A 57,671-nucleotide genomic window follows, 5' to 3' on the forward strand; every position below is an offset into this window, starting at 1 on the left:
ATCCAAGTTCTATTGCCCTGGTTCCTTTTAAGGCTGTATTCACAGATGAAAAACAATTAACGGTCGATGAATTAGATATTAAAGCTAATGCAAATGCCCCAATATGCTTACTCCCTTCTCTTTCAGCATATATAGGAGCTGATATTATTGCCGGTTTGGCTTCGCTAAATCCACCTGAAGCAATTAAAAAATATCTTTTTATTGATATCGGCACAAATGGTGAGATGGCCATCGTTACCAACAACAAAATTTTTTGCTGTGCCGCTGCTGCCGGCCCGGCTTTTGAAGGCGCTAATATTCATTGTGGCATGGGTGCTTTTGATGGTGCCATTGCGGTTTTTAACGATGACGGCTATAAAACAATTTCTGATGATAAACCAATCGGTATTTGTGGCTCCGGTTTGTTGGATGCGGTGGCTTATATGCTTAAAAAAGGCATTATAGGAGCTGATGGCGAATTAAATGAAAACTTCATGGTAGCAACCAAACAGGCATCAGGGAACAATGAAGAAGTTGTTATTACACCCCAGGATGTAAGAGAAGTACAATTGGCAAAAAGTGCCATATTCACTGGTATAAAAATATTAATGCAGGAAGCTGGTCTTGATTGCCACGATCTTGATGCAGTTTACCTGGCGGGTGGATTCGGCAATTATATGAACCCGAAAAGTGCTGTAACCATAGGCCTGTTACCTGAAGAAATAGAGAATAAAATTATCACGGTAGGCAACACCTCAGGAACCGGTGCCATGCTGCATGTCCTTTCTGATCAATTTATGACCCATGCTAAAACCATTATCCACAAAGCTGAATTGGTTGAACTGGCTAATCATCCTGAGTTCGAAATGGAATTTGCAATGAATACATACTTTTGAATTGATCTTGGAATAGTGGAATTACCCATCTGGAAGCTTTCCAATTAATAACAATTTTTCTTTTCAAATGCCCTCAGAATTTTCTGAGGAGGCATTTGAAAAGAAATAAAAGATCCCATTCTTCATGCACTTTAACCAAACCTAAGATCGAATTTGACATAAAGAAACTAATTCACTAAAGCAATTCACCATTTTCTCATAATCCTGAACAAAACCGAAACCATAAGAAACCCAAATAAAATCAACATTTGCTAATTCACTTTGCGTTTTATCTGAAACTGTATCTCCAACATACACTGTTTTTTTCAAGTTATGTTTATTCACGATATATTTAATATTTTCACTTTTTGACAATCCATTGTCTCCATGAGAAATATTCCCGGTAAAACAATATCCGGTATTAGTTTGCTGAAAAAACTTCTCAATAATACCTTTAGAACAATTACTTACAATAAACAATCTGTATGATCTATTCAGTAATTTCAGACCTTCAATTACACCAGGATAAATAAAGGCTTTGGATGTATCATACAAGCGCAACTGCTCCTCACTTGCCTCACAATATAGTCTTTCTCGATATTGTTGCGAATAATCAGGAAGAACCGCCCTTAAGAAATCTGACGGATTCCATCCAACCATTCTCTCAAAATATCTTCGGTCGAACCTTATAGGAATATTTTCTCTCAAAAAAATATTATTCCATCCCTTTATGTAAACATCCACAGAATCCCATAGCGTACCATCCAAATCAAAAATAAAACTGTCAAACTCCTCCATTTCTTATATTAAATCTAATTCCTTTTCAATCTGTTCAAGTGATTTTCCTTTGGTTTCAGGAATATATTTCCATATAAAAAAGAATGCAAAGAGGCTAAAGAAACCAAAGAAACCAAAAGCAAAAGCCCCTCCAAACTCATTAATTATAAGCGGGAAAAATTGCACACTAACAAACGAAAAAAGCCAAGTTAATGCTGTTGAAAAGGACATGGCCATCCCTCTTATTCTATTAGGATAAATCTCGGAGGTCACGACCCACAATACAGGTGCAAGTGAGGTAGCATAGAATGCACAGTATGCTAACAGTGATATTAATATTCCAATATTCCCTGAATCTCCACCAAGAAAGGCATACACCATATAGGCCAGTGAAATGGTCATACCTCCGGTACCCCAGGTTAATAATACCTTACGTCCTTTTCGATCTACCAGCCATAATGCGAAAATAGTTGCCAAAAAATTGACTATTCCAACATAAATCGATTGCATCATTGCCTGCTCACTTGCCAAACCGGATTGGCTAAAAATGGTAGGGGCATAATTAAGCACAGCATTTATTCCGGTAATTTGAGCAAAAAAGGCTAACATGCTTCCCAAAAAAACAACCTTTGCCAACTTTCCCTTGAAGAGTTCGTTAATCTTAACCTTTTTTCCAGTTGTATCTAATGTACCCTCTTTTATGTTCTTTAATTCTTGTTCTGCATAGATATTACCTCCAATTTTTTCCAAAATCAACTGTGCTTGCTTCAACTTTCCGGTTTTCACCAACCAACGAGGACTTTCCGGAAAAGAAAACAATAGAGAGACAAGAAACATTATTCCAAAAACAAAAGGAACCGCCATCATATATCTCCAGGCTTCACTAAAATTAATTAAAGCATAGTCAAATACATAAGCCAGCAAAATACCGATTACAATGGCAAATTGGTTTAGTGTAACCAAAGTTCCTCTCTTTTTGGCAGGAGCAGTTTCTGCAATGTAAGTAGGAGATAATACAGACACTGATCCAACCCCAATACCTGCTGTGATTCTGCAAACTATGAATAGCCACAACGATTCTGTCAAAGCGCAACCAGCGGCTGAAATCATAAACAAAACTGCAGATAAAATCATCATTGGTTTTCGTCCCCATTTATCACTTAACCCGCCTATTATCATGGCTCCAATTAAGCAACCAGCCATAATTGAGCTAACGGCGATACCAAGACTTACATCGCTTAAAGAAAAGTATTCTTTTATTAGAGGTACAGCTCCGGAAATACCAGCCATGTTCAAACCAAAAATTAATCCGCCCTGAATGGCTACAAATGTTATCCAGTATAGATATCTTTTGTTTTTCATTTTTTCTGTTTAAAACTTAATTAAGGAACAAAGCATTCCCATACTTCTTTTTTTAATTCCGGTTTAGGGACATACAGAAACCTATCAGAATCTTCCTCAAAAAGCTGATAAATCGACTTGCCTTTTTCAATCCCCAGATTTTCATATTTCCCGGGTTTTTTTTCAATCAAATCAGAATACTCATAATTTTCATTTCTTTGCCAGGTCATATTCCCTTTTTCATCCAAAACGGGGAACCAGGCCAAGCCTTTATGCTCTCTGACCTCATCATAATCAAAACTATACTCTCTGATGCACCATGCACCAAATGTAAGAGGTTGATCAGGGTCTGCACTAATCGTTGCATGTGCCCAACCTGGAGGTACAATTACAACTTCTCCCGGTTCTGCCTCAACAGCATAGCATCTTCCCGGATTATCCTTTGCAGTTTCCTGCATATATATAATGGCTTTCCCTTGCCAAATTTCGTACACTTCCGGGGTGGACATATTGGTATAGGGCGAAATACTGTGAATATGTCCCTGGCTTCGGATAGGTTCTTTTCCCAATCTCCCTGCAGCATATGTTACAACTCCATAAAGCAGATGTAACTTGTGCAATAACTCTTTATGCTTCTTTTTACCAACATCCATGGCAATGCTATAAACAACCTCAGGTCCATCACACCGGGGGTCTTTCAGACTTGCCCTTATATCTTTTAGAAAACGGTTTTCTACTTCAGGGCCGAAGGTATCCGGTCCATATTCAAATCCTAATCGTTCAGTTTTGGGCAATATATCAAGTCCCGGGTCGAAAGTCATTATTGATTTAACGCTATCATGATTTCTCATCTGACTTATAGTTTGAGTAATTATGGTTTTGTTCTTACAAAGGCCTTAATTGTTCCACACCTTTGACCTTTTGATTCCCCGTAAGGTCGAATGGTATATTCTCCAACTGCCGCTGGTATTATAAATGTCTCTGCATAATGAACCACAAAAGGTTCAAATGCACCGGTTGGGCTTTCAACAATGGCTTCATGTCCCTCCACTAAATTTAGAACATTTACTCCATCGTTGGTATTGTGTAACACTGAATCGGTAAACCAGTGGCGGCGGGTTTCAATAAATTCCCGGTTATGAAGTCCGGTACGCTCTTCAACCCATCCATCTCCTTCTGCCAATCTTTCTACCTGTCCAATAAGGTTTGCCTTAGACCAGGATTCAGCCCTGTTCCACTGAATCACATTTTTGCCATGTTCAATATTAATGGGCCGTGGTTTTCCATCCAATCCCATTCTTCCCCAATCGTAAAGCTTAAAAGTAAATATATAAGGTGTTGCACTAATCTCAAGTACCATACTATTCGCTCCCGAACAATGAACCGTCCCCGCTGGAATCAATACATGATCGTGTTTTTCTACAGGCCATATCCCAACATGCTTGTCTGCATCAAATTTATTTCCTGTATCCTGAGCATGTTGTAATTCCGAAATCATTGCTTCAGGATCCACTCCTTCTTTTAACCCGAGATAAACCACAGCATCCTCGCTGGCATCAAGTAAATAGTAACTTTCGTCCTGGGTATAATGCATGCCAAACTGCTCTTGGATGTATTCTGTTAACGGGTGCACCTGTAAGCTCAGGTTGCCTCCCTGCATGGTATCGAGAAAATCGAAACGAATAGGAAACTCATCACCGAACCTCGCATGCACAGGTTCACCAAGCAATTCATGCGGATGTCGAAAAACCAAATTAATTGAAGGGATTTCAAAAAGTTGATTCCCAAATTTTAAATTCAAGCTATTTTCTTCAGGCACACAATCAAAACACCATGCAAAATTTTCCCGGGATTTATCCAAGTCGCATATTTCCTTCATCCACTGTCCTCCCCATGGGCCAGGATCAAAAAAAGGAACAACCCTGAAAGGTCTTTGCCCTGCTTCTTTCAACCCTTCCAACATGGCTTTTCCTGAAATCATTTTTGGCTGGTTTGGAATAACCGTATCCAACACAAAATCCATCCTGTCGAAAAGATTTTTCTTGTGACGGTCGCAAACCCTCCAATCAACAAAATAAGCCCGTTTATATTGTAGAGAGCCTTTAAGTATCTTATTACTTACTCCAAGATTGCTTACTTCATCCCTTTTGAATCTTAATTGCCCTTCCCAGCGAGGCATATCGGCATAAACCAGCAAATCATAATTTGAGGCAACTAATGTTGCACCCGGTCCATAGACTAAAGTAACCCCTTCATTGCTGTCCACTTTGGATGTAAGCGCCTGTAACTTTGATTCTTCAAAAAAATCAACAAGATTCAGGCGAGTCATATACCCAAAAATATCATCGTCGGTTACATCCGGGTATGTCATCTTATCTATTTCCTCTTCACTTTTCATTGCCTCTTTAGCTAAATAAAAGAAATCATAAGGCAAGTCTTCTTTCAAAGCAGATATTATTTCTTCATCATGTACATTCAAATAAGTATCTACTGCTATAACGAATTTTTCCTTTCCATCCGCTCTCTCCGCAATTTGTTTACAGATATTTTCCCAACCAGTAATAAGCTCATCTTCGTATCCTTTGACTTCCACGGAGGGTGTTTTATCGAAATTTGGTTTTCGCCCCTTTAAATAGTTTGCCATGTTTTCTTAAGTTTAATTCTTACGCTTATTTTTAATTTTTGTATCTACCAAATATCCCAATCCTAATAAAGCAATATCATCAATCGCCTGCGAAATTTTAATTTGAACTTTGCCCCATGGTGTCCAGGCATGCTTGTTAATCCAATTTTGCATAAAAGGCACAATAATATCTGCTGATTTCATCACGCCCCCGCTTAACACCAATAACTCCGGATCATATGCATGGATCAAATTAACTGCACCTGATGACCAGGCTTTTAACACATTTTCAGTCACTTCTTTGCTTACAGTATCCCCCATTCTATATTCATCAAACAATACGGCAAAGTCAACATTATCATAGTTATTTAATGAGCTTTGAGCTATATCTGGATGAGACTGAACAATATTATTTAAGTTCCAGGTTGAACCTAACGCTTCCACACATCCCATATTACCACAATTACACTTAAAACTATCAAAATTAACCGTTGAATGGCCTCCCAAACATCCAGCCTGATAGTGCTTTCCATAAAGGAACTTTCCGTTAATTAAAGCAGCACCACCAACACCGGTCCCCAATGTCATGGTTATAATGTTATCGTACCCCTTCCCTACACCGTATTGCCATATTCCGGCCAATGCAGCTCTTGCATCATTATCAGTTGCTAATACGGCATTCCACTTATCCCTAGCCCACCGATCGAAATTGAAGTGGATTGATTCGTTATATTTATCGTTGATGGCCAATACATGGTTCCTGTCTATATCGACAATGCCCGGTAAAGCCAAGCCTAATCCATTAATTTCAGATTTTTGGCAATTAACCGAAGTAATCAATTCCTCGAAAACACCATCAAGGTTTTCGATTACTTTACTAAACGATTCTTTGTTATCAGTATTCAAAATGGATGAGGCAATTATTTTTTTTTCTTGAAATACACCAGCCTTAATCCGTGTACCTCCTAAATCAGCAACCAAATAACTCATTATTCTTTAATTAATTGTGGTTTTCCATCTACTTCAAACAAACGCGCTGCAAAACCTTCTTTTTCGATTGATGCATAGTCATGTCCAGCATCAGAAGGCCAACATGCATTAAAAAATAAGGGTTCATAACCAGTGTTAGCCACACGGTGAGATACATTTCCCGGGATATAATGCAAGGTGCCTGGTTTCATTTCTTCGTACCAACAATTACGATCCAAATCCATCATGATAAGCGCACCTTCCCCTTTCAAGCACCAGTAATACTCTCCCGTATCCAGGTTTGAATGAAAATGCCCTCTTGTCATATGATACTCGGTTCCAACTTTTCCGGGATAAACCATAGAGTTACCCCAAAATAGACCGCCTTTTTTTCCTTCTTCTACAGGCATATAAGCCTGAACCTCGTATACAACTTGATCTTGATCAGCTGCTTTAAAAGCTTCTTCATCCTTAAAAACACCGATTAGCTGGCTCATGGTTTTTTTAGAGTCTTTTACTCCCTTGCCAACTAATTTTTCAGTGTTAGCAATATCTATGTTCACTTTTGCTCTCATAATTTAAGTGTATAAGTGGTTAATATCCTTTTATTCAATGTTTGCATCAGGAAAAATAGTAAGCCTTAAGAGGCTACAACCAAATGGAATTAATTCAATCATTACCTTTTTTTTCTCTAATTCTAATTTTTCAGGAAATTCAGGTGTTTTAGGAACACTTCTATTTAGGTGATGATCGTGTACTTTTGAAATTTTCCAGTTCTTTACTCTTTTTACCGGCACTTTCAAGGAAATAGGATAACTTTTTAAAGACCATGGATATCCCGTATTTCCATGATCTACGATCTCAATATCCCTAACCTTAAAGTCTGCGGCGTAATTCCATTCAGATACAGGGTTATACTCCCAGGCAGGAAAATCTGAAGTTGATTTACCACCATTATCAAATGTGTTGGCTTTATGTTTAATTGGTAAACTATAAACAATTGGTCCTCTTTCAACCGCTATTCCATTATTCGGCCATTGAGTTGTTTTTATTTCCATTGGAACGGACAATCTCACAATATCTCCATCAGAGTATTCACGATCTAGTACACAAAATGTACCGGGTTGTAGTTTTTTATTTTGCTTTTTGCCATTAATAAATAGTTCTGCTTGGTTACACCATTTCGGAATACGGATATGGAATGGAAACCTTACTAGTTCCTCCGTTTTAATTTTGAACGTAATCTCTTCAGAGAAAGGATAATTTGTTTCCTCAAAAATCGTAACAGGTTTATTTCCAAAACCTACTTTAGCATTTACCTGGGATGGCCCAAATAAAGAAGCAACCAAACCATTATGAGGACTTCTCATCCACATTTGCTCCACATAGTAAGGCATAAACCTATTCACATTGCCGGTACAGCACTCAACATCATGCCCCGGCATATAAGCCATCCTAGCAGGATGATGACCATAAGGGTTTGATGTAGATGTGCTTAAGACTTGATTTGGGCTTGAAAAATATTGATGTGCCTTAAAATCTTCTGTTACCGATCCAATACCGGCATTAAAAACTGCTTTCTCAATTTTATCAGCTAAAGTAGCATCTCCATTTGCACGTAAAATATGACCATACGTATAGGGTAAAACAGCTGTGTTGCAAATCTCATAGCCTGCTAATTCCGAAACGCCTTTAAAGTGCTCTGTAGTACTGGGTAACCCTGAAACCAACATATGGTGTTTCTCCATCTTGCTGATCCCATGTTCTGCCTCTTTTAAATATTCCTTATTCCCCGTTACCGTATACAAAATTGCAGGAATCTTTACCAACTCAAGATAAACTACCCCATGATTATCAGGTGTCCGTTCCGAAGCAAACTGAATATCTTTAGCAATGCCTCCTTCTGCACGGTTTCTATAGTTTATATCTGACTTAAAGAGCTCATAAGCTTTCTCGGCTACTTTCAGAAAAAAAACATCACCTGTTTTCTCATACAACCAACAAAGCTGTTCTACATTAGCTAATTCCAGGTCATCACAAAAATTTTCTGCTTTAAAGGTTTTGTAATGATTGGCCAGCACCTCAACAATTTTTTCATCCTTCCTTATCTCGTACTGAAGCATAAACAACCGGTTAAAGCTGGCATAAGGCCAGCGCCACCAACGATCATTCAGTGCTGTTCCAAACCTCCCGGAGGGTCTCAGATGTTCCACCACATAGTCGGTATTAATAGTGGCTTTTTTTATTAAACTTTCATCTTTTAACAGCCACCCCAAACGATGTACTCCATCCAAATAGTATGCAGTTTGCTCATAAGGCCACCACGCTTTAGTAGAGCCCTTCATCTTTTCACAAGCCCATAGGCATGTGTTATAGGGATATCCAGCAACCTCAATATTACCGGTAAGGCCTTTTTTTTGCCTTTCCAAAAATTCCCGAATCCAACCGCCTGGCTTTATTTGAGTTATAGTAAGCTTCTCAAACTTATTGTAGCTATGGGTCTGACCACTAACAGATAATTGCACAGCTAAAAACGCAATGATCCAGATTAATCCACTTCTTAAATTAAGGTCATTCATATCAACTTGATTTGATTATTTTTTTACCGGGAAGGTCACCCTTCTTAATACTGTATTACCAACAGGAATCAGCTTTACCTCCTGTCCTTTGGAATCTTTAACTTTAAGAATCATATTATCCTTGTACCATGGGTTTTCATATCCACCCTTCACATTTGATTCGAAATTTACATCCAACCAATTCATTGAAAAACTGATGTTTTTATATGACTCATCCGTTGGCAGACAGAAGTAATCATGAAAATTTGGAATATCATAATCTCTTACGATTTCTTCTTTATGCTTAATACTGTAGGCATAAACAATAGGTCCTCGCTGGAAATATACTTCTCTGTTTTCCCACAAAACCGGCTTTATTTCATTTTCGAAAGTAATGGTGACGGTCTCGTTCTCTGCCCACTTTTTCGTTACTTTATAATAACCATTTTCAAAGGCAAAAGCTCCTCCTTCAACATCCAAAGTCATTTGCTTCACCCAACCTGGTTTACGGAAATACAATGCGAACTTAGCATCATTTTTCACCGATACCTTAAATTCGATTTTATCCGACATTGGATAGTTGGTCACCTGCTCAATGCTAACCTTATTACCATTAACCTGTGTATTCAGTATAGATGGTCCATAAAGCACCGCTGCGATACCATCATGGGCTTTCATCCACATATCTCCAACATAATACCCCCAACTTTTGGAGTAGCTGGGATTACAACAAACGGCTGCATCATCGTGTGTTGGTGAATATTTGTACCTTGGGTCTTCTTCATGAAAACCATGTTGTGGGGCTTTGCGGTCTAATCTGTAGCAGTTATCAGTTTTGCAGTAAACAAGACCTGTCCCATTATAATTACGCGCACCTTGCATGGCATTAAATGTCAACTTTTCGGCCTTGTCGGCAAAAGTGGCATCGCCTGTTTTTTGGGCTGCAGAAGCATAAAAACCTCTTAACTCAAACATACCGCAGAACTCAGCCCCTGTTGAATCAGGTTTTGCTTTTTCTCTGTTCTGCCATTCGTTTCCAAAACCTGCTCCACTTGGCAAAATGGTATAACTCAACTTATTCAAGGCTGTTTCATAAGCATCTTTCAACTCCGGATACCCGGTCTCGTAATACGAATTGATCAGTGTTCGTAAGTGCTCAAACGTATGAACCGAATGGCTTTCGAATAAGATATCCTTGTCCATCAGGTATTCGTAACGAACGTTATTCATCGAACGGTTCAATGGTTTTGCACAATATTCCTTGTAAAGGTAAACCGCGTAATCCTGGTATTCTTGTTTTCCGGTGAGTCTGTACAAGGTTTCGCATGCATCTGTCAACATCAATCCATGACTAACCCCTCCAAAACATTCTTCGCTCAGGTCGAACGGACTTTTAGCTCCTTCGTTATAGTATTTCATAGTCACTGCCATTGCTTTTTCAACGGCATCTAACACTTTTTCTTTTTTCGTGATTTGGTAGTAGGCCAGTAACATACGGAATACTCCAGCTTGCGACCAAATTTCTCCATTCGACCCCTTATGCTTATATCTCAATTTGGGGGAATAGATACCAATGTATCCATCTTTGTCTTGTGTAGACAACAGATCATCTACGATTTCATCGCTTCGCATCATGGCTTCTTTATCCTCAACCAGATAGGCAGTACGCACATAACCATCCCACCAGTTTCCAAGAGTTTCGCCAGGCCACCACAACATGGAAATTTCCCATGCTGCTCCAGTCAGCTCCTGTGTTCCTGCTCCGGGATCTTCAGTCAGACTTTTTCTCCTTTTCTTGAATACATTGTTTTTCAAAATTATGGGAGCCAGTTTATCCAGGTGCCCAACAAAACCACTCGTAATATCCTCTTTCATGATATCGTACAACCAGCCTTTAGGTCTCACGTCCCCAAAGGGAAGTAATTCAAACCTGGGATCCAGCTTGGTCTTAGGATTATTAAAGAAGGAAATATCGTAACGATTAACTGCATTCTTCCCCTCCGAGGCAGTTGCCATTCTCTTTTCAAACTCTTTTCCTTGGGCGCCATCGTCTTGGGCAACTCCTAGAAAACAATTACTCAACAAAACGATTCCTGCTAAAAGGATACATTTAAGATTCTTCATCTTTACTATTTTATCTATTCAATGCTTGATTTCAACTTGTATAATTCACTCGCAAACTTTTCCCCGAATTCAATAAGGCTTTTGCTATCATAGTGGGCTTCGTCGGTATAGCTATATTTTTCCGTGTCTCTGATTATCGAGGCATGTCGATCGTTTTCAACAAATTGTTCCTGAGCATACTGAACCAAATCCAGATAATCCCATACCTTCCCATCCTTCTCGTCTTGCCCGGAATCGGAAATTTTCCCAATAACTATTGGTATATTGTCTTTTCGGAAAGCTGCTCTGATAAGCCCCATCATCCGTTTTAAATTGTAATAATATTTCTCTGCAGATATTTTTTTTATGGCATCTGCCTCACCCTGCATCCAGATGATTCCCTCCGGTATCAAAACATCATCAATGCCATTACCATCAATATCTTTGATTCTGTAAGCATTGGTCACGGTGGTCAAAAAGTTATCATATTGATTTATCCCTTTTACCCCGACATATTCAGGATCCCAGCATCCATAATTAGGTGCAAGTGTATCGAGTGAAGTACCTCCTTTGGAATATTTGATAAGAGCTATTTTCTCATTCGGATAGAATTCTTTAATTTTTGCAGCAAAGGATAACTCAACTCCAAATCTGTTAGTTAGTTTGTTTCCCTTTTCATCGCTTGAAAACATCCAACCTCCATGCCCGGGTTGAAGTTTTTCCCAAACACCCATTCCACCACCTGGTTTATCATCCGGAGTGGGGTTGCCATGAAATATCCATACATTTTCAAAAGTTTTATTAAGGGTATCAGGAAGCTCAGAAACATATCCATAACCGTCCATATTTGATTGTCCTCCCATATAAAACACACGAAGGGTATCGACCTTCTGTGCCTGTCCATATGTTAAAACAGATACTAGTAACAATGATAACATAGTTAATATGGAGAACTTATTCTTCATTTTTTGATTGTTGTACAATTTAAATTAACAGTTGTACCAGCTGGTATGCAGAGGTCTTTTCTAATCGGATTGTCCACATCTGAATAATCCGTAAATCGTAGATACACATCGGTACTACCGGGGTTTTTTATCATGGATTTATCTACTGAATAAATAAGGTTTCGATACGCGTGAATGTAATCTACCAGCTCAATATGAGTAGCATAAAAAATATCGTCCTTACCTGAGATTCGTTTCAGGAACTTTTCCATCACGTCCCATTTATCGGTTAGTTCCCAACTGTGTCCCCAAACATAAAATACCCCCGTTTTATCCAAACCCAAAAATTCATCTGTCAGCTTAAAAAACTGCGCTAATCCTTTTTCGTTCAGTTTAGTTGTGCTATTGGTGTAATGTGCCCCTCCAAGCTGATGAATGCTTGGGTGCCACAAGAGAAAGTTTTCAGGGATATCGAACGAATGGGTCTCCTCTACTGTTCTGGCATATTGGATGCCAATATCCTGAAGAATGTCGAGGTTGTCGGTATTATTACTCCCGAATGCATAAGCCATTCCCCGTACAAGATCCCCTGTGAGCCTTTCCAAAGCCCTTCGGTCTTCGGCTACTTCAAAGAAGGTTTCGAGGCGTGAGACCTTTCCCAAGCCTTTATGCAAATAACCATGAACGGATACTTCATGACCTTTGTACAGCGTTTTTATTTCTTCGGCATTTACAGTATTGCTATCCTTTAAACGTCCCGCATTAATATGGAACGTACCTTTGACTTCGTATTTGTTCAGCAACTGAATTAATTGCCTGTCTTCAACTGGACCATCATCTTCGCTTAATACAAAGGCTTTACTTTTTCCTTCCGGGAACAGCATTTCAAAAACCAGATTTTTTTGCAAGGGGCTATTGATATTCTGCCCCCTTGCAAAAAATGCGATTGTTATCAATGAGGATCGTTTCATATTTCTGTTGTGTTTTTCCTTAGAATCAAAACTCCGCTTTACTTCCGTATTTTTTTATCCAGCCATCGACCTGGGTTTTGTATTCCTCGATTACCTCGGGGTATTTTGCAGCAAGGTTAATAAAGTTAAAGGGATCATTGTGCATGTTGTAAAGGTTGATTTCTTTCTTTGTTTTATTCCATGTAAAGAACCAGTCTCGGCTCCTTAAAAAGTAACCTTCAGTACGGTCCCCTCCAAACACTTGTGCTTCTGCAGAGCGGATGTTATCGATTTCGCCAATAATCACATCCCTTTTACCGTTTTCTTTTCCGGAAATTACATCAGTATAAGAAGTTCCGTAAAAATTGTCAGGAATATTTATTCCTACATAATTTAAAATGGTTGCGGTTATATCCGCACTGTGCATAAAGTCTTGTTTTCGCACCCCTGTCTCAATTTTTCCAGGCCATGAAAAGATAATAGGTGTGCGGAAAGATGGGTCATAAAACGAACCTTTACCCCTTTCTCCGCCCAGGTGCCAGGTGTATTCATCATGCCTGAATTCCTGATTTGGGGCCTGTTCCCATCCGTTGTCATTTACATAAATAAAAATAGTATTCTCCATCAAGCCTTTTTTCTCCATATAATCCATCAATATACCAACACCATCATCCCACCAGCTACAATTGGCATAGTATTTCTTGGCAGACTCTGTCATACCTTTGCCTTCGTATAAATCGTAGTACTTTTGAGGTGCATTAAAAGGCCAGTGAGGCAATTCCGGGGCAAACCACAAAAAAAAGGGCCCTTCCTTATTTTTATCAATAAAGTCGTAAACGGGATCCATAGTTTTCCGCACCAATTCAGTTCCATCTCCTCCCATTAACGTTAAAAAAAACTCAGGATCTGATTCTTTTTGTTCTTTGGTCCAACCTTTGGTCATCCCTTCATCAAAACCACCAACCTGATAGCTGAATTCCCACCATTTACCACCTTGCCAGGTTTTGTATCCTTTTTGTTTTAACAGTCTCGGTAAAGTCTCATAATACTTCATCGATTGATAAGTGAAATCCTCTTCCCATTCTTTCCGCTCGTCAGCATCCAAATTTTGGTATTCTGATGTTTCCATCAGACTTACCTTTTTTTGGTTTTTCCAGTGATCATATTCTGTTGGAAGGATACCGGTCATTAGCGTTCTCAGGGAAGGGGCACAATGGGCCACCGGCACATATCCGTTGGTAAAAACAGTTCCTCTTTCAGCCAACTTGTCCATGTTTGGCGTATGCATATAGCCTGCATCATTAAAACCAAAGTAAGGATAACCGTGATCATCCCCTATCAACAAGACAATATTAGGAAGTCTTGACTCTTTACTCTTTTTTGACGCTTCACTTCTATTAGAATACGAAATTAATGCGAGTGTAAATGCTGCAAATAATACTAATTGCTTGCTCATCTCAGTTTGTTTTATCTGTTACCACTATAGATGCGCTTCTTTGGGGAAGAGTTATTTGAAAGGTGCCCCCGCTCATTTTTACGAATTCCCCGATGTTTAAAATATCTTTATAGTTCTTTTGGGGTTTTAGCTTCAAATCAATTGTCTGTGATTTAAAGCTGGCATTAAAAACCGCAACAACCTCTTCATTTTTATCAAATCGGCTGTATGCCAAAACTCGCTTCTCTTCATCAACTACCAGATATTTTATATCTCCTGATTTTAATACAGGATAATCTTCTCTTATTTGAATTAGATTTCGATAATAGTCAAAATGTTCATGATTGAATTTCACCTCGTTAACAGGTCGATCTCTTCCAATAGGATGTACTTGCTCTGGATCAAAGTCATAATCTGGCCAAATCAATGGCTTACGCGAATCTCCCATATCCGCACCCCACATGCCCATTTCGTCTCCGGCCCATATATGAGGAGAGCCCATATATGTAAATTGATGTGCTAATAGTAATCGCGCTGTTTGATGAGCTTCTGTATCTGGTTTATGAATTTTGTAATTCACCTCCGCAGTTGGAGTAACCTGGTATTTGTATTTACTGTCCTTATTAAACAGCGAAGTCAATAATCTTGGTGAATCGTGGCTGGCTGCCACATTCATCATTGCCAGAATATTCTGGTTTCTCAAGTTGCAGGTGATTCGCGTTAAACTATCTACAAATGCACTTACTGAAATCGCCTTTTTTGACCCAATAAAGAATTCACGCGCAGCTTTATACCAACGATAATTCATTACGCCGTCAAAAATATCACCCTCGAGTAATGATTTAGGATCCATCATGGTATTAGGAAACGTCTCAAACCAGGTCTCTCCAACAAGATAAGCTTCGGGATTTACTCCCCGGACAACTTTCCGGTATTCACGCCAAAATCCCATGGGGACCTCTGCGCAAACATCCAATCTGAAACCATCCACTCCATCCGAAGGATCGCCATCACCATTAGGGTCTAACCACTTTTTTGACACACTAAAGATGTGCTGTTTAACCGATTCGCTAACAAAATTCCCTTCAAAAACATGGGAGCTCGATTTGTGCTCAACATACTGGGTCTCTTTTATCTCAATCAGGTTTTTCACACCAAACCACCCTTTGTAAGCAAATTCATCTTCAGGAGTATCAGGGTTATCAAAGCTGTCAATCCAGTACCAATCCTTATAGTTAGATTGCGCTTGATTTTTAACCACATCCTTAAATGCCCAAAACGTGCTTCCTGTATGGTTCCAGGAATAATCCATCACCACTTTTATACCTCTCTTATGAAGTTCTTCAATAACTTTTAGGAATAATTTGTCAGCTCCTGTCATCTTCCAGGTAGAAGGATCATCCGGTATTTCTCCTTCCATGATTTTAACATCTTCACGGGGTGATGGTCCGAAATTGCGATCTATATGACGCCAATTTCGTGCATCAAATTTATGGTTAGAAGGCGCATCGTTTAATGGATTAAAATACACAGCTGTAACACCCAGTGAATCAATATAATCAATTTTATCCAGTACTCCTTGTAGATCGCCACCATAACGTCGTAATTGTTGTTGCTGGGCAAAATTGGTTAATGGATAGCCTTGATTGTCTGTTTTGCCATCTAATTCATGAGCATAAACATCCGGCTTATACCAATCATTTGTCCAGGGAGTTATCCCCCATTTTTCTGGAATAAACTCGGGATAGGCTCCTGTAATATCTTCCTTGGTTGGATCGTTTGAGGCATCGCCATTACGGAATGTTTCAACGAAGATCTGATACCAAACAACCTCTTTTGACCATTGAGGCGCATCCGAAAAGTTTGTACTCTTATTTAAATTTGACTCTTCCTTAGGATCGTTTTGACAAGCTCCCAAAATTAGGCCTGACAATAAAGTCAATATGATTCCTGATTTTCTCATTTTTCAACGTATTTTTTAAGGTGTTTAGCCCAATGTTCGTAGCCGGATTCATTAAGATGAGTACCATCTGTTGTAAACTTTTTTATCATCAAATCCTCCTTGGTCGCAAACAATTGATGAACATCAATAAATTCATATCCTGCAGTACGCTCTTTATTTTTGAGTTTTTCATTTATGTCTGCAATCCGTCTCACCATATTTTCGTGAGATGTGGGAAGCAAACTTTGAACATATATCCTTGTTTTAGGTGAGTTTTGATTAACAAATGCAACTATTTTTTGAATATTAGAAACAATTTCATCATTACTGATGGTTCCATTAAACAAGTCGTTGATACCTATTAGCAAAAACAAAGATTCAGGCTTATAAAAACATATCTCATTCAGGCGATGCAGTACTCCTTCAGAAATATCACCACTAATCCCTCTGTTTTTAACTGTTATTTCATTGAAATGACGTTCCCAGTCTTTTCCTTGTTCGGTAAGACTGTTTCCGATAAAAACTACCTCTCCCTTTTCCAGGGGATTATTTCTGAACTCCTCAATTCTTTCAGGGTAATGCTTTTTTGTCCATTCTGTATGTTTTTCAAAAACCAGGTTTGATGGTGGGTATAATTCGTTTCTGTTGTAAATAATTGAATCTGAAGTCTGTTTCAGGCTATTGCATGAAAAAAAAGTTATACCAACCAGAACAAATAGAATGTTAGTTTTAATTTGCATATTAAATAAGGTTGTGATGCGTCGAATCAGCTCTGAAGATTCCAATTCGCTAATTGGCAATAAAACATTAAGCTCCTCTCGTCTACTCCATTGGAGTGGCACCCCCTCTATCCTCAGGGCTAAAGGGAAGAGCCTTTTGCCTCTGTGCTATTTTATAATTTCACTTCTCAGGAAAAACAGTTAGTCGTAACACAGTGCTTCCATATGGCACTAATTCAATTGTCTCTGTTTTATCAGATAATTTAAGTCCTTCTGGAAATTCCGGGTTCTTAAGTACCTTTTTCCGGCTTTTATCATCAACCACTTCTGCTAAATTCCAGTTCTTTACTTCCTGAGCCTTTACTATAAGTTTTACAGGAGGTGTACTGATATCCCAAGGGTAAGAATAGTTTTCATTCAAAACTATCTCTACATTTTTAAGGTTGTTAACAACAGGTGCATATTGCCATTTTCCATTTGGATAGAATGAATATGCAGGAAAATCCTTAGTTGATTTTTCGTAATCTTCTTCAATGACAGTTGTTGTTGGAACCGGATAACTGAATACTATTGGTCCTCTTTCAAAAGACAATCCTTTACCAAACCAGGACTTCTTCTTCACCTCCATTGGCACAAATAACTCAACTACATCACCATCTGCAAATTTTCTTTTTAAAGTATAAAAAGTACCTGGCTTTAATTTCCCTTCAACTTTATAACCATTGACAGTCAACATAGGGTTGCTACACCAAGCTGGAATTCTAATCTGAAAAGCAAACTCTGCTTTTTCGTCCAGGTGGATTTCAAACTTAACTTTCTCCTCGAATGGATATTTGGTTATCTGTTTAATAGTAGCTTTTACTTTTTCAGATCCTACGGTTGTCGAAAATTCTGATGCTCCGAACAATGATGCCACAACACCATTATTATTTGTTTTCAACCACATTTGCATAGCAAAATAAGGCATAAAACGATTGATATTTCCTGTACAACAAGCCACGCTATGACCTGGAGCATATGCCATAAAATCCCCGTAATAACCAAAATGATTTGATTTGAGACTAGCAATCATCTGGTTGGGGGCTGAAAAATACTGATGTGATTTAAAATCTTTGGTAATGGAGCCTAAGGCGGCATTGTAAGCTGCCTTTTCTATTTTGTCAGCCCATTTTGGGTCACCAGTGGCCCTTAACATAATACCATAAGTATATGGAAGAGTGGCATGGTTACATGTTTCGTGACCAGCCATCTCATTGACTTCGTGGAAATGTTCAGTTGTGCTTGGACACCCGGATGGAAGCATAAAATGTTGCTCCATTTTTTGGATACCATGCAGCGCTTCATCCAAATATTCCTGTTTCCCGGTATGCATGTACAATATTGCGGGAATTTTCACTACCTCAAAATAAACTACTCCATGCTGGTCGGGTACTCTGTCCGATTCAAAAATCATATCAGCACCACCTCTAGTGCGGTTTTTTTTGTCTGACTTAAACAAGGCGTAAGCTTCTTCTGCCGTAGCCAGGAGATTTTCATCTCCCGTTTTCTCATACAACCAACAAAGATGCTCAACATTACACACATCCAATTCATCCTGAAAGTCTTCAGCTGTATAGGTGAGATAATGTTTATACATAGCTTCAATAATTCTCTGGTCGCTTGTTTCGCTAAATTCGGTTAAAAAAGAACGAAACAACCCTGCATATGGCCAAACATTCCATCGGCCAATTAATTTTGCAGGTGGTCCAAGCCTGTTATTCTTTTTAGGATTATTAAGTAGGTAATTAATTTGTTTCTCTGCCCTATTAATAAGGATACTGTCTCCTAAAAGATATCCGCACTTAATGGCTCCATCAATGTAATAACCAGTTTGTTCGTAGGGCCACCAGAATATTCCTTTATCGGCATCCTCTCCCTTACCTTCACGTTTAAAGCTGTTTATGCTTTCCTTCTGGGTGGTTTTGTCCAATTCAATACGCTCGATCCACATCTTCGAATCAAAAGGAGCACCAGCTGCGGCAATATTTCCAGTTAAGCCTTCTTTTTGGATTTCAAGGAACTGGCGAATCCACCCTTCAGGTTTTATTTCTGATGTGGTAGCTAAAATGTATCGACTGTAGTTCTTTCTACTTTCCCCTCCCTTTTCAACTTGCTTACAGCCTAAAAAAAATGCAAGCGAAATAATGAAACTAAGGATTATTGACTTTTTCATTTTGTGGTTTTTGGTTTTAAATAATCTTCTTTAGTTCTAAAGTAAAGAATTCGGGATACCTGGAACTAATTCTCCCTATCTAAACAAACAACAATGCTCTTTGGACAGGAAAGTTTTTAACACACTTATATTTGTGTATATATCAGAATTTTAAAAAGAAAAACGGGAACATTTTGGAATCAATTATATTGTTCCCGTTTTTCAAAGTTATAGTTTGATGAGCTCATAACTCATTGTATTTAGATCTACTATTACATCGTAGTTCCCATCCTCTGCAACAGGAATTCCGGTTGAACCAATTCCAGGATTGGGAATAATTGTTCCTTCCTTATCGCCCAGGGAATATGAAACCGTCCAGTCATCATTCACTCTAAAATAGACAGTTCCACTAGTTAAAGGAATGTTTCTTCCTATATGCACTCCTGCTTGGCAACCATCAGGAATTAATTTGTAATCGGGACCATCCCACTGGTTCACTGTGGAAGGACCGACAAGTCCTATCAACTCTGCCTCTTCCATTGAGTATGTTAACGACGAGAGATCTGCGGTAACTACATAATGACCGGCAGAACTTGGGATTACAGGCTCAAATGCAACATTTTCCATTAGACTTCCCTCAGTACCTCCATATGCATAGGTTTTACTCCAGGAACCATCTAAAACGGTAATCTTAAAACCTCCATCGTCGATACTTAAAGCCCCTTTGAAAACATTTTCATTACCTGTTGTTAGCATTGAATATATAACAGGTGTAGTAATATCCCAATCATTAAACGGCCCCACGAAGCCCCATTCCGACAGCAACATTTCCGGGCAAGCCGCAACCTCTACTATTTCCAGATTCAAACTTACCACACTCGATTTTGCTTTAACTACATTGACTGCCGTATAGTTGCCCACATACGTCTCTACCCTGAAGTAAACAGTACCCGTATTGTTCGGGTTCCCATTAGCGTCTGTTGTCTTAGGATCGTTGTCCAATCCCATAATTCCAGCCAGGTTATATAAATCTTTTACCTGAAGTGTTAATTCAGGGTCATTAAGCCCGCCAGATTCATAATCAATGGTCGAGAAATCCTCGTTAACTGAACCAAGTACTTTATGCTTAACTATCGCACTCTCCAATCCGAACGAAAGCTCATTCCATTCCAAAAACAGGGCATCTTCTTCTGCCTTACCAATATCTAAGCTATAAACAGGTTGCAACACACTTGTAAAAGCGAGATCTTCTGTTGAACTATTTACGATTAGTTCGTTTTTGTCTTCTTCATCGCAAGAATACCCTACCAGTATCACGAACAGAGACATAATATAAAAAAACATTGAATGATTTTTCATCTCTATAATAAAATTAGACAAGAGAAGGACAGATTAGAAATAATAAACATAAAAGACATTGCCTGCCCTAGGCAGCAAAGTAGGGGTTTATGTAGTCGTCCTCTTGTTAGTTATAAAAAACATTAGGCATTAAACTTCAATTCTTAACGAAAAAACTATTAACTTGACAATTAATAACCTGGATTCTGTTCAAGATTTGGGTTAGCTAATAAAACTTCGTAAGGAATAGGATAAATACTACGATAATTATCGACAGCTTTACCTGATTCAACTCCTCCTTTAAAAGACCACAGGTAATCTCCACCGGTAAAATGACCAAACCTGATCAGGTCGGTACGTCTGTTACATTCCAGATACATTTCTCGAGCTCTTTCATCGATCATAAAGTCCAAAGTCAAATCTCCCGATGTGATCGTTGAAGCTCCGGCTCTGGTTCTTAAATCGTTAATATACTGTAATGCTTTGCCATCATCACCATTTCCGCCTCTTAATGTGGCCTCTGCGTAGTTCAGGTACATTTCAGCTAACCTGAAAATTGGCACATCTGTGTCAACCCAATTTCCAGCCACGTCACTACCCTGTGAACCATCCGAATAAAGGTTACTCCATTTAGGAGTTAAATATCCCTGGTTAAATTTGATTGCATCGGAAATTTCCAATGTCTGCCCATCTGTATAAAACATGGCTCTTGAATCACTCCAGGCGATGGGTTCTCCTTCCGCATTGGTTTCTGTTACTGCATAATCAAACCTTTCAACAAAACTTTTGGTAGTTCTCAACCCCCACCATCCATTGCTTACGCCATAAAGCGAGGGGTCAATAGAACCACCAAGATATCCATGAACAAGATTAGTAGCTCCCCCCCAGTACGCAGTGTTTAATCCATCATAGTTTATGGTATGGATAAACTCAACCTGGGCACCATTCTTATTGTTATCCCCCAGAAACAATTCATCGTAGGCCGTACCATTTCCGTTTGCATCCGTGGTATTCAATGTATAGGTACTGTTAATAGCCAATTCAGAGTAAATAACCGCATCATTGTACTTATTTTCGCCAACGTATACTTCAGCATTAAGATATAATCTTGACAGAAGCGCCCAGGCTGCAACCTGATCAACTCTCCCATAATCGTTCGTTCCTGAATCCATCAGTAAATCTTTAACTTCCAACAGTTCAGTTTCTATAAATTCAAACAAATCGTCTCTTGAGTTTTGCACCGGGAGCTCTGTAGATACTTGTGTAACCAAAGGCACATTCCCAAAGTAATCCATCATGTAATAATAGGCTAGCGCCCTCAAGTATCTTGCTTCAGCACTGTAATACTGTACATTTTTCGTATCCGGCAAGCTTTTTACATTCTCTATAAAAGAATTGCAGAAAGAAATTATCGCGGCAAGACGGTAATACATCGTATTGGAATAGAAGTTTTGAGAAGTCCAGACCATCGTATTGATATTTTGAATACCCGGGGAAGTCCAAGCTACCACAGAAATATCTGTGGAAACATCATTCAAAAAGTTGGATAAATACACAAAATCGGACCAGTTTACTGCCGCTTGGGATAATCCTGGAATATCAGGCCCCGGAGGGGTTGTTGCATCATTTCCTCCTAACTGCCCAGCCGTTGCATAACTCTGGTATAATTTAGCAAGAGCTTTAAAGGCAGTTTCTTCATTCTCGTAAACATCTAACTCGGTTAATGAGTTTGGTGAGACAGGCTCCAATTCCAGATCAGAGTGGCATGCAACAAAAAACAATGCCATCAAACTAATAACTAATATATTTTTATATAATGTCTTCATCTCAAACTTGTTTTAGAAATTAAAATCCACACCAAATGACAAAACTTTTGGCCTTGGGTAGATATTGTTATCAATACCATTAAATATTTCCGGGTCAATACCGTTATAATCCGATATCACAAGTAAATTCGACCCCGTTGCAAACAACCTCAAACTACTGTTTTTTAGCAGTTTTTCAAAGGTATAACCAACAGATACATTGTCTAGTCTCAAGAACGATGCATTTTCAATCCAATGGTCACTCATCATACTTTGAGTATCTATGTATTCCCATTCTGTATCGAAAAAACTACTATGTCCGTTTCTTACAATATCCAGATTGGTAAAGCGTTGTAATGCTCCTATCGCTGCATTGTTGTTATATACATAATTATCAAAGCTGGCTCTTGCCGACAGGTTAAAATCAAAATTTTTATATACCAGGTTCATATTAAATCCCATGGTAATATCGGCAAACGGATCCTTGTAAAAGTATCTGTCATCAATTGTAATTTCACCATCGCCATCTAAATCCTCAAATGCTCCTTCAATAGGCTTTCCATCTTCATTGTAAAGTTGTTTATACACATAAAAAGCATAAGGCGCCTTTCCAACCTCGTGACGCTGAATTTTATCTCCCAGGGTACCACCTATCGGTCCTACCTCCTGTGGGTTATTTAATTTGGTAATTTCATTGTCGTTGACAGCAATATTGTAACCGATTTCAAACTTTAAATCTTCTCTGCTGACAACAACTCCATTGATATCGAATTCGATACCCTTGTTTTCCATATTTCCGATGTTGTCTGAAATCGAGTTACCGAAGTTGGTGAGTGGGTCGACGATCGCCTCTGCAATCATGTCTTTTGTTTTCTTCAGGTAAACATTCAGGCTGCCGGAAACCCTCCTGTTCCACATAACATAATCTATCCCTGCGTTCCATGTACTGCCCACTTCCCATCTTAAGTTATCATTGATTGGTTCAGGACGATATGTAGTTATAAAATTGTTTCCTATCTGATATTTCGCATTGGAACCACTTTGAAAATAGCGTGTCAAGAACGTATAGTCCCCAAGTCCGTTTACGTTTCCAACCTCTCCGTAACCAACTCTCAATTTTAATGAGTTGATGAAACCTTCTCTTATAAAGTTTTCTTTATGCAGATTCCAGGCAAGAGCCAATGACGGGAAGAGTCCCCATCTGTCATCTGGATTTAATTTTGAAGATGCGTCTGCCCTTAAGGTCCCGGTCAACAAATATTTACCTTTTACATCATAATTAAGCCTACCGAAATACGATAAAAGTGTACTCTCGAACTCATCTTCAAAGCCAACCATTATAGCAGCATCCGGATCATTGTTGCCTTGGTCGTCCAAGAAATAATCAGTCCTGATAAATGAATCTTCTGTATCGAAGCTTTGGTACGAGTAACCCGCTGTTACTGAAAGGTTGTTCTTAAGTATTTCTCTCGAATAATTCACATAAGCATCAAACAACAGGTTTGTAGTACTATTGCCATATTCCGTTTTAATCCCGTTAAACCCTTCACTCTCTGTTGGAGCTTTGGGGTCCGTCACTTCTTCACCATCGCTGTCCACAATATCGAAACCGGTATTGATGGTGGCCGTCATACCTTCAATAAACGGTACTTTATAATCCATTTTAAGATTGGTGACATATCTGTTCACGGCAGAATTATTGGACACAAGATCCAATAAGGCTTGGGGGTTCCAAGGGCTATTCTTTAACTTTAGTGTCCCTTCATTGTTTAAATAGGTAGTGTATCCAAACGGACTGTTAGAATCGTAAACTGGCCACGTGGGGTTGAACGTTGCCGAATTGAAAATAGCCCTTTGGTTCGCGAATTCGTTTTCTGTGTGCATCAGCTTGGCACTAAGATTGAATTTTAGCTTATTATCGAAAAATTTTGGAGCTATATTTAACGAACCGGTAATTCTTTCGAAGTTGTCGCCTTGCAAAATACCGTCCTCGTTGGTATATCCAACGGATGCCCTCAGTGGTGTTCCGAATGCTTTCCCCGAAGCACTGAAAGAATTGTCCGTACCGATAGCATTATCATAGATAAGCTCCTGCCAATCTGTATCATGAGAACCTAACTGATCAATTAAAACAGGATCGTTTGTACTGTTTATCACTGCCCTAAATTCGTCTGCTGTGAATATATCCAAATATTCATCGGGCATGGAAATGGTCGTTTGGGAATTGAAATTAAATTTCAGCTTGTCGCTGTGGCTTCCGCTTTTCGTGGTAATCACCACTACCCCATTTGCTGCACGTGAACCGTATATTGCGGTAGCCGAAGCGTCTTTTAGGACAGTGATAGACTCAATATCATTAGGGTTGATCAGGTTCAATGGATTTCTCACACCCCTTTGCTTCACGCCGGTTTCGGTAGGTTCATCTCCAATTGGCTCCCTCACGTCCAAAGGCAAGCCATCAACAACATACAATGGGTTCGAGGTCAAGTTTAACGACCCCACCCCCCTGATCAAAATATCGGACCCGCCACCAGGAGAACCATTGTTGGTGGTAACAGTTACCCCGGCCATTTTACCTTGAACCAATTGCTGGGTCGAGGTATTCATCCCTTTATTGAAATCGTCGGAACCAACCAGGTCAACAGCCCCGGTCAAATCCTTTTTCTTAACACTTCCATAACCGATAACAACAACCTGATCAAGGTTTGTGACTTCAGGTACAAGTTGAATATTAACAACATTTTGTTCTTTCACAATTACCTCTTGTGATGAAAAACCAATAAACGAAAAAACCAAAGTTTCCCCAGTCTCGACATCAAGGTTATAATTCCCTTGAAAATCAGTCACAGTACCCTGTGTAGTTCCCTTTACAACAATAGTTACTCCGGGAAGAGCTTCTCCTGTTGAAGCATCTGTAACTATTCCGGATATTGTTTTTGGCTGAGCGTAACTCATTAAACTAATAACCATCGAAGCAAAAAACAAAAGTGCTTTTTTGCCAGGTAGAAATAAACGATTCTTAAATTTCTTTTTCATAGACTTAGATTTTAATACACCATAGACTTAAAGAACATATATTCAGAAAAAAACTTTCTAATCAAGACCCAAACTCAACCAAATTCTTTCCAATCAATCTCACAATAAATAATTCCACTTTGCAAACATACAACACAAAATTTCTTTTTGCAAATTTTTTACATAGTTCTTCATAGAGGTTTGATATAAAAAGCACATTTCAATTAAATCAACAAGCAAATAATTACAGAATATTGATTTAAGGGAACATTTTTCAACATCAAAAATCGTTAAATGCATAGTATTCTAACACTTAAGAAAAGATCATCTAATTCATTTTTGTTAAACCACTTACATTCCCCGGCCCAATACCTCACCATATTGTTTATCATCAACACAAAAGTGTAAAGTTGATCTTAATCAACACAAATTTCCAACTTTTAACATTTGTCCCCAATCAAAATTCTATCATCTTTATATGTTATCTTATTAAACACACATAAAAATCTCTCCCAAAAAGGATTACGCTTTTAAATAACACTACAAGGGGATATTGGGTCACTGCCCTTATGATGGCAATGTTGCAGTTGGCCTTTGTATTTTTATCTTGATTTTCTTAATACAACTTCTCATTTTTTTAATGTTTTTGTCCGGTAAATTTCCATTTATCCATATCGATTTCCTGCAACAAAATCTCCCCCCTCTCCCTCAAAAGTTGGATTTTCCGGTGAATGAGTGCCTATATACCAAACTCTACCATCATCATCAAAAAAAATATCCGGGTCTATACCAGGTGCACCCTTCAAAACATGAAGGTCTGACCAGGGACCTTCCGGGTTCTCAGCAGTGATAATAAAATTAACAAAATGGGTTGTTTGATCAGCTTCATTATAATAAACATTAGTAGTGATAATGTAAAACCTGCCATTACTATACCGGATTGTTGGCGCATGAATTCCACCCTTGGACTGCACATCTACAAGGTTCACTTCATTTGTGCATTGCTCTTCTCTATGCAAACCGTAACCTATAAGCTCCCAATTAATAAGGTCTTTGCTTTTATGATTAGGCAGTCCTGGGAAATATTCAAAAGAAGAATTCACGATATAGAAAGTATCATCAACTTTGCAGATAGATGGAGCCGGAAAGCCTCCGGGGATAATGGGATTGACAAATGAAATTTGTGGAAGTAAAATCTGCCCCTCTGTTGCATGGCTATATGCAGTTATTGTGACAATAAATACAAACAGCAGTAATAATTTTTCTTTCATTTTTTTAGTCTTTTTCAATACACCATCTTTATAGTTAATAAACTTTTTTTCATAATCGATTTTACATCATCAAAGAAACAATACAAGCAATACTCAATCAACACTCATATTGCGAATTTCTGGCACTCCATTGAAACCCTATTAAAGAAACATCCAATAATTTCAATGTAAAACCTATAGAATTTGATACCATGAATATGTTTAAATGTCATAAAAATTTCACGTTGAACTTATTGGAGCAACTTTAAAAGTAAGTAATGAGCCTGTTAAGAGGAATGCGCTTAATGCGCGACGCCGAGCACTTTTAAATAATCAGTTTTTTTAATTCAACCTCAAAACATCTTTTAACATTCTTCATAAAACCAGTTTAAAACAATCTATTTTTTTACCCAGAATTTCCCAGAAGTATATATTTTTTATATACCTTGAATAATATTTTCTAACTTTGTATTTAAGAAATTGAAAAGACATCTCAAAACAGAAACCATTTACTTTCAATCATGGACTTCATAAATATCCGAAATAACGGAACACCTAAATATCAACAATTGGTGGATGCAATTTTAGAAGGAGTGGAAAACGGGTCATTAAAAGTGAATGACAAGCTGCCTTCATTAAATGCCTTAATGAAAAAATTTAACTTATCCCAGGACACTGTTCTGAATGCTTATAATCATCTTAAATCTAGGGGAGTTATCTCTTCCTCTGTAGGGAAAGGTTACTTTATATTGAATGACAATATCATAGAAAAACATAAATTATTTGTTTTATTTGACAACTTCACATTGTACAAAGAAAATTTGTACAACTCTTTAAATCAGGAGATCAAAGAAGAAGGGACCGTAGATCTTTTTTTCCATCACAATAATGCTTCGTTATATAAAAAACTAATCAGTGATGCTGTTGGTAATTACACTTCTTATATCATAATGTCAATTGAAGATCCCAATCTTGATAAATTTTTAATTGAATCTTTACCACCAAAAAGTGTTTATTTGCTGGACCTAGCCAGTGATAAGTTAAAAAAGAAATATCCTTTTGTAGCACAGAACTTCGAAAAAGATGTCTTTAAGTGCCTTAATTCCAATATCAACCTAATTAAAAAATACTCCCGCATCAGGTTCTTAAATTCATCGGAGAGACCCCATATCCTCCGAATAAAAAAAGGCTTGAAATCTTTTTCAAAAAACAAAAACCTTAAGTTCAACGCCATAGCCGACATTACAAAATCAAAAATTTTAAAAGGAGATCTTTATTTTGTGATAAATGACAGGGATTTAATCAAACTCATTGATAAATGCAAAGAAGAAAAACTATCTATTGGACAAGATATTGGCATTATCTCCTACAACGAAACTGAACTTAAAAAAGTCATACACAATGGTATTACAACTGTCTCAACAGATTTCAAATTAATGGGAAAATCAATAGCTCAATTGGTTTTAACAAAATCCAGAAACAGAATTTACAATGAAGCATCATTGCACATAAGGGACTCCATTTAGGCTAGTGTTTATATAATACCTTACTTTTCATGGTAATCCATAAAATTTTCAACCCCATTACGCTGAATTCAATTAGATCTTTCCAATACTTTGATTCTTTTGTTTAGATCAATTCCAATCACAACAATGAATGAGTATTTAGTTCATCATAAAACATATAAAAAACAAAAAATCAGACCCCAAAAGCATTATAGGTAAAACATTGACTTACTGAATCTTGTAAGAACCCCTTCATTTTTTTACAGTATGTATGAATACCAAGGTGGAAAAATAAATATCGCGAATTAACGCAATTGTTTTGCGAGATTCCGGCTTGGCATAAATCTCGTGCAGAGTGTGTAATTTCCATCCAAAACAGCTTACTTCATAAAGCTCTTCCAATCTTTTAAAGATCGAGCCAAACAGAATCCAATCATCGTCGAATTCAACACTATTTTGCAGTGTTTATACTGGACAGCTATTTATTGACAAGTAACACAGATGCGACAGATCCCCTCTGAAAAACAATAAGAGGTGATCCACAGAATCCTTATTCATCAGGGTACTATTAAATAGAGAGGCAGTCATGTTTCAAACTATTCCTTTCAGAGGTCTCATTTACCAAAGAAGTTTGTATGAAAAATAGGGATATACCATAGTAATGCCATGTTCCACTACTTTTTGTTTTTCAAAATCGTAGGCCCAACCAAACATTTCACTTTGCATTAAGGCGTTTTTGGCCTGAATGGTAATAATATGAGCTTTTTTATTTTGATTTATTTGATATTTGAGAGCAATATCTAAAAACAGCTTGTTATTTTCCTGCCATTCAAAGGCTCTGGACTTATCCTCAATAACCATTTCATGAATGGCTGATTGCTCCTGGTTGGGGGGTGTAAAGCGGTTACCCCCCATAAACGCAATTTTCCCGTTAAGACCAAAGGTATTTTTATCTTTGATTTTCCATTCTTTACCTCCCAATAGGTTGAAAACAAAATTCCGGTTAAAGGAGGTATGGTACTCCTTGCCATCTCCCCCTTTATACTTGGAATCGAAAAGAGTACCTGTGAACATATAGTAAAATCCATCTTTCATATATCGTTCCAGTGTAATGTCAACCCCTTTATTTCTGCCGGTTCCATTATTCATAAGGGGTTCGTCAAAATACATATCCCATGTATAATTTATAAGTGATTCTGAAGACCCGTAAATCACCGGTACGTCATATAATTCTTGATAATAGGGTTCTATTTTTAACTTCATATTTTCATTGATTCTGAAATCATACGCTAAAACGTAGTGGTTGGCTTTGGTCACTCTGAGATCAGAATTCAGGAGACGTCCGTTATCATCTTCTGCCAGATAAAAGCGCACCGGTTCGGGGCGACTGTGTTTGCCGTAAGCAATATGAACAGAGTGTCGGGGCAGAAATCGCCATGACATTCCCGCCCTGGGCTCCGGTATCCATTCGTTATTCATTTCAAAATGGGAGATGCTGATGCCGGCATTAAGATCGATCTTCGGGCTGATTCGCCATTTAAACTGATCGAAAATACGCGATTGCATAACTTTTCCACTCTGGTCGGAAATGAGATCCAAAGTCTTGTTAATGCCGGGATTGGAATTTCCGCGAATGTTTAGATTGTAATTTTGAAATGTCAGGCTTATGCCCGCTTTGTTGGTCAGGCGATTGCTTATTTTTGTATTTAGGTCCGTATTAAAAATTAAACGGGTATTGTTTTCTTTATGATCTGCCAGAGGTATAATCTCACCCTTACGGAGAAGTTGGTCGCTGTTCATTGAAAACCTGGTGTGAGTAGTTGCCAGAGAAGATTTTAAATAGTTTCTTTTGCCAATGTGCAGATTATGTGAAATCCCGGCAGCACCCACATCAGAACCGGTATCGTATTGATTGTTGTCAAAAGTATTTGACCAATCATCTGGATTCTCCTCCGGCTCGAAAGTTACACTGCTGAGACCACCAATCCCCCATATATTGAATGTCCCGGAATTGGTAGTCGGCAAATGAAATTTGAAGCTCAAATCCTGATACTCCGGCATTCCAAAATCATTTCCAACTAAAAGACCTGCAAGAGCCATGGTAGAATATCTGTAATTGAACAAATACGAGGCTTTCTTTTTGGAACTCAAAGGCCCTTCTGAACTGATATCCACACCCTGAGATCCAATCTGAAATGCCGATTCCCAGTGATCGGAATTTCCATTTCGGAATTTCATATTGAACGTCCCTGACATGGCATTCCCATACTCAGCGGGGAAAGCCCCAGTGAAAAAATCAGAGTTAGCCAGCATGTTTACGCTGAATATGGTTTCGATACCTCCGCCATTGTTGACACCGTTAAGATGGTTTGGAGCAGGAATCTCCACACCTTCCAGTTGCCATAATATTCCTTTGGGCGAATTCCCTCTTATTACGATGGCGTTGTCATTTACTCCCTCTGCCATGGTGACGCCTGCAAAAGATCCTGCTAGTCGAGAAGGGTCATTCCAGCCACCTGCATAGCGTGTTGCTTCCTCTACTGAAAAAGAGCGGGCCGAAAGTGTGGCCATATTATTTTGGGCTTTATCTTTGCGAAAACCTGGCTTAACCACAACTTCATCCAACTGCCTGAAGTTTTCTTTAAGTTTTACATTCAACTCGGTTTCCTTCCCGGATCCTACACTGATTTCTTTAAAAAGTGCCTGTTCATAGCCTATAAACCTAAAATTGATAGTGTATCGACCGACAGGTACATTTTTCAAAATGTAATAACCGCTTGCATCGGTAGTAGTTCCTATTAGCGGATTAGAATATACAATGTAGACGTTTACGCCTGGCAAGGGTGTGTGAGTGTCGGCATCTAATACTCTTCCTCTTATGTTTTGTGTTGGTGATTGACTGGAAACATTCATCCACATAAAACAAAACATCCAAATCAGGTAAATTCTTGCTTGCATTCATTTTAGTTTTTGATTTAATGCTGCAATTTTACAATGTTTGACTGTAGAAAGGGTTCGAACCTATAAATGTGAACTTGTTTTATGAGTATTAACCGGAAAACAGGGTCTTAAGATGAGGGAAGGGGAACCTGAAAAGTGTTCAGAGTTATATATCTGAACATTTTTTTTTGTATTCTGAGGGTGTTTGTCCTGTCATTTTTTTGAAGGTGGTATTAAATGATGTTTTGGAATTGAAGCCGGAATCAAAGGCAATTGCAATCATGGTAGTTTTTGAATCATTTTTCTTTAACAACTCCTTGGCTGTTTCTACTCTGTGACGATTGACAAATTGAAAAAAGTTTTCATCGAATCCTGCATTGATTGTATAGGACAATTGGTGGGGAGTAATTGATAAGAGTTTAGCTAATTTTAAAAGGTTTAAATCAGAGTCAAAGTGAGGCTGTTGATCAACCATTATAGTTTTAAGCTTGTTCATTGTTAACTTTAATTCGTCATCTGGAAGCAATTTCTTTCTTTCCTGATTTTTTTCTATAGAATCGGCTTCCATTATCAAATCCCCTCTTTGTAAGGGGAAAATTTCCTTCTGTCTCAAAGAAAAAAATGCAATCACGAATACCGTAATTAACTGGATGCTGTTCAGAAGAATGTTGGGAGCCTTGTCGTTAAAGAAAATATTGTAGAATAAAACAACAATTGTTAGGACTAAGATCTGTATTGTGATATATTCCAGCCAATTGAGATTAATACCCTGGGTGTTGGAAGAATATAATAGAATTTCTTTTTGATGTCTTCTGATTTTTATAAAAGCCAGTATGCTGTAAAGCAGAGCCTGGAATAAAATAAGAATGATACCTGCTTTACTTAAAAATACTTCAATAGACCTACTGTGAACTTTGTTGATTTCTATGACAATAAATACGGAAGGTATTACAAGGTGTTTCCAGTGAGATGATCTGATTTTAAAACCGGGCTTTGTGTAAAACAACACCCCAGCATAAAGTGAAGAAGGAGTAAATATTTGGATGGCATGAATGAAGATGCCCAAGTTTTGATTGATTTCTCCAAAGCCTGCGAATCTTGCTATTTCTTCCAGCCAAAAGGTAGACAGAAGAAATAAAAAAATGGCCAGCCACCTGTTGCCCCGGGCATTTATTATTAATGGGTTGGTTAAGTGTATGAATGCAAGTAAAACTAGCCCTCCATAAATGAGTATTACAATCAGATTATTGATGTTGGTTAATGCCATTTCTTAAATTGCATGAATAGTTTGCTAAAATTTAAATCAAATATATCCCAAATATCTTTAATGATTATTTCTTATTGACTTTTTAGATTAGGAAAATGACAAAACATATAAAAAACTGAACAAAGAATTAATAAATAATAAATATGTAATATAAGAATTGCAATAATGCTTTTGGAAAAGATATTGGAGAAAAGAGCTTCTAAATGAATAATTCTCTTTGTCGGGAATGCTTCCATTTCAACATTTTTGCAGATAAATAATTTATTACGGTGCTGTGATGAGCTTATTTTCGACAAAGTTCCTTTTACATTTGCTTTAAGGAGAATATTAAAATCCAAGATTCAGGCAAAGAGAGGAAAAAACAATCTGCTTGTTAATTCGATTTAAAGACGGACAGTTTTACCATATAGAAGCCCTCGTCTATTAAGGAAATAACTTGATTTTTTTCTCTGGACAAAAAACATTTATCCGGTAACCAGGAAAGTGGAATTTGTCAACATTGCTTCTCTCAATAAACAAAGCCAAGCTCTCTCATTGACAACCAGGAAAACGGAAACTTGAAAAAAATGCTTAAAACTTTAACATATAGCGATTTAAACATAAAAACAACACACTTTTCTGATATTAATAAACTTTCAACACAAATGACTATAGTGGCAATTGCTTTTTTATGGCCTTATCTGGCTAACAATGATAAACACGAAAATATTTGTACAATGAAAAAATGGCTTACATTTTTTTATATATGGACTCATAAGAATTGCACATACCATCTTTAATACAATAAAAGTCAGGGACTATAAGAATCATTGCGCAGCCAACAGCCTTACCCTTATCTCCGAAAACGACCTTCAACCATTCAAAAAAGAGGACTCAAAATACAAAACCAATGAGATGCTCCTCTATAATTTGCCCTGACCAAAAGAACAATTAATGGATCTTGGAGCAACTCCAGTCAGTCTAAGAGTAACATTGTCATTTTTTGTTGAGTGGATTCCTGCCGAAGTAAGGTGGAAACCATGAAAACAAACACTTTTACAAAGGACGCATTACTCCTTCAAAGTGCGTCAACGAGGATGACTAAAAATACTTAGGATACGACCATGATAACCTATACACTGCAGCCGATATGGTCTCCTATGAATAAGCTGTGCAGGATAGTTCTTTTTTACAGCCATATATCGTTGCTACTTACCTCTTTTAATTATGATATATGGAAAGTCCTTGAAGCGCAAAAAAGAAACTAGGTAAAAAATAACAGGAGCCGCTATATCACCTTCAGCCCCATCTTCAATTGATTTTACAAAAAACCTTTATCCCAATAATTCTTTTGATCCTAATATCAAATACAGAATTGTCATTCTTACACTTGAGGAATGGTTTATCAAATTCAATCTTGATGATGTTCATCTGATTGAAGAAAGGTTAAAAATTAAGCTCAAAATGTCCCATCCTGACCTGGATTTATCGCTTACTTCTGAAGTTCCTTTCTATTTAGTGTCAATGCCTGAATTTATCGATGACATACAAATCATTAACAAAACCGGGATACATAGATATTTTCAATTACTGGACAGCAACAAATTGGATCAATTTAAAGAATCCTTCACCTTCAAAGATCTTTTCAAAAAAGATTTTGATCAATTCATTCAACCATACCAATAAAACTCTTTTAAGCGTTTGCACAGTTTCAATCTAAAAAAAATTCCATTATTAAACCTGATACTTTAAACAAAAAAATTTCATCTCAATGGAAAAACTAACACAAAAAATCCCTTTGATTACCACCGTACTAATAATCTCTGGTTTTATCGACAAGTATAGTTTTTACTCACATTTTGGAATTAATATATCCTCATTCCTTACACCTGGCGAACTAATTTTATCTTTTGTACCAATTCTGGCTCCTGTTTTGTGGGCTGTGATTATTCTCTTCCTCCTCTCTTTCCAACTAAATGCACGAAGCCAAAAACTCCAAAAGGAAGACCCGTTTTATGCTAAGAAAAACTTGACTTTTTGGGGCCCTTTTAAGGATTTATATTTATGGGCAAAAAACAATTTTAAGTCTACAGACGGAAAATTAAAGACATTATATTACTTTGTAATACAATCCCTTTCAAGGCTTTTTATATTAGCCTTTTTCCTTTTAGCAAGCTACATTTATTTATCAGCCTTTTTAAATAGATCTGGTTATCCCTATGACGACAAAATTTTCCTAAACATTATCATATTCATTTGGTTACTGATAATATCAGGTTTACTAGTAGATTTCTTCAAAAAACAAAATCTAAAGTTTTCTTACAATGGCCTTGTGATCCTTGGCATACTTGGCCTCTGGGGGATGATTTACATAACCAATTCTTTCAAAGCGTTCAAAATTCTTGACAACAAACCTTTTTATCATGTTGAAATTGAATTGAACAACAAAAAATCAAAACAGATAAAAATCTTGTCTTTATAGGTAAAACCGAGAACTCCTATTTTTTACAAAACCTTCAAACTTCAGAAAATCTGATAATAAACAGTATTAGTATAAATAAATATCATCAGATTTTCATCAAAAAAAGAATAACAACTATTTACCTTCAGGCGGCTACGCTTACGGACTAAATTCCACCAGGCGGCAAAAATCCCCGCCCCTCAGGTATGGCGGTTTCCGTTCCGCCAAATTGTTTCCCACAGATTTTAATTCTTCATCTCCTATTTAAATCCTCAATAATACCCCATCCATTCGGGGCTCGCCCGGTCTTTTTGCCACCTTCCCCGCCCCATCCCTTCGTGGTGCTGCACTGTCACATTTTTTGAACCATTCTGCATAGGCACATTGCCACCAGGTTTGGCGGTTTTCAATCCGTCAAAGAGCCGCCCATCCCTTAATTCAAAAAAATCCGCCAGCCCATCACCACCCCTCCTACTAAAACATAATGCGTTCTTATGGGAACAGCCCCGCATCTCCATGTCTACCAATTCCCTATAGGTATGGCGGATTCCGATCCGCCATAAAATACCATTCTCACCTCTCCTCCTTACGTAATCTTATTCCAACAACATACCCGATTAATCATCTCATCAGTTCACCAACTCAATGCTCATTAGCTAACCTAAGCCGTCCCATAAGTCCATTATGCTTAGTAGCTACAGCCAAAACCCGCTATCCACCCGTAAGCGCAGCCGCCTGAAGGCCTCATTTCCCCGCCTCCCTTCAACGGTGCGGCAAAGGGGGTTAACACACTTTCATCATCTCCATATGCCGGTGGCCCATGTTCCGTCCTGGAGTTACAGCATCTTCCCACCTCCACTTCGCTCCGGCTTCAATATGCCTGTACCGGCAGTCCGTCTCAAAAGCCCCGGCATCCCGCCACAGCCGTGCTTCCATTTCTTTAACCCACAACATTCCTTTTATCAATTTGAATCTCCATTAATCCATTCGCACCGCTGCCTTTACCTCAACCGTTTTGCTCAATTAACCACCCCCTTTTACCGCGTCATCACCACCCCGGGAAGGAACTTTCGTTCAACCACTCAACTTCTTCATTCACCAACCGATTGTCACATAAATCAAAAAAAGAACCCACACTCTTAGAAACATTCTATATACTCCAAGCACCATGCTCTCCGCTCCATGCCCTTAACCCCATCCTCCATGCCCTCATACCATCTCACCTTCATACCATTTAACCATTCCCCTCTTATCCCCTCCTCCCCATAATAGGTGCGTCAAGCGAAACTGGCATTCATTAAAGTTCCCCTAAGAGCCTGCGGCCATTGTTCCGTCCAGCCGCTCAAGACTTCTCTCTGCCTCCGTTTCCACTCCGGCATCGCTCACTCCTTTCCCTGCTTTCCTTCTCAAAAGCCTCGACTCCCCACAGCAGCGATATTTCTTCGTTTGACTTCACAATCCTCCCCACATTTTCCATTTCGCTCCCGGCATCTGTCAGAGATACTTTGGTTCCAGGCATTATCATTCGCTACTATTAAGAAAACTGCACCTCTCAGCATCTCCCATGCAAATACAATCCTATTCACCTAAAACAAACACAACAGTCTCAATTTACATAGTTTACAAACCTTAACTATAACCCGTATCCCGCCATCTTCTAGATAGCTCCATTCCACCCCTTCCCGTCATTGTTACGCTCACCTCATCCATACCCATGCCTTTTCCTTCCCACATTTCCCAACAAACAACCGCATCCCTTGCCGCGTCATCATCCACCCCGGGAAGATACTTTCGTTAAATTACTCAATTTCTCACATCTTAAACAATTACCGCATTTATCAATGGACACACACCATTCTCTTGGCTCCAGGCCCCTACTTCATGCTCTCCGCTCCATGCCCTTAGCCCAATGCTCCTACCCCTCTAACCATCCCACCCTTTCACCATCTTACCTTCACACCCTTTTTCAACCATAAAAACAAAAAAGGCAAAGCAAATTTAGCGTGGCACCCACATCCTCCCCACAATCATCCGTCAAGGTCGGGCCCTCCGGGTTTTCAGAAAATAGTTCATCCCTGCCGGTCTGAACATTCCCCGAAAAACCTTGACAGACTCCCCACTGGCCACGCAATCAAAGCACTTTCTTTTTTCTCTTTTTCTTTTGTCGTTTTAATATTGGGGGATTACCTTTCCGATAGTTGATTTCCCTAGGGACATGCATGAAATGCAACAAATCCACAACACTCATACCTGAAGAAATAGTCCAGAAATAAAGAGCTATATGAGTCAACCATAACCGCAAATCTAAGCTCCAGCATCTGGGAACCAATTTCTAACATCCAACTTCCAGCCTCTAACATCCAACTTCTTATATAACCATTTCACCCTCCTACCTTTTCACCATTCCACCATTCTACCCTCCCAACATTTCACCCTCCAACCCTGTGCCCCTAACCAAAAAAGCTCCCCGATTTCTCGAAGAGCTTTCCATTCAAACATCAAACACCCGTTGGTGAGTCAAAATTTAATTCCGATGAGGTTGGTCCCGGTTCTTTCCTTTCAGCAGCCGTTTCAGGAGCATCGACACCAGGAAGCTTACTAATGCGCCAACAGCAGACAAAACCACGGTTGCAAAAATGTCTGCCATGGTGATATTGGTAAATACACCCGTTAAAGTGCCCCCAAGAAAACCGGCTTGCTGACTGCGTTCTATTTGACCTGGTGACATCATTAAGCAACAGAGATGATTCTCAACGCATTCTTCGCACCGTTGTTAATTTTGTAGAGCTCACCATTCACCTCCTGCCAAAACAGGATCCCAAGCATCACAATGCCGGTCCCTCCCTCGATACCACTGGCATCAGCGGTCAAAGTAAGCGCATCCTGGCTGTTTTCTGACAAGTCAATGGATGCACTTTCAGCATTGGCAACGGCGGAGTTCAATTCATCAAAGTCAAAAGATCCTGCAATCATGACAAATTGCGCATGGGTAGCCCCGTCAGGTTTTTGGATGTTCAAGGAGGGATCAAAAGCCTCAATGGTGACTTCAGCCACCCCTTCCGCAAAATTAACTCCGTACTCGCCAAAGAAAAGGTTCTCCAGATTGGAATTGCCATTGAACTCAAAGCCATCCAGTAAAGAAACATCACCGGCTGAAACGGTTCTCTCACCGCGGCTGGAAGTCGAATCGCTTTTCACCACTTTCGAGAATCTGGAAGTCAAGCGACCACTCATACCACGATCAGCGGCCAGGTAGAGTTGTTCACGAAAAGCATCCCGCAACAACTTCCCGGATTTGACAGCCCTTAGAAATTCCTGGCCGTTTTCACGGGTCCGGGCAAACCGGGGATCATTTTTAATTCGGTCGCCATCTACGCCGCCTTTGGTTCGGGCGAGATACTCCCCGCCACTCTTGTAAAAGGTCAGGTCTCCCACCCGGCCTTTTAGTTTTAAGAAACTCTCTTGTCTTGCCATAACAATTAGATTTTATGATTAACACATCATCAAACCTAACCGACAAAACATTAATTTTCAAACCCATGCAGGAATCCTGTCCCCAAATGAGAAATCTGTTTAAACTTGTCTCTTTTTTTGCTATTTTTAAAGAAGCATTTTTGTAATAAAGCAGTATATCAACAGTATAGATAAAGTATTATCAAAGTATTATCAAAGTATTAACCTTTATACCTTAAAAAGAAGACCTTTTTTCATTATGAAAACTAAACGCATTTGCATATACGCTAAAGACATCCAGCGAATCACCGGCAAAAGCGAAAAAACCGGCTACCGGATCCTTGACAACATTCGCAAACAGCTGGGAAAAGCACCTCATCAATTCATCACCATCAATGAATTTGCTGAGTTTGCAGGCTTTCACCCAGATGAGGTTGCCCAATACATTAATGACTAATTGACCTCCTCAACTGGTCTTACCAAACCTCAAATACATCTCAGCTTAGTGCCAGCTTAGTGCCAGCTTGGTGCCGCAAGATTCTTAAAGCATTGAATATCTAGACAAATGACTTATTTTGCACCAAAACAAAAAGCCATACACGACAAAATAAAACAATCCACTCTATAAGTGACCAAATCATATTAAAAAGAGCCTTCAAGATCCTAAAAAGCAAAAATGCAACTTCTCACAAATGCATTTTCAATATAAATTGTCAATATTTATTCGTCCTTAATCCTTAAAAACCCAACTTCGCCAAACACAAATACTCTAATCAACAACAAATCAACCCAAAACAAATTGCCAATCTCTTAGTTTTTCCCTATTTTTGAACTACACCTGAGACGGTCATTGACGTTCAAACATCATCAAAATGAATGAGAACAAAATGGTGAACAGCTAAAAAAGAAAGACACTAAATAACTGGTTTACAGCTATCATAAAAGAAAAGTTCAAATCCCTCCAGGATCACAGAACAAAACCGCAATTCTCTTTATAGGGTTGCGGTTTTTTTTGAAGGAAATTTGGGTGACATCAATGCCTACTATTCTCTATTTCACTGATTTTTCCAACCGGTCTCATCTCCTGCTCAATTTTTTTATCAAAACTGAGTATCAGTTGATTTAATTCACAAACCCTTTTCGGAAACTTTTGGGCCAGATTATATTTCTCGCTGATATCCTCTTCAACATTAAATAATTCCAAGGTATCTCTAACGGCCTTCAATTTCCAGGGCCCTTTCCTCACTCCCTCTATGGTACCTTTGGAGGAATAATAGAAAAAAGTTCTTGGTGAATCAAAGGAGTAATCCTGCTCCATTATTAAGTTATATATATCCTGGCCATCAAGCTTTATCTTATCAGAAACATCAGCATTAGCGAAATGAGCAAAAGTTGGAAGAATGTCAAGAGTTGAAGATATCTCATTACATACCATTCCGGAAGGAATATTACCGGGAGACCACATAATGCAGGGTTCACGCATGCCCCCTTCCCAAGTCGTCCCTTTACCCCCACGAAGAGGGCCTGCAGAACCACCATGTGTTTTATAGGGCAACCAAGGGCCATTATCTGAGCTGAAAACAACAATGGTATTATTTTCAATGCCTAATTGTTTTAAGGTAGTGATAATTTGGCCAACACTCCAATCAATTTCCTCTACAGCATCGCCATAAGCACCTCGGGCACTTTTTCCCTGAAAATCCTTGGAAGCATATAGAGGGATATGCGGCATTGGATGAGCCATATATAGAAAAAATGCATCCTTACTGTTTGTATTTATAAAAGAGATAGCTTCATCTGTTAGTCGCTTGCAAAGTTGTGTTTGATCAGGATCCAGTTCTAATGTATCGGATCCACAGAGAAGAGGAAGCTGGTACTTATAATTCTCCCACCCCATTTTCGCTTGCTCTTTTTTACTCATATCATTACTAAAGGGTATTCCAAAGAAATAATCAAACCCATTAGATTCAGGAAGAAACTCTTCCTGGTGCCCCAAATGCCACTTCCCCACACAAGCTGTTTCATAACCTTCACTTTTCAACAAATCAGCTAAAGTTAGCTCTTTAGGGTTAAGTCCCGTTGTGGAATGAGGAAACAAAACACCATTATGCAGTCCGACTCGTTTAGGATAACATCCGGTCATTAAAGCAGCCCTGGATGGTGTACAAACCGGTGAAGCAACATAAAACTGTGTAAACTTCACTCCTTCCGAGGCCATCTGGTCTAAATTGGGTGTCTTTATGGTTGGGTTTCCATAACAACCTAAATCCCCATATCCCAAATCATCAGCGTAAATGAATATGAAGTTGGGGGTTTGTTTGTCTTGTTTGCTATTATGATCCTTCGTTTTTCCAGAGGCTAGACCGATTGAAAGAACAAGCCCGAGAATCATTACTTTAGAAGTAAAGAAATGGTATTTGAAATTCATTTTATGGATGTTTTTTAATTAAACTACGCTAAACAACTTAAAACCAATAAATCACAAACGCCTCATCATATCCATGCATGGCCGGAGGACAATAGTCTCTCAAATTTCCAGGGCGGGCTCTGTTGGCATCCTTTTGGGTATGAGTCAAAGTTCCCAGGTGCCATTTACCAAAATGCCCACTGACATACCCTTCGACTTTAAGCAATTCAGGAAGGGTGATTTCCTCGGGTCTCAAAATCCCTGTATTGGCACAAAAAACTCCCATGCGAAAAGGATCCCTTCCTGTAAGAACACTGGCACGTGTGGGCGAACACACCGCCGAAGCTACATAAAAACGGTTGAATTGAATTCCCTCTTGAGCCATTTTATCCAAATTTGGGGTTTTGATAATTGGGTTACCATTAAACCCCACATCTCCCCATCCTAAATCACCGGCCATTAACAATATAATATTTGGTTTATCCTTTGCCATTGAGACAAATGTGCCAAGTAACATTAAGACCAATATAATATTTCTCATATCAAAAGAATAAGTAAAAGCTATTACCTATAATGAAAAACTTTTAAAAAAATGATTGATTCCTCTGCTATTCGGATCAATCTGCCAAATATCCTATTCAAAAAAGAAGACTCTTCAAAACCCTCTTTCTCCAAAACTAATGGTAAGCAAAAAGCAAAACCTCACCCCCTACTCTGCCTCAAAAAACTCCTTAATAGTTCCCAGGATATACTCTTCCCATCCATGAGTAATATCCCCCCATGCTTCTTCGGGGATATTGGTATGCACCACTTCTACCTGAGCATAAGAGCGATAAGGAAATATTTTGATAGTTGCGATGGATGGCTCTTCCTGGTCTCCAAAAAACCATTCTTCCACTACTTTCTCTTGCGGCACCCTTTCCAATACCCGGCCCGAGATATCTCCCTCCCACATTGAAAACTCTCCGCCATCTGCTTCCGGCATCTCTGCAGGATAGCCGGACCAAAGTTCAATGGTTAAAGGATTAGTGAATGCAGAATAGATATTTTCAGGCTCTGTCCTGATCTTTAATCTTGTCTTGAAGTCTTTAAGGCTCATGCATTTAATTTTTTATGCTTTCAATAAATTAATGACAATGCACAAACATAGTCAATATTTAGTGCTTTTTTAAGCTGAATCCATCATAAGTAAGCATAAAAAATATGCGCCAGGCACAAAAAAACCACCTGTTTCGATATTAATACGGGATTCATCTGAATCCTGATCACCATTACGTTTTAGTAAATTCATATAAAAGACAAATTACAGTCCATTATAATCGAATTTAATTTGACTTTAGTAATAAAATGCACCGAAGAACATATCTGGTTGGTTCAAAAATTGTAGCTATTTCCCGAACCAATCAATTACTATTCTGTTTATGCAAAATATCACACTCCTACATCCGATATTTTTTTATTTTTGCAACTCCCTGCCTTTAAAACACCGAAAAACAATTTTTTATGAGAAAAAAAATGAACTTAAAAGGAATTATAGCATTATTCCTTCTATCTTTTTGGTACATCAATCCGTCCCAGGCATGTACCAATATACTTGTAACAAAAAATGCATCAAAAGACGGCTCCACCTTCATTTCTTATGCAGCCGACTCACATGTTTTGTTTGGTGAGCTTTATTTCTGGCCGGCTGCAGATCATCCTGAAGGCAGTATGCTGGACATATACGAGTGGGACACCGGAAAATATCTGGGACAAATAAAACAAGTCTCGCATACATACAAGGTAATAGGCAACATGAATGAAAACCAGGTTTCTATCGCCGAAACAACCTTTGGTGGCCGCAAAGAACTTCGAGACACCACGGGCATAATGGATTATGGCAGTCTGATCTATGTTGCCCTCCAAAGAGCAAAGACAGCTCGTCATGCCATTCAAATAATGACTGACCTTGTTGAAGAATATGGTTATTACAGTTCAGGGGAAAGCTTCTCTATTGCCGACCCCGATGAAGTATGGATCATGGAAATGATCAGCAAAGGCCCCAACAACAAAGGAGCCGTTTGGGTGGCCCGCAAAATTCCTGACGGGTATATCTCAGCACATGCCAACCAAGCTCGCATTACAACATTCCCCCTCGAGGACAAAGAAAACTGCATCTACTCACATGATGTTATCTCCTTCGCGGTAGAGCAAGGCTATTATGAAGGTAAAAACAAAAACTTCAGCTTTGCAGATGCTTATGCCCCTCTTGATTATGGCGCTATTCGTTTCTGTGAAGCAAGAGTGTGGAGCGCATTTCGCCAGGTAAACCAGAAAGAGGCAGACAAATATCAGGATTTTGTATTGGGAGAATCTACAGACAGAATGCCTCTGTTCATTAAACCAGTTGAAAAAATTGGCGCAAGAGATGTAATGAACATTATGCGTGACCATTTTGAAGGAACCCCTCTGGATATGACTAAAGATGCAGGTGCTGGTCCGTACAAAGTACCTTATCGCTTCCGGCCTTTAACCTGGGAGGTGGACAGCACTGAGTATTTTAATGAGCGTGCCATTGCCACACAGCAAACAGGTTTTTCATTTGTAGCCCAAATGCGTAACTGGATGCACGACCCTATTGGCGGCATTTTGTGGTTTGGGGTTGATGATGCCAATGCTTCGGTATACGTCCCAATGTATGCAGGTATAAACAGCGTTCCTTATGAATTTGCTGAGGGCAACGGAAACATGCTTGAGTTTTCATGGGACGCTGCATTTTGGGTGTTCAACTGGGTTTCTAATATGTCATATCACCGGTACAGCTATATGATCGAAGACATAAGAGAAGTTCAGACAGAGTTGGAGGATAAGTTCGCGGCGATGGGACCGGCCATCGACAACACCGCAATGACACTTTACGAACAGGATCCTGAGCTGGCATCAGAATTTCTTACAGAGTACAGCCACAATCAATCTGAAATAACTGTTGAGAAGTGGCAAAAACTGGGGCAATTCCTTATGGTTAAATATCTGGATGGCAACCTTCACCCTGAGAAAAACGGAAAATTCTTAAAGAACGAATATGGTAATCCTCATTCACCCGAATATCCCGGATACGATGACGAGTATTACCGAAATGTTGTAAAAGATGCCGGTGAAAAACTAAAAATGAAAGATTTCCCCAAAGAACAAGATTAATATAAAAATAACAACTCATTAAAGGCTGTGGCATTTGTTTCACAGCCTTTTTTTTTATTCGGCTTTTTTCGTCAATACTCCCTTATCCTGAGGATTCGCGGTTGTAAAAGACTAAATTCAATTATTTGCAATTAAAGGCGCATTTACACCAGGAGTTGCTGAAAAAGTCAAAAGGGCAAAATTTACATGCCGCCCAATCGAAGGAGTATTGAGATACTTCAAGATTGTTGCGGTGTAGTAAATTTTGTTCTTTTGATTAGCCATTTTCATATAAAAATGATCCGTTAAACTTGGCTTAAGTTTATTTTTGCGTGTTTTTGGGGATCGAACCTTACCAATGGAAGATCAGGTGCGGCGGATTCTTTCTGGGAAAGTGGTAGAGCCGAAGCCGATCCGCCGTTTTCCCTCTGGTGGCGGATCGGAATCCGCCAGACCTAATTCGGTACAACCTTTTCAAGAGTACCAATGATGCCTTTTTTACTTTAATATGGTGACTTTGTCCTTGCAAGGCCTTGCACTATTTAATCCCCAAGGGCAAAAACGCATTTTTAAACTACAGCCTCAAACTCTTGTAATGAGCTTTTAATCAATTATTTAAACCTTAACAGCTTCTGGATTAACGCTCGAATTATCAATTGGTTATGATTTATCTTAAATCTAATATAAAAATCTAACGATCTATTGATATAATCAAGTGCAAATAAATTCGAGTATATTGTGAAATAACCTTGCACTCAAGTGTTTGTGATATGGTTTAAAGTTTTAATAGCTAATAAAACATGCGTTTTTCAGCGCTCCTTACATTAAAATTTTGATAACAGGTATAGTATGGTCTAGTGTGACAATTACTAAATTCATTCACTAATTTCAGGCGCTTTTTTCCTTTCTGCTTCGTTGGGGCTTTTAACCATAGCTAAGGCTATGCTTTGCAAACCCCGCCTTGCATAAAGAAAAAAATCACATAAAATTCAAGTAACCCAATTTAATAAATATCACACTAGCATTTATCTAATATCTATCCGAAGCTTTGGCTCTAACGATCTATTGTTTCGTAACATTTAGATTTAAAAAAACCCTGCTAACTTTGCTTCAACTAAAGAACAGTATACAAAAAAATAAAATAGTAAACCGTAAGAATATGAAACTGTCACAAATTGGCGAATTTGGATTTATCGAACGTTTCTCTAAGAACTTCGCAAACATTCCTACAGCAAACAGCAAAGGAATTGGAGATGATTGTGCCATTCTGCCATTGGACGACAAAAATGAACAGGTCGTCACAACTGATTTATTAATTGAAGACATTCATTTTTTACGAAAGGCTATCTCCCCATTTGACCTGGGCTATAAATCCCTGGCCGTTAACTTAAGCGACATTGCCGCAATGGGGGCACAACCTACATCATCATTTCTGTCAATTGCAATACCAGCTGATATGGATGTTGAGTATCTTGATGAATTGATGAAAGGTTATCATGAATTAAGTAACAAATACAACGTTCCTTTGCTTGGCGGTGATACGACCAGGTCACCGGATAAATTAGTGATTAATGTTTGCGTTATGGGAAAAACAGCAAAGGGAAAATCAAGAATGAGATCCATGGCCCAACCTGATGACATTATTTGTGTAACCGGCCCTTTGGGTGATTCAGCTGCCGGGCTGAAATTAATTCTTGAAAACATTGCCGTTGAAGGAAAATCCCGGGATCTATTAAATTGGCATAATAAACCTGAACCGGCCATCAATGAAGGACTCTGGCTGAATAAGCAAGAAGGCATAAAGGCCATGATGGATTTATCAGACGGTGTTGCCTCTGATTTGAAACACATCATGAAACAATCACAAGTCGGAGCGACAATCCAGCTGGAGGATGTCCCCATGTCAGAAGCCCTTATATATGCTTCAGAAAAGTACAACTGGGAACCGGAAGCATTAGCTCTGGCCGGGGGAGAAGATTACAGACTGATGGTCACTATTGACAAGACTAAATCAGAAAAAATCATAACTGAGTATAATAAACATTTTCCTTATCGTCTCTCCCCCATTGGCCGAATAACACAAGCTAAAAACGGAGAAATAGAATGGATCAAGAAAGACCGCCCCTTTGAACTAACAAAAGAGGGATTCAACCATTTTGGCCATTAATAATACTCGGTTATTAACCAGAAAACAAAGGCTAAAATTACAAAAATCACAATTGCAGAACCCGCAATTTTATTAATCCAGAACAAGCGACGAAGGTTAATTTTTGAACGGAAAAGCATAACCAGTGACGTTAGTATGGTCCACCAGGTTGCAGCTCCGGCAAAAACACCTCCAATTATTATCAAATGACCAAATATTCCGTACTCTGGTTTTAACACCCTGAAACTGGCAAAAAATGCAATAAAAAGAAATATTGCCAATGGATTACTCAGGGTAAGAAAAAATGTTGATACAAAGTCACTGACCAGGGAATGTTTCCCTGCTCTCTGTTTTCTTAATTGAATTGCCGGATTGGTCCTGAATATTTTCACCCCCAGGCCGGTAAGAATAATCACTCCGCCAAGTTGAATCCAAAGTATCTGGGACTCAATGAAAGTAACGATGTAAGACAAACTAAAACCTGCAATAATAGCATATATCGTGTCTGACATAGCCGCTCCAAAACCAGAACTAAGGCCGGAAAACCTTCCATTTTGTAATGTTCTCTGAATAACCAGAACTCCAATAGGCCCCAGGGGCAATGAAGCTGAAAACCCCACCAGCATCCCATCTAAAAGTGTACTCCAATACATTAATCACCTTTTTTTGCACCACAAAGATTCAAAATAAGTTAAGAACAAACACCAATAAAACTCAAATTTTTGTTAAGGTTTCTTTATCTTTGGGTAAAGACACTCAAATCACCATAAATTCATTCAATCTGTATGTCAGAAACTTAAGCCTTTCTCTTAACAAAAACTTAACATAGACTTAACAGCGTCAAAACACTTTGCAAATCAAATGCAAGTATGTTTGCGACCGAAAAATTAAACTAGACTTCAACAAATGGAAACAATTTACTTAGTCCTCGTAGGTGTTTTGTTTTTACTTGCAATCTCCGACTTGATTGTGGGTGTAAGTAATGACGCCGTAAACTTCTTAAACTCGGCCATTGGGTCCCGGGTTGCATCATTTAAAGTCATCATGGTTATTGCCGCCTTAGGTGTTTTTGTAGGTGCCAGCTTTTCAGGCGGAATGATGGAAGTAGCAAGAAAAGGGATTTTCAACCCACAGTATTTTACTTTCGAGAATATCATGATCGTGTTCATGGCAGTAATGCTTACCGATGTTATTCTCCTGGATTTGTTTAACACATTTGGTTTGCCAACTTCAACTACGGTATCCATTGTTTTTGAACTATTGGGAGCAGCCATCGGGGTAGCACTCATCAAATCAATGAACAATCCCGACATGGTTTTGAGTCAGTACATCAACTCAGCCAAGGCCCTCGCCATCATTTCGGGAATTCTTTTATCGGTCATCATATCCTTCACTGTAGGTATGATTGTTCAGTATATCACCCGGCTCATGTTCTCTTTCAACTTCAAAAAGAGAATTAAGTATTTTGGAGCTTTGTGGGGCGGAATTGCCATTACTGCAATTACATATTTTCTTCTCATTAAAGGAGCCAAAAGTGCATCCTTCATGTCTGATGATCTGAAAACATGGATTATCAGCAACACCAAACTGATTATTCTTTACAGCTTTATTTTCTGGACAGTATTAATCCAGCTACTATACTGGCTGTTTAAATTCAACATCTTAAAAGTAACTGTTCTTGCAGGAACCTTTGCCCTGGCAATGGCATTTGCCGGAAACGACCTGGTAAACTTTATTGGGGTACCGCTTGCAGGTTTTGAATCTTTTAAAATATTCCTTGCTGAAGGAGGTAATAATCAGGACATTCTAATGAGCTCGTTAGCTGGTGAAGTAAAAACAGAAGGTTATCTTTTGGTTATTGCCGGGTTAATAATGGTGGTTACACTGTGGACTTCAAAAAAGGCCAAGCGGGTTGTTAAAACCTCTCTGGATCTTGGACGTCAATCTGAAGGGGAAGAAAGATTTGGGTCTTCTTTCTTTGCAAGATCAATTGTACGCGGCAGTATTGCATTTTCCAATTCTGTTAATAAAGTTGTTCCGGCAAAATTAAAATCGGCTATCGATCGTCAGTTCGACAGTTCCGGTTACGAAGAGGAACGCCAGAAAATGGGTAAGGAAGCCCCTTCATTCGATGCATTAAGAGCATCAGTCAACCTGGTTGTTGCCAGTATTCTTATCTCATTTGCAACTTCCCTCAAATTGCCACTTTCCACCACATATGTTACGTTTATGGTAGCCATGGGTAGTTCGCTTGCCGACCGCGCATGGGGCCGTGAAAGTGCCGTATACAGAATTACAGGTGTTGTTTCAGTGATTGGCGGATGGTTCATGACTGCCTTCTCAGCTGCTACTGTTGCTTTTATTATGGCCAATCTTATGATGTTCGGAGGAGTATATGCCATTGGTGCTCTGGTACTCTTTGCTGCTTTCATGGTATACCGCACACATGCTATCACCAAAAAGCAGGATTCAGAGACTAAAACCTACACAGATCTTGAGATTGAAGAAGTAGATGGAGAAATTCTTTCTGAGAAGGTTTTAGAAAAATGCCGAACAAGCGTATCTAATGTTCTCAAAAACATTTCACGCTATTATGGTGATTCACTTAATTACTTCGAAGCTGAAGATCGCAAAAATCTGAAAGAAACTTCGAAAGAAGTGAAATCTCTGAACAAGCAAACCAAGAAACTTAAATCTAATATATACAACACCGTTCGTAAACTTCAGGAAGAGACAATAGACTCAGGTCTGTTTTATGTTCAGGTGGTGGATTATTTGAGAGAAACCACCAATTCCCTGAACTTTATTACGCAGCCCTGCTTCGAACATCTCGACAATAATCACAAAGTATTTACGGATGATCAATTTGAGGAAATCAATATTCTTGAGAGCAAAGTTCGTTCATTAATCACCAAGGCCAACAGCATGATTGACCAATCGGATTTCACCAATCTGCAGGATCTTACTGATGAACAATCGAAGCTTATTGATGTAATCAAGGGATTACGCAAGAAGCAATTAAAACGCATCAAGAAAGAGAAGTCCGGAACTAAAATCAGCATGCTTTATTTATCTATACTCCATGAAACCCAAAACATGCTGTTGCACTTGATTAATCTGCTTAAAGCACAACGTGAATTCGTTGCCGCCCATAAAAAATAAATTCTTAAAACGGGGCTACATATCACACACAGGATGTAGCCCCGTTTATTACTCACTCAAAATTGTTGGAAAAAATGTTTTCAGTTTTCCGAAGCATAATGCTTTTAATCGGGGTAGTTCTATTTTGTCAGTTTTCTAATGCACAAGAGAGCAGTGACAATGAATTTACTCCTTCAGGATCGGTTTATGGTAAGATATTTACCAATTTCAACACTTCCATACAAGGTCCTGAAAAACAGACAGCTTTTGAAGTAAGAAGAGCCTATCTGGGATATGAATATTTCATTTCTCCTGAATTTGCAGCCGAGGTGAAAATTGACATTGGCTCCCCCAATGATGCCTCTCAGTACTCCCTTTTACGCAGATTTGGCTACTTTAAAACAGCAGCCATCTACTATACACCCATGGACAACCTTGAAATCACCGTTGGTCTCCAGGGGGCAACACAATTCAAAACCCAGGAAAAGTTTTGGGGACGCCGGTATATTAAGAAATCCTTCATGGATATTTACAAGTTTGGCCCAAGTGCTGACATTGGAGTAAAGGCCGTCTGGAAATCTGATTTTTTTGATGTAGACTTTGCACTTTTTAACGGTGAAGGCTACTCCAGTCTTCAAAATGATAATACCTTTAAAGGAGCATTAGGGTTTACGGCCCACCCGATTGATGGATTGACGACCAGAATTTACGGGGATTTATCAAGTAAAATTGTTACGCAGGGAACAACCGTTCTTTTTGCAGGATATAAAACAGATAAGTTCTCTATTGGTGGCGAGTATGCATGGCATTTCAACCGCAACTTTCAGGACAATCATAATATGGAAGGTTTTTCCATCGTAGGAGACGTTTTAATTCTGCCAAAAACCCATCTTTTTGGTCGATTTGACAAGGCAGATTCGAACATTCTGAAAGGAGAATCAGTGCCCTGGAACCTGGCAAGGGATGAAACAGCAGTGACTGCCGGTATTGAATTCAGCCCTGTAAAAGCCATAAAAATTGCAGCCAACTATCAGGATAATTATCCGGCTGCCAAAAATGCAGAGGTTGTTTCTGCTTTTTACCTAAATATTCAAGCATCCTTTTAAACTGAATGGCCATGGAAAAACTAAAAAAAACACTGCTACTTCTAACAGCAATATTTCTGGTTATCACCAACGGATGTCGTGAATCTGAATACGTTATTCCAAATGAATTTTCAGTAATAACAGACAATGGAGGCGGAACAGGTACAACAACATGGAGGGCCGACAACAAATATTTACTGGATGGAATTGTTTTCGTGAACGATGGACAAACTCTCACCATTGAGCCCGGAACTGTAATCCGTGCAAAAACAGGCCAGGATATAAATGCATCTGCACTCGTAGTGGCTCGCGGAGGTCGTATTATTGCCGAAGGAACTCCCGAAAAACCCATTATTTTCACAGTTGAAGGAGATGACCTTGAAGGGTCAGTACCTATTGAAAACAACGGACTGTGGGGAGGAGTTATTGTACTTGGCAATGCGCCTGTTAATTCAGCTTCAGGTGAAAGTTTCATCGAAGGCATCCCGGAACAAGAACCACGTGGGATCTATGGAGGAAATATCAATAAAGACAATTCGGGTATCATTAAATACGTTTCTATTCGCCATGGTGGCACTTCTATTGGCGAAGGCAATGAGATTAACGGACTGACTTTGGGGGGCGTTGGAAGCGAAACAACACTGGAACATGTCGAGGTTATCTCAAACCGGGATGATGGATTTGAATTTTTCGGAGGAACCGTAAATGGAAAGTACCTGCTTTCTGCTTTTTGTGGAGATGATGCTTTTGATTTTGATCTTGGATATCGTGGAAAATGCCAGTTCATCGTTGGTCTCCAGGCAGGAGCTACCGGTGATTTGCTATTTGAACTAAGTGACAGGGAAAGCACTCCGCGTACAAGGCCGATCATTGCCAATGCCACATTTATTGGAAAAGGAATGGATGAGAATGGGCAGGTTGGACGTTATGACAATAGCTCGGCCGGCACTATTGCCAATTCCATATTTCTTCATCAGAAAGATGGTATAGACATTGAATACTCAGCTAGCGATCTGGACAGCTATCAACAATTTCTGAACGGCCATATTGGAATTCTGAATAATATATTTTACAACGTAGGAAATAACTCTGCCCTGCAAATTCTTGGTGTCTATCCCGACAACATTACCGATGTTACAGAACAAGATGCCTATGTAAGTTCCCATTTTGAAATATGGAACAATGAACTGGATAATCCGGGAATAGCATACAATTCGCAAACAATTGATGTTATGAACCTGATCCCTGTTAAGAAAAATACCGGAGAGTTTGCAGAATTGGATGACGAGTGGTTTGAAACAACAAATTTCAAAGGCGCCATGGGAAACTCAAACTGGTTAAAACCCTGGAGTATCCTTACCTCCGAAGAACTACTCCAATGATAACATAAATTCCATAAAAAAACCACAGACAAAACAATCTGTGGTTTTTTTATTTTAGATCCAATTCTCTATTTTGAAATCAAGTTAATATCATTCATTAACTTGTCCCGGTATGACTTTCCAATTGGAATCACCTTAGTACCACTATCAGTTTTAATGACAACAGAATTGTCTTCTATTACCTTAATTTTGCTGAAGTTTACGATAAACGACCGATGGATCCTCATAAACTTATCCGTAGGCATCTTATCGGTAATGGACTTCATGGTAAAATGAATGGTGTACTTGTCTTTGAAGGTATTCAGAACGACATAGTTCTCCAAGGCCTCTATCCACAAAATATCATCGTATTTTATGCGAACGAGTGAACCATTATTTTTGATAAAGATTTCGGTGCTTTCTTTTACCGGACTTTCTTTTTTCTCAAAGCGTTCACGTGCTCTGTTTACAGCCTTAATAAAGCGACCAAACTGAACTGGTTTAAGCAGGTAATCGGTAACATCATATTCATATGACTCCAAAGCATATTTTTCTTGAGAGGAATATATGATGACCTGAGGAATAATATCCAATGATTCCAAAAACTCAATTCCTGACATTTCCGGCATTTCAATATCCAGGAATATCAAATCAATTTTCTCTGCATCAGCCTGATTCAAAGAATTAATCGCCTCAACCGCACTTGAAAAAGATCCTGCAAGATGCAAGCCTTCAGTCCTTCCCACAAACTCTTCAATTATTTTTATTGACAGCTTGTCGTCATCAATAATTATGCAATTCATAAATAGAGATTTTGGTCAAAAATACAAAATTATACTTAATTAATGGAATCTATCCGGAAGCATTTTCACTAACCTCAAAACTAAAGAAAATTTTTCTTTAATCAAGCGCAATTTTATATCTGCCTGTTACCATACTTCCGGAGAAAATCTTTCTCAATCAGGTCGACCCTTTTAACCGATTGTTTTATCCAACGCAATAAAAGAGCATCTTTATATTGCTCACAAAGCTCCCATCCTTTCACCTGAATACGAGCTTGACCCGAAAAATGTTGCAAAAGAATAGCTGCTGCGACAGAAATATTTAAACTTTCTGTAAATCCGACCATTGGAATGGTAATAAAACCATCCGCCATGCTCTTCACTTCTTCTGATACGCCTGATCTTTCACCTCCAAAAATAAGGGCAATGGGGCCCTTTGATATATCTATCTCCTCAAAGGAAACAGCATCCTCTCCAGGCAATGTAGCCAGTATTCTGTAATTCTTTTCTTTTAAAGTTTTAAGTGCAGATTCGGTACTCCCTCCCCCCGGCTCATTATATTTATGCAAAGTTAACCATTTCGATGAACCTAAAGCTATATCCGGGTTTACATCATATTCATGTCTGTTCTCAACCAGATGAACATCCTGAATGCCAAAACAATCACAACTCCTCAAGACCGCACTTGCATTGTGAGAGTGAAAAATGTCCTCCAAAACAACGGTGATATAATTTGTTCGTTGAGACAACACCCTGTTAAACAAATCTCTTTTCTGTCGGGTCAGAAATTGCGATAGATATTCGATTAAAGCTTTACTCATTATTTTTTTGACAAAATAAAAAAGGGTACTTCAAAAATAGAAATACCCTCTTCTTATTCTTTTGACCAAAAAAGAATTAGTTTACTGCATCGGTAAGCTCGCTACCAGCTTTAAACTTAACTACTTTTTTAGCAGGAATTTGAATTTCCTTACCGGTTTGAGGATTTCGACCTGTGCGGGCGCTTCTTTCAGAAATTGCGAAAGAACCAAATCCTACAAGTGCGATCCGGTCTCCTTTTTTCAATGCATCACCAGTTACTGAAATAAAACCGTCAAGAGCTTTTTTAGCGTCGGCTTTAGTTAAACCTGATTCACTAGCGATTGCTTCAATTAATTGAGCTTTGTTCATAATAAAAATTAATTTTTAGGGTTATAAACTAGGTTTCCCAATCTTCTTTTCACAAATATAGACGGTTTTTGGTGTTTACCAAATTCCAAACCCTAAAAAATGCTTCAAAAGGGTATTTTTTTTGAACAATGATAATTTTTCGAGGTTTAATAGCCATTTTTTGGCAAGTCAACATCCATGGTGACCCCAGAAAAAAAAATTTAAAATACGCTTACGCCTGATTTTGTTATGATAAGCAGACATTGTAAACATCCACTAATTTACCCTAACAATTCATAAAACTCCATGCATCCCTAAACAGAACACAATTCCTCTGTTTGGAAGATCAAAGTTCCTTTTGGGCAAGTTTATCCTGACGCATCCTAGTTATATACTGCTGTATATAGGCTTTCATCAACATTTTGCCTTCAGGAAGATCCATCTTGCCTACAAGGTTGCTTTTTTGAAGGGGGTCCTTTTCAAGATTATAAATACCTGTAGTTCTTTTTCCATCAAAATATAAAACATAGTCCTTAAAAAGGAACTGATAAGATTCATTGAAATAATTGGCCACAAATCTTTCCCCGGGGTTGACTGCAAATAAATCATTGCCAAAAGAAACAAACGGATAAGGATAATCAATATATGACAAAACAGTGGGTAGTATATCGGTTTGTTGTGCCAACCCATGATCCATTTTAGGAGAGATATCCCCTGGTTTGTAAAACAGGATAGGCACTGCAAAACTTTCCACTGGGGTTTTGTACTCTTTGTGAAATGGTACCGTGCAATGATCAGCAGTTATAATAAACAAAGTATTGCTAAACCATGAATATTGGGAGGCAGTCTCAAAAAAGCGCTTAAGAGCCATATCTGTATAACCCATGCTTTTGTGAAGCGGCAATGGTCCTTCAGGAAATACACCTTCATATCTTTCCGGAACTGCAAAAGGATGATGTGATGAGAGAGAAAAAATAGTAGAAAAGAATGGGGGCTTCAACCGTTCCATATCATTGGCAAAGAACTGAAAGAAGGGTTCATCCCAAATTCCCCACATGCCGTCAAAATCATCATCGTTATTATACTCTGTTTTTCCTATATATTGATCATATCCGGCCATTTTTGTAAAAGCCAAAAACCCCATTGATCCATTGGGGGCTCCGTGGTAAAAAGCACTTTCATACCCCACTTTATCCAAAAGGCCTGGCAAACCGTTAATTTCATTAGTGGCATATTCAGAAACTATGTATGGCTGAACCAGAGACGGTACTGACGCAATAATGGATGGCAATGCATCAATAGATTTTCGTCCATTGGCATAAGCATTGTCAAAAGCCCAGGATTCCTGAATCAGGCTGTCAAGAAAGGGCGTATAACCTTTATAACGGCCATTTTCCAGATCTTTATTAAGCGCTCCTATATGTTCTCTGCCAAAACTTTCAAGGATAATCATTACAATATTTGGCCTTTGTGTCTGACTATCCGGAGACAAGCTGGATGCGGATTTTCGGGATTCAAAAACGGGTGAATAAATGCCGGCCAAACGTTTTTCACTGAAATACCTTACCGGTTTAAAAACAGATTTATCAAAAGTTCTCAATACAGCAAAAGGAGTATTCAACACAATGGAAATCTGTTCCGGCCGCTCTACATAGCGGGCTGCATTGCTAATATTAATAGGACGTGTACTATGCTCAAAGCCACCTCTCATACCACCAATTGTCAGGCCAATGGCCAAAACAAAAAAAACAGTTCCTACAAGACTGTATTTCCACCAGGTTTTGATGGGAAATGGAACCGCTTTGAAACGATTATATCCCCAAACCATAATGGCGACTACCCCCCCCCAAAGAAGAACAACATACCAGTAATCAACAAGGAATTGTCCCCATAGTGAAAACATGTTTTCCTCATTCTCAAAGATCTCAAAAACACTTGCCGTAGTCCTTTTTAAGGTAAAACGATAGTAAATAATATCAGCAACATTAGCAGCGAGGCCTATCCCATTGGTTATAAAAAACAACCACTTTAATCCTGTTTGAACACCGGCAATGAATTTAAACCGAAATGGTAAAAGAAAAACCAGGATGTAAAGGGAGTTCAAATAAAGAAGGGCACTCAAGTCAAATCTCACTCCTCCTTTCAGCAAAGTAAGAAAAGTAGCTGTATTTATATTTTCAAATAAGTCAGCATTAAAAAGATAAAATGCAATTCGGCTTACCGAAAAAAGTGCCATGGCAAGACCAAAACGCATCAATAAAACCAAATATTCATTCGTCTTATAAGTTCTTTTAAAAATGCTCTTCATTCCTACTCAAATAATTAATCCTTAATAAAAAATCAACCCGCTATCCTATCTGCATGCCTTTAAAATGTTTCGCTTCGAAAGACCAAAAATTGAACTCTCCCCCTGAAACTTTTTATTTAACCCCTGACATAATAGTCGGAAAGAGGTGTAAAATAAGGATGCAAATTTAACAGAAATTTCACAACAATAATTTTGCCATCTCGCGTTACAGAGAAATATCAATTTCAATGCAAATTCGTTCAATAAACTGGGAAGAAAAAAAGCATTTAATATCAATAGATCGTTAGATTTTCAGATACCTGCCTGTCGGCAGTCAGGAAAGAGGTAAGATAATTCGTGAAATATTGATAGTCTGATTCTTAATAAACAAATACTTTTAAATACAAACAATTGATTTGCGGTGCATTGCAAAAAAGGTGGCTGTAGTTTAAAATAGCAATTTTTCCAGAGTCCCCGAATGGAGGCAAATTTGAAATAGTTGGCCCCCTGTCAGAGACCCTGCAGCTCGGACATCTCCCCCCCCCGGACTTATCTGCCCGGGGTTATCTAAATTTACCCCTGCCTCCCGGCAGCCAAGCTTTTAAGGAACTTAATGGATTAGCATTTTATGCATCATGTAGGTATTTAAAGGAAAAACCTAATTGTTAATATCATCGCAAATACAAACTAGTGTCAAGTCAAGTGTAGAATGTCGGGTAAGCCGCCGCTATTTTTCACCTTGTGCAAATCAACAAAAAAGTAAGCATAGCCGTAGCTACGTGAGTCTTTTTTTTGAGAAGCAAAAGGTAGAAAGAGCAAGGCTTGGGCCGTCAGACTATGCTTGACTTGACACTAGTGTCAAGCTTAACGGAGTATTGAATATGGAGGGAAAGATTTTCATTTAACCCAAAATCCGAAAAAAAGACAAAAACATATTTAATGATTTCTTGCGGATTCGATTAAGTAAATCATCTCATTTGGTATCATCCTTCACTCAAATAAGTGATTTTCTATATCGGGGTTACCCAATGTCCACAAAAGGTAATCGGAGAAAAAGGTAAAACCCTTGCGAAAATTAGGTTTAACATGATCTGGTAAAGAAAAGCACCTTGCAATTCACTCAGTAAAAAACCCCGAAAATGACACAATCATTTCCGGGGTTTTAAGACAAAATAGCTTAAAGTAATAGAACATATTCTATTTACACTCTTTCATAATTGGATCATAAGTCCGATCATAAAAAAGTCTTTTCTCGCAGTTCTCAGCAAAAAAACATTTAAATCTGCGGAGTCTATTTATTTTTCCTTGCCTGATCCCTGATTTGATCTATTCGTGCCAACACATCACGCAGGCTTTCTCCGGAAGACTCTTCTCCTCCACCATATTTTGACTTGAATGAGGATTCTTTGGTTTTCTCTGATTTCTTTTCTTTATCCTGTCGTGCTCTTAATTCAAAGTTGGTATAGATTCGAGGTTCGGTAAATCCTTCTACCTGCTCATAATCAAGAAAGTCAAGGTAACGCAACAATTCCTCAAAAAATGTTGCTTTATCATCTCTGACTTTTATACGATAATGTTTCATATCATCAATTTTTAAATGTAATTAATCCGCAATTTGCAAAATATTTACAGCGTTTATAAAAACTCTGAAAATCCACATAATGCACTGAAAAAAAGTACTCAATAAAACATCAGCAAGTCTTGTACCAAATCAATAAATTTTAAACTTTCTCTGTTA

43 protein-coding genes (1 of these 43 only partly in view) are annotated in these 57,671 nt (G+C 38.6%); 10 read left to right on the plus strand and 33 right to left on the minus strand.

Annotated elements, in window-relative coordinates; all coding sequences use genetic code 11:
- Nucleotides 1-875: the 3' portion of an ASKHA domain-containing protein gene (locus DDZ16_RS03105; RefSeq protein WP_109262976.1), read on the plus strand. Its footprint begins 619 nt before the window's first position; 875 of the gene's 1,494 nt are visible here — the last part of the coding sequence; its start codon lies off the left edge, out of view; the stop codon is at nt 873-875.
- Between the two features lie 141 nt (nt 876-1,016).
- Here the strand turns inward: DDZ16_RS03105 and DDZ16_RS03110 are convergent, their stop codons facing one another.
- From DDZ16_RS03110 to DDZ16_RS03195, 18 genes are all read right to left on the minus strand, one after another.
- On the minus strand, nt 1,017-1,652 hold the full coding sequence (locus DDZ16_RS03110; protein WP_109262977.1) for an HAD family hydrolase: 636 nt from the start codon (nt 1,650-1,652) through the stop codon (nt 1,017-1,019).
- Nucleotides 1,653-1,655: 3 nt separating this feature from the next.
- Complete coding sequence (locus tag DDZ16_RS03115; RefSeq protein ID WP_109262978.1) at nt 1,656-2,993, minus strand: sugar porter family MFS transporter; 1,338 nt, start codon at nt 2,991-2,993, stop codon at nt 1,656-1,658.
- Nucleotides 2,994-3,013: 20 nt separating this feature from the next.
- Nucleotides 3,014-3,823, minus strand: coding sequence for a glucose-6-phosphate isomerase family protein (locus tag DDZ16_RS03120; RefSeq protein WP_198416666.1), 810 nt, complete (start codon nt 3,821-3,823; stop codon nt 3,014-3,016).
- Between the two features lie 20 nt (nt 3,824-3,843).
- Entirely contained in the window at nt 3,844-5,616 is a 1,773-nt protein-coding gene (locus DDZ16_RS03125; RefSeq protein ID WP_109262979.1) for a class I mannose-6-phosphate isomerase, read from the minus strand.
- Nucleotides 5,617-5,628: 12 nt separating this feature from the next.
- Nucleotides 5,629-6,585, minus strand: a complete 957-nt coding sequence (locus DDZ16_RS03130) for an ROK family protein (RefSeq protein WP_109262980.1) — start codon at nt 6,583-6,585, stop codon at nt 5,629-5,631.
- Nucleotides 6,585-7,139: a glucose-6-phosphate isomerase family protein gene (locus tag DDZ16_RS03135; RefSeq protein WP_109262981.1), complete on the minus strand. Its 555-nt coding sequence runs from the start codon at nt 7,137-7,139 to the stop codon at nt 6,585-6,587. The genes DDZ16_RS03130 and DDZ16_RS03135 overlap by 1 nt, the downstream gene beginning before the upstream one ends.
- 30 nt (nt 7,140-7,169) lie before the next feature.
- On the minus strand, nt 7,170-8,687 hold the full coding sequence (locus tag DDZ16_RS03140; RefSeq protein ID WP_158275598.1) for a beta-L-arabinofuranosidase domain-containing protein: 1,518 nt from the start codon (nt 8,685-8,687) through the stop codon (nt 7,170-7,172).
- Between the two features lie 471 nt (nt 8,688-9,158).
- Nucleotides 9,159-11,246, minus strand: a complete 2,088-nt coding sequence (locus DDZ16_RS03145; protein ID WP_109262983.1) for a beta-L-arabinofuranosidase domain-containing protein — start codon at nt 11,244-11,246, stop codon at nt 9,159-9,161.
- Nucleotides 11,247-11,260: 14 nt separating this feature from the next.
- Nucleotides 11,261-12,190: a sialate O-acetylesterase gene (locus DDZ16_RS03150; RefSeq protein WP_109262984.1), complete on the minus strand. Its 930-nt coding sequence runs from the start codon at nt 12,188-12,190 to the stop codon at nt 11,261-11,263.
- Nucleotides 12,187-13,140: a polysaccharide deacetylase family protein gene (locus tag DDZ16_RS03155; RefSeq protein ID WP_109262985.1), complete on the minus strand. Its 954-nt coding sequence runs from the start codon at nt 13,138-13,140 to the stop codon at nt 12,187-12,189. The genes DDZ16_RS03150 and DDZ16_RS03155 overlap by 4 nt, the downstream gene beginning before the upstream one ends.
- A 25-nt stretch (nt 13,141-13,165) precedes the next feature.
- Nucleotides 13,166-14,575 (minus strand): sulfatase family protein, encoded by a 1,410-nt coding sequence (locus DDZ16_RS03160; protein ID WP_109262986.1) that lies wholly within the window; start codon nt 14,573-14,575, stop codon nt 13,166-13,168.
- A gap of 1 nt (nt 14,576) precedes the next feature.
- Nucleotides 14,577-16,517, minus strand: coding sequence for a glycoside hydrolase family 13 protein (locus tag DDZ16_RS03165; RefSeq protein WP_109262987.1), 1,941 nt, complete (start codon nt 16,515-16,517; stop codon nt 14,577-14,579).
- The gene (locus DDZ16_RS03170) at nt 16,514-17,236 is read right to left on the minus strand and encodes a GDSL-type esterase/lipase family protein (protein ID WP_109262988.1); all 723 of its coding nucleotides are present in this window, start codon (nt 17,234-17,236) and stop codon (nt 16,514-16,516) included. Before DDZ16_RS03170 ends, DDZ16_RS03165 begins: the two co-directional genes overlap by 4 nt.
- Nucleotides 17,237-17,396: 160 nt before the next feature.
- Nucleotides 17,397-19,427, minus strand: coding sequence for a beta-L-arabinofuranosidase domain-containing protein (locus DDZ16_RS03175; protein WP_109262989.1), 2,031 nt, complete (start codon nt 19,425-19,427; stop codon nt 17,397-17,399).
- A 207-nt stretch (nt 19,428-19,634) separates the two neighbouring features.
- On the minus strand, nt 19,635-20,765 hold the full coding sequence (locus DDZ16_RS03180) for a SusE domain-containing protein (RefSeq protein ID WP_109262990.1): 1,131 nt from the start codon (nt 20,763-20,765) through the stop codon (nt 19,635-19,637).
- Nucleotides 20,766-20,935: 170 nt separating this feature from the next.
- Complete coding sequence (locus DDZ16_RS03185; RefSeq protein ID WP_109262991.1) at nt 20,936-22,570, minus strand: RagB/SusD family nutrient uptake outer membrane protein; 1,635 nt, start codon at nt 22,568-22,570, stop codon at nt 20,936-20,938.
- 12 nt (nt 22,571-22,582) lie between these two features.
- Nucleotides 22,583-25,585, minus strand: a complete 3,003-nt coding sequence (locus tag DDZ16_RS03190; RefSeq protein WP_198416667.1) for a SusC/RagA family TonB-linked outer membrane protein — start codon at nt 25,583-25,585, stop codon at nt 22,583-22,585.
- A gap of 644 nt (nt 25,586-26,229) precedes the next feature.
- Complete coding sequence (locus DDZ16_RS03195) at nt 26,230-26,835, minus strand: family 43 glycosylhydrolase (protein WP_198416668.1); 606 nt, start codon at nt 26,833-26,835, stop codon at nt 26,230-26,232.
- A gap of 500 nt (nt 26,836-27,335) precedes the next feature.
- Between DDZ16_RS03195 and DDZ16_RS03200 the strand changes: the two genes are divergently transcribed.
- Nucleotides 27,336-28,340, plus strand: coding sequence for a GntR family transcriptional regulator (locus DDZ16_RS03200; protein ID WP_109262992.1), 1,005 nt, complete (start codon nt 27,336-27,338; stop codon nt 28,338-28,340).
- Nucleotides 28,341-28,937: 597 nt separating this feature from the next.
- Here DDZ16_RS03200 and DDZ16_RS03205 read toward each other — a convergent pair.
- Together DDZ16_RS03205 and DDZ16_RS03210 are read right to left on the minus strand one after the other, a co-directional pair.
- A complete protein-coding gene (locus DDZ16_RS03205; RefSeq protein WP_109262993.1) occupies nt 28,938-31,277 on the minus strand; it encodes a TonB-dependent receptor in 2,340 nt (779 codons plus the stop codon).
- Nucleotides 31,278-31,425: 148 nt separating this feature from the next.
- A complete protein-coding gene (locus tag DDZ16_RS03210; RefSeq protein ID WP_158275600.1) occupies nt 31,426-32,265 on the minus strand; it encodes a helix-turn-helix domain-containing protein in 840 nt (279 codons plus the stop codon).
- Between the two features lie 1,704 nt (nt 32,266-33,969).
- Here DDZ16_RS03210 and DDZ16_RS03220 point away from each other — a divergent pair.
- The gene (locus DDZ16_RS03220; protein WP_109262996.1) at nt 33,970-34,191 is read left to right on the plus strand and encodes a hypothetical protein; all 222 of its coding nucleotides are present in this window, start codon (nt 33,970-33,972) and stop codon (nt 34,189-34,191) included.
- Nucleotides 34,192-34,276: 85 nt separating this feature from the next.
- On the plus strand, nt 34,277-34,987 hold the full coding sequence (locus DDZ16_RS03225; protein WP_109262997.1) for a hypothetical protein: 711 nt from the start codon (nt 34,277-34,279) through the stop codon (nt 34,985-34,987).
- Between the two features lie 762 nt (nt 34,988-35,749).
- Here the strand turns inward: DDZ16_RS03225 and DDZ16_RS20690 are convergent.
- The 4 genes from DDZ16_RS20690 to DDZ16_RS03240 form a co-directional block, all read right to left on the minus strand.
- Nucleotides 35,750-35,920, minus strand: coding sequence for a hypothetical protein (locus tag DDZ16_RS20690; protein WP_158275601.1), 171 nt, complete (start codon nt 35,918-35,920; stop codon nt 35,750-35,752).
- A gap of 388 nt (nt 35,921-36,308) precedes the next feature.
- Complete coding sequence (locus DDZ16_RS20600) at nt 36,309-36,491, minus strand: hypothetical protein (protein WP_146192189.1); 183 nt, start codon at nt 36,489-36,491, stop codon at nt 36,309-36,311.
- A 999-nt stretch (nt 36,492-37,490) separates the two neighbouring features.
- Nucleotides 37,491-37,697, minus strand: coding sequence for a hypothetical protein (locus DDZ16_RS03235; protein ID WP_109262999.1), 207 nt, complete (start codon nt 37,695-37,697; stop codon nt 37,491-37,493).
- The gene (locus tag DDZ16_RS03240) at nt 37,697-38,440 is read right to left on the minus strand and encodes a hypothetical protein (protein ID WP_109263000.1); all 744 of its coding nucleotides are present in this window, start codon (nt 38,438-38,440) and stop codon (nt 37,697-37,699) included. The genes DDZ16_RS03235 and DDZ16_RS03240 overlap by 1 nt, the downstream gene beginning before the upstream one ends.
- A 238-nt stretch (nt 38,441-38,678) precedes the next feature.
- Here DDZ16_RS03240 and DDZ16_RS03245 point away from each other — a divergent pair, with 238 nt between their 5' ends.
- Nucleotides 38,679-38,876, plus strand: coding sequence for a hypothetical protein (locus DDZ16_RS03245; RefSeq protein ID WP_109263001.1), 198 nt, complete (start codon nt 38,679-38,681; stop codon nt 38,874-38,876).
- 576 nt (nt 38,877-39,452) lie between these two features.
- Here the strand turns inward: DDZ16_RS03245 and DDZ16_RS03250 are convergent.
- The 3 genes from DDZ16_RS03250 to DDZ16_RS03260 form a co-directional block, all read right to left on the minus strand.
- The gene (locus DDZ16_RS03250) at nt 39,453-40,847 is read right to left on the minus strand and encodes a sulfatase family protein (RefSeq protein WP_109263002.1); all 1,395 of its coding nucleotides are present in this window, start codon (nt 40,845-40,847) and stop codon (nt 39,453-39,455) included.
- A 37-nt stretch (nt 40,848-40,884) separates the two neighbouring features.
- A complete protein-coding gene (locus DDZ16_RS03255; protein WP_109263003.1) occupies nt 40,885-41,367 on the minus strand; it encodes a sulfatase family protein in 483 nt (160 codons plus the stop codon).
- A 168-nt stretch (nt 41,368-41,535) separates the two neighbouring features.
- The gene (locus DDZ16_RS03260; RefSeq protein ID WP_109263004.1) at nt 41,536-41,925 is read right to left on the minus strand and encodes an SRPBCC domain-containing protein; all 390 of its coding nucleotides are present in this window, start codon (nt 41,923-41,925) and stop codon (nt 41,536-41,538) included.
- 404 nt (nt 41,926-42,329) lie between these two features.
- On the opposite strand from DDZ16_RS03260, the gene DDZ16_RS03265 reads away from it, so the two are divergent.
- Entirely contained in the window at nt 42,330-44,003 is a 1,674-nt protein-coding gene (locus DDZ16_RS03265; RefSeq protein ID WP_109263005.1) for a dipeptidase, read from the plus strand.
- A gap of 1,138 nt (nt 44,004-45,141) precedes the next feature.
- On the plus strand, nt 45,142-46,149 hold the full coding sequence (gene thiL / locus DDZ16_RS03270) for a thiamine-phosphate kinase (protein WP_109263006.1): 1,008 nt from the start codon (nt 45,142-45,144) through the stop codon (nt 46,147-46,149).
- On the opposite strand, the gene DDZ16_RS03275 is transcribed toward thiL, so the two are convergent.
- Nucleotides 46,146-46,781 carry a LysE family translocator gene (locus DDZ16_RS03275; RefSeq protein WP_109263007.1) on the minus strand — a complete coding sequence of 212 codons (636 nt, stop codon included), beginning with the start codon at nt 46,779-46,781 and terminating at the stop codon, nt 46,146-46,148. The two genes, thiL and DDZ16_RS03275, sit on opposite strands and share 4 nt — an antisense overlap.
- Nucleotides 46,782-47,034: 253 nt before the next feature.
- Here DDZ16_RS03275 and DDZ16_RS03280 point away from each other — a divergent pair, with 253 nt between their 5' ends.
- The 3 genes from DDZ16_RS03280 to DDZ16_RS03290 all read left to right on the plus strand — a co-directional run bounded on the left by DDZ16_RS03280 (nt 47,035) and on the right by DDZ16_RS03290 (nt 51,736).
- The gene (locus DDZ16_RS03280) at nt 47,035-49,290 is read left to right on the plus strand and encodes an inorganic phosphate transporter (protein ID WP_109263008.1); all 2,256 of its coding nucleotides are present in this window, start codon (nt 47,035-47,037) and stop codon (nt 49,288-49,290) included.
- Between the two features lie 74 nt (nt 49,291-49,364).
- Nucleotides 49,365-50,375 carry a porin gene (locus DDZ16_RS03285; protein ID WP_109263009.1) on the plus strand — a complete coding sequence of 337 codons (1,011 nt, stop codon included), beginning with the start codon at nt 49,365-49,367 and terminating at the stop codon, nt 50,373-50,375.
- A gap of 11 nt (nt 50,376-50,386) precedes the next feature.
- Nucleotides 50,387-51,736, plus strand: a complete 1,350-nt coding sequence (locus DDZ16_RS03290; RefSeq protein ID WP_109263262.1) for a hypothetical protein — start codon at nt 50,387-50,389, stop codon at nt 51,734-51,736.
- A 68-nt stretch (nt 51,737-51,804) separates the two neighbouring features.
- On the opposite strand, the gene DDZ16_RS03295 is transcribed toward DDZ16_RS03290, so the two are convergent.
- The 5 genes from DDZ16_RS03295 to DDZ16_RS03315 all read right to left on the minus strand — a co-directional run bounded on the left by DDZ16_RS03295 (nt 51,805) and on the right by DDZ16_RS03315 (nt 57,515).
- Nucleotides 51,805-52,518, minus strand: a complete 714-nt coding sequence (locus tag DDZ16_RS03295) for a LytR/AlgR family response regulator transcription factor (protein WP_109263010.1) — start codon at nt 52,516-52,518, stop codon at nt 51,805-51,807.
- Between the two features lie 113 nt (nt 52,519-52,631).
- Nucleotides 52,632-53,318, minus strand: coding sequence for a TrmH family RNA methyltransferase (locus DDZ16_RS03300; protein ID WP_109263011.1), 687 nt, complete (start codon nt 53,316-53,318; stop codon nt 52,632-52,634).
- 76 nt (nt 53,319-53,394) lie between these two features.
- Entirely contained in the window at nt 53,395-53,667 is a 273-nt protein-coding gene (locus tag DDZ16_RS03305) for an HU family DNA-binding protein (protein ID WP_109263012.1), read from the minus strand.
- Nucleotides 53,668-53,992: 325 nt separating this feature from the next.
- Entirely contained in the window at nt 53,993-55,954 is a 1,962-nt protein-coding gene (locus tag DDZ16_RS03310) for an LTA synthase family protein (RefSeq protein ID WP_109263013.1), read from the minus strand.
- A gap of 1,270 nt (nt 55,955-57,224) precedes the next feature.
- Nucleotides 57,225-57,515, minus strand: coding sequence for a hypothetical protein (locus DDZ16_RS03315; RefSeq protein ID WP_109263014.1), 291 nt, complete (start codon nt 57,513-57,515; stop codon nt 57,225-57,227).
- Nucleotides 57,516-57,671 lie beyond the last annotated feature (156 nt).

Source organism: Marinilabilia rubra (genome assembly GCF_003121985.1).
GTDB lineage: Bacteria > Bacteroidota > Bacteroidia > Bacteroidales > Marinilabiliaceae > Marinilabilia > Marinilabilia rubra.

Coding starts and splice junctions, on each gene's coding strand:
- DDZ16_RS03200 (WP_109262992.1), top strand. CDS start 27,336: ATGGACTTCATAAATATCCGAAATAACGGAACACCTAAATATCAACAA.
- DDZ16_RS03240 (WP_109263000.1), bottom strand. CDS start 38,440: ATGGCAAGACAAGAGAGTTTCTTAAAACTAAAAGGCCGGGTGGGAGAC.
- DDZ16_RS03260 (WP_109263004.1), bottom strand. CDS start 41,925: ATGAGCCTTAAAGACTTCAAGACAAGATTAAAGATCAGGACAGAGCCT.
- DDZ16_RS03310 (WP_109263013.1), bottom strand. CDS start 55,954: ATGAAGAGCATTTTTAAAAGAACTTATAAGACGAATGAATATTTGGTT.
- DDZ16_RS03155 (WP_109262985.1), bottom strand. CDS start 13,140: ATGAAACGATCCTCATTGATAACAATCGCATTTTTTGCAAGGGGGCAG.
- DDZ16_RS03160 (WP_109262986.1), bottom strand. CDS start 14,575: ATGAGCAAGCAATTAGTATTATTTGCAGCATTTACACTCGCATTAATT.
- DDZ16_RS03305 (WP_109263012.1), bottom strand. CDS start 53,667: ATGAACAAAGCTCAATTAATTGAAGCAATCGCTAGTGAATCAGGTTTA.
- DDZ16_RS03125 (WP_109262979.1), bottom strand. CDS start 5,616: ATGGCAAACTATTTAAAGGGGCGAAAACCAAATTTCGATAAAACACCC.
- DDZ16_RS03190 (WP_198416667.1), bottom strand. CDS start 25,585: ATGAAAAAGAAATTTAAGAATCGTTTATTTCTACCTGGCAAAAAAGCA.
- DDZ16_RS03130 (WP_109262980.1), bottom strand. CDS start 6,585: ATGAGTTATTTGGTTGCTGATTTAGGAGGTACACGGATTAAGGCTGGT.
- DDZ16_RS03185 (WP_109262991.1), bottom strand. CDS start 22,570: ATGAAGACATTATATAAAAATATATTAGTTATTAGTTTGATGGCATTG.
- DDZ16_RS03285 (WP_109263009.1), top strand. CDS start 49,365: ATGTTTTCAGTTTTCCGAAGCATAATGCTTTTAATCGGGGTAGTTCTA.
- DDZ16_RS03220 (WP_109262996.1), top strand. CDS start 33,970: ATGTCCCATCCTGACCTGGATTTATCGCTTACTTCTGAAGTTCCTTTC.
- DDZ16_RS20600 (WP_146192189.1), bottom strand. CDS start 36,491: ATGATAATGCCTGGAACCAAAGTATCTCTGACAGATGCCGGGAGCGAA.
- DDZ16_RS03265 (WP_109263005.1), top strand. CDS start 42,330: ATGAGAAAAAAAATGAACTTAAAAGGAATTATAGCATTATTCCTTCTA.
- DDZ16_RS03290 (WP_109263262.1), top strand. CDS start 50,387: ATGGAAAAACTAAAAAAAACACTGCTACTTCTAACAGCAATATTTCTG.
- DDZ16_RS03135 (WP_109262981.1), bottom strand. CDS start 7,139: ATGAGAGCAAAAGTGAACATAGATATTGCTAACACTGAAAAATTAGTT.
- DDZ16_RS03180 (WP_109262990.1), bottom strand. CDS start 20,765: ATGAAAAATCATTCAATGTTTTTTTATATTATGTCTCTGTTCGTGATA.
- DDZ16_RS03115 (WP_109262978.1), bottom strand. CDS start 2,993: ATGAAAAACAAAAGATATCTATACTGGATAACATTTGTAGCCATTCAG.
- DDZ16_RS03225 (WP_109262997.1), top strand. CDS start 34,277: ATGGAAAAACTAACACAAAAAATCCCTTTGATTACCACCGTACTAATA.
- DDZ16_RS03295 (WP_109263010.1), bottom strand. CDS start 52,518: ATGAATTGCATAATTATTGATGACGACAAGCTGTCAATAAAAATAATT.
- DDZ16_RS03140 (WP_158275598.1), bottom strand. CDS start 8,687: ATGCTTCAGTACGAGATAAGGAAGGATGAAAAAATTGTTGAGGTGCTG.
- DDZ16_RS03280 (WP_109263008.1), top strand. CDS start 47,035: ATGGAAACAATTTACTTAGTCCTCGTAGGTGTTTTGTTTTTACTTGCA.
- DDZ16_RS03235 (WP_109262999.1), bottom strand. CDS start 37,697: ATGATGTCACCAGGTCAAATAGAACGCAGTCAGCAAGCCGGTTTTCTT.
- DDZ16_RS03145 (WP_109262983.1), bottom strand. CDS start 11,246: ATGAAGAATCTTAAATGTATCCTTTTAGCAGGAATCGTTTTGTTGAGT.
- DDZ16_RS03195 (WP_198416668.1), bottom strand. CDS start 26,835: ATGAAAGAAAAATTATTACTGCTGTTTGTATTTATTGTCACAATAACT.
- DDZ16_RS03245 (WP_109263001.1), top strand. CDS start 38,679: ATGAAAACTAAACGCATTTGCATATACGCTAAAGACATCCAGCGAATC.
- thiL (WP_109263006.1), top strand. CDS start 45,142: ATGAAACTGTCACAAATTGGCGAATTTGGATTTATCGAACGTTTCTCT.
- DDZ16_RS03120 (WP_198416666.1), bottom strand. CDS start 3,823: ATGAGAAATCATGATAGCGTTAAATCAATAATGACTTTCGACCCGGGA.
- DDZ16_RS03165 (WP_109262987.1), bottom strand. CDS start 16,517: ATGAGAAAATCAGGAATCATATTGACTTTATTGTCAGGCCTAATTTTG.
- DDZ16_RS03250 (WP_109263002.1), bottom strand. CDS start 40,847: ATGAATTTCAAATACCATTTCTTTACTTCTAAAGTAATGATTCTCGGG.
- DDZ16_RS03175 (WP_109262989.1), bottom strand. CDS start 19,427: ATGAAAAAGTCAATAATCCTTAGTTTCATTATTTCGCTTGCATTTTTT.
- DDZ16_RS03300 (WP_109263011.1), bottom strand. CDS start 53,318: ATGAGTAAAGCTTTAATCGAATATCTATCGCAATTTCTGACCCGACAG.
- DDZ16_RS03255 (WP_109263003.1), bottom strand. CDS start 41,367: ATGAGAAATATTATATTGGTCTTAATGTTACTTGGCACATTTGTCTCA.
- DDZ16_RS03170 (WP_109262988.1), bottom strand. CDS start 17,236: ATGCAAATTAAAACTAACATTCTATTTGTTCTGGTTGGTATAACTTTT.
- DDZ16_RS03275 (WP_109263007.1), bottom strand. CDS start 46,781: ATGTATTGGAGTACACTTTTAGATGGGATGCTGGTGGGGTTTTCAGCT.
- DDZ16_RS03315 (WP_109263014.1), bottom strand. CDS start 57,515: ATGAAACATTATCGTATAAAAGTCAGAGATGATAAAGCAACATTTTTT.
- DDZ16_RS03150 (WP_109262984.1), bottom strand. CDS start 12,190: ATGAAGAATAAGTTCTCCATATTAACTATGTTATCATTGTTACTAGTA.
- DDZ16_RS03205 (WP_109262993.1), bottom strand. CDS start 31,277: ATGCAAGCAAGAATTTACCTGATTTGGATGTTTTGTTTTATGTGGATG.
- DDZ16_RS03110 (WP_109262977.1), bottom strand. CDS start 1,652: ATGGAGGAGTTTGACAGTTTTATTTTTGATTTGGATGGTACGCTATGG.
- DDZ16_RS20690 (WP_158275601.1), bottom strand. CDS start 35,920: ATGTTGTGGGTTAAAGAAATGGAAGCACGGCTGTGGCGGGATGCCGGG.